Annotated in this window: 61 protein-coding genes, 3 pseudogenes and 1 riboswitch (1 of these 65 cut by a window edge); of the genes and pseudogenes, 47 read left to right on the top strand and 17 right to left on the bottom strand. The window is 38.3% G+C overall.

All coding sequences use genetic code 11. The features are described from left to right. The first annotated feature begins 238 nt into the window (after window positions 1-238). The 11 genes from GEZ84_RS01995 (at window position 239) to mnmG (ending at window position 12,344) form a co-directional block, all read left to right on the top strand. Window positions 239-808 (top strand): streptococcin A-M57, encoded by a 570-nt coding sequence (locus GEZ84_RS01995; RefSeq protein ID WP_153223183.1) that lies wholly within the window; start codon window positions 239-241, stop codon window positions 806-808. Window positions 809-997: 189 nt separating this feature from the next. Continuing rightward, window positions 998-1,585, top strand: coding sequence for a hypothetical protein (locus GEZ84_RS01990; protein ID WP_153223181.1), 588 nt, complete (start codon window positions 998-1,000; stop codon window positions 1,583-1,585). A gap of 157 nt (window positions 1,586-1,742) precedes the next feature. Continuing rightward, entirely contained in the window at window positions 1,743-3,851 is a 2,109-nt protein-coding gene (locus tag GEZ84_RS01985) for a bacteriocin-associated integral membrane family protein (protein WP_153223180.1), read from the top strand. Continuing rightward, the gene (locus GEZ84_RS01980) at window positions 3,848-4,489 is read left to right on the top strand and encodes an ABC transporter ATP-binding protein (protein WP_153223178.1); all 642 of its coding nucleotides are present in this window, start codon (window positions 3,848-3,850) and stop codon (window positions 4,487-4,489) included. The genes GEZ84_RS01985 and GEZ84_RS01980 overlap by 4 nt, the downstream gene beginning before the upstream one ends. 206 nt (window positions 4,490-4,695) lie before the next feature. Continuing rightward, window positions 4,696-5,502, top strand: a complete 807-nt coding sequence (locus tag GEZ84_RS01975; protein ID WP_001038472.1) for an ABC transporter substrate-binding protein — start codon at window positions 4,696-4,698, stop codon at window positions 5,500-5,502. Between the two features lie 16 nt (window positions 5,503-5,518). Continuing rightward, the gene (locus GEZ84_RS01970) at window positions 5,519-6,715 is read left to right on the top strand and encodes an argininosuccinate synthase (RefSeq protein WP_153223176.1); all 1,197 of its coding nucleotides are present in this window, start codon (window positions 5,519-5,521) and stop codon (window positions 6,713-6,715) included. Window positions 6,716-6,743: 28 nt separating this feature from the next. Continuing rightward, window positions 6,744-8,135 (top strand): argininosuccinate lyase, encoded by a 1,392-nt coding sequence (gene argH, locus GEZ84_RS01965; protein WP_153223174.1) that lies wholly within the window; start codon window positions 6,744-6,746, stop codon window positions 8,133-8,135. A 148-nt stretch (window positions 8,136-8,283) separates the two neighbouring features. Further along, on the top strand, window positions 8,284-9,405 hold the full coding sequence (gene mnmA, locus GEZ84_RS01960) for a tRNA 2-thiouridine(34) synthase MnmA (protein ID WP_153223172.1): 1,122 nt from the start codon (window positions 8,284-8,286) through the stop codon (window positions 9,403-9,405). Window positions 9,406-9,545: 140 nt separating this feature from the next. Next, a complete protein-coding gene (locus GEZ84_RS01955) occupies window positions 9,546-10,001 on the top strand; it encodes an NUDIX hydrolase (protein ID WP_194252006.1) in 456 nt (151 codons plus the stop codon). An 11-nt stretch (window positions 10,002-10,012) separates the two neighbouring features. After that, window positions 10,013-10,441, top strand: a complete 429-nt coding sequence (locus tag GEZ84_RS01950; protein WP_153223168.1) for an NUDIX hydrolase — start codon at window positions 10,013-10,015, stop codon at window positions 10,439-10,441. Beyond that, window positions 10,431-12,344, top strand: coding sequence for a tRNA uridine-5-carboxymethylaminomethyl(34) synthesis enzyme MnmG (mnmG, locus tag GEZ84_RS01945; RefSeq protein ID WP_153223167.1), 1,914 nt, complete (start codon window positions 10,431-10,433; stop codon window positions 12,342-12,344). Before GEZ84_RS01950 ends, mnmG begins: the two co-directional genes overlap by 11 nt. 38 nt (window positions 12,345-12,382) lie before the next feature. Here mnmG and rnjA read toward each other — a convergent pair whose 3' ends face one another. Then, window positions 12,383-14,062, bottom strand: coding sequence for a ribonuclease J1 (gene rnjA, locus GEZ84_RS01940; RefSeq protein WP_153223165.1), 1,680 nt, complete (start codon window positions 14,060-14,062; stop codon window positions 12,383-12,385). A 1-nt stretch (window position 14,063) separates the two neighbouring features. Further along, complete coding sequence (locus tag GEZ84_RS01935) at window positions 14,064-14,297, bottom strand: DNA-dependent RNA polymerase subunit epsilon (protein WP_000639572.1); 234 nt, start codon at window positions 14,295-14,297, stop codon at window positions 14,064-14,066. Between the two features lie 344 nt (window positions 14,298-14,641). On the opposite strand from GEZ84_RS01935, the gene GEZ84_RS10780 reads away from it, so the two are divergent. Both GEZ84_RS10780 and GEZ84_RS01925 read left to right on the top strand, forming a co-directional pair. After that, window positions 14,642-15,193 carry a phospholipase A2 family protein gene (locus GEZ84_RS10780; protein ID WP_228113006.1) on the top strand — a complete coding sequence of 184 codons (552 nt, stop codon included), beginning with the start codon at window positions 14,642-14,644 and terminating at the stop codon, window positions 15,191-15,193. Window positions 15,194-15,425: 232 nt separating this feature from the next. Further along, the gene (locus tag GEZ84_RS01925; RefSeq protein ID WP_153223156.1) at window positions 15,426-15,641 is read left to right on the top strand and encodes a hypothetical protein; all 216 of its coding nucleotides are present in this window, start codon (window positions 15,426-15,428) and stop codon (window positions 15,639-15,641) included. 301 nt (window positions 15,642-15,942) lie between these two features. On the opposite strand, the gene cibB is transcribed toward GEZ84_RS01925, so the two are convergent. Both cibB and cibA read right to left on the bottom strand, forming a co-directional pair. Next, window positions 15,943-16,095, bottom strand: a complete 153-nt coding sequence (gene cibB, locus GEZ84_RS01915; RefSeq protein WP_153223152.1) for a fratricide two-peptide bacteriocin subunit CibB — start codon at window positions 16,093-16,095, stop codon at window positions 15,943-15,945. 1 nt (window position 16,096) lies between these two features. After that, entirely contained in the window at window positions 16,097-16,282 is a 186-nt protein-coding gene (gene cibA / locus GEZ84_RS01910; protein ID WP_136936678.1) for a fratricide two-peptide bacteriocin subunit CibA, read from the bottom strand. A 189-nt stretch (window positions 16,283-16,471) separates the two neighbouring features. Between cibA and tsaB the strand changes: the two genes are divergently transcribed. From tsaB to GEZ84_RS10775, 17 genes and pseudogenes are all read left to right on the top strand, one after another. Then, window positions 16,472-17,155 carry a tRNA (adenosine(37)-N6)-threonylcarbamoyltransferase complex dimerization subunit type 1 TsaB gene (gene tsaB, locus GEZ84_RS01905; RefSeq protein WP_153223150.1) on the top strand — a complete coding sequence of 228 codons (684 nt, stop codon included), beginning with the start codon at window positions 16,472-16,474 and terminating at the stop codon, window positions 17,153-17,155. Continuing rightward, the gene (rimI, locus tag GEZ84_RS01900; RefSeq protein WP_153223148.1) at window positions 17,152-17,589 is read left to right on the top strand and encodes a ribosomal protein S18-alanine N-acetyltransferase; all 438 of its coding nucleotides are present in this window, start codon (window positions 17,152-17,154) and stop codon (window positions 17,587-17,589) included. Before tsaB ends, rimI begins: the two co-directional genes overlap by 4 nt. Then, the gene (tsaD, locus tag GEZ84_RS01895; protein ID WP_153223146.1) at window positions 17,579-18,589 is read left to right on the top strand and encodes a tRNA (adenosine(37)-N6)-threonylcarbamoyltransferase complex transferase subunit TsaD; all 1,011 of its coding nucleotides are present in this window, start codon (window positions 17,579-17,581) and stop codon (window positions 18,587-18,589) included. Before rimI ends, tsaD begins: the two co-directional genes overlap by 11 nt. A gap of 103 nt (window positions 18,590-18,692) precedes the next feature. Continuing rightward, complete coding sequence (locus GEZ84_RS01890) at window positions 18,693-19,556, top strand: XRE/MutR family transcriptional regulator (protein WP_153223144.1); 864 nt, start codon at window positions 18,693-18,695, stop codon at window positions 19,554-19,556. A gap of 285 nt (window positions 19,557-19,841) precedes the next feature. Continuing rightward, window positions 19,842-20,009, top strand: coding sequence for a hypothetical protein (locus GEZ84_RS11035; RefSeq protein ID WP_315010581.1), 168 nt, complete (start codon window positions 19,842-19,844; stop codon window positions 20,007-20,009). Window positions 20,010-20,075: 66 nt separating this feature from the next. Further along, complete coding sequence (locus tag GEZ84_RS01880) at window positions 20,076-20,741, top strand: CPBP family intramembrane glutamic endopeptidase (protein ID WP_153223141.1); 666 nt, start codon at window positions 20,076-20,078, stop codon at window positions 20,739-20,741. Window positions 20,742-21,122: 381 nt separating this feature from the next. Then, window positions 21,123-21,818, top strand: coding sequence for an AzlC family ABC transporter permease (locus GEZ84_RS01875; RefSeq protein ID WP_000659743.1), 696 nt, complete (start codon window positions 21,123-21,125; stop codon window positions 21,816-21,818). Then, window positions 21,808-22,131: an AzlD domain-containing protein gene (locus tag GEZ84_RS01870; RefSeq protein ID WP_000253936.1), complete on the top strand. Its 324-nt coding sequence runs from the start codon at window positions 21,808-21,810 to the stop codon at window positions 22,129-22,131. Before GEZ84_RS01875 ends, GEZ84_RS01870 begins: the two co-directional genes overlap by 11 nt. Window positions 22,132-22,234: 103 nt before the next feature. Next, window positions 22,235-23,065, top strand: a complete 831-nt coding sequence (locus GEZ84_RS01865; RefSeq protein WP_153223139.1) for an amino acid ABC transporter substrate-binding protein — start codon at window positions 22,235-22,237, stop codon at window positions 23,063-23,065. 153 nt (window positions 23,066-23,218) lie between these two features. Continuing rightward, a complete protein-coding gene (locus tag GEZ84_RS01860; RefSeq protein ID WP_153223137.1) occupies window positions 23,219-24,073 on the top strand; it encodes a MetQ/NlpA family ABC transporter substrate-binding protein in 855 nt (284 codons plus the stop codon). Window positions 24,074-24,169: 96 nt separating this feature from the next. Next, window positions 24,170-25,543, top strand: coding sequence for a M20 family metallopeptidase (locus GEZ84_RS01855; RefSeq protein WP_153223135.1), 1,374 nt, complete (start codon window positions 24,170-24,172; stop codon window positions 25,541-25,543). Continuing rightward, window positions 25,536-26,597 (top strand): methionine ABC transporter ATP-binding protein, encoded by a 1,062-nt coding sequence (locus tag GEZ84_RS01850; RefSeq protein WP_000085666.1) that lies wholly within the window; start codon window positions 25,536-25,538, stop codon window positions 26,595-26,597. The genes GEZ84_RS01855 and GEZ84_RS01850 overlap by 8 nt, the downstream gene beginning before the upstream one ends. Before the next feature lies 1 nt (window position 26,598). Beyond that, entirely contained in the window at window positions 26,599-27,291 is a 693-nt protein-coding gene (locus GEZ84_RS01845; RefSeq protein ID WP_000444647.1) for a methionine ABC transporter permease, read from the top strand. 129 nt (window positions 27,292-27,420) lie between these two features. Then, window positions 27,421-28,290: a helix-turn-helix domain-containing protein gene (locus GEZ84_RS01840; RefSeq protein ID WP_153223133.1), complete on the top strand. Its 870-nt coding sequence runs from the start codon at window positions 27,421-27,423 to the stop codon at window positions 28,288-28,290. Between the two features lie 184 nt (window positions 28,291-28,474). After that, window positions 28,475-29,719 (top strand): transporter, encoded by a 1,245-nt coding sequence (locus GEZ84_RS01835; protein WP_153223131.1) that lies wholly within the window; start codon window positions 28,475-28,477, stop codon window positions 29,717-29,719. 16 nt (window positions 29,720-29,735) lie between these two features. Then, a pseudogene (locus tag GEZ84_RS01830) lies at window positions 29,736-29,960 on the top strand (hypothetical protein); the annotation flags it as partial. Further along, entirely contained in the window at window positions 29,938-30,114 is a 177-nt protein-coding gene (locus GEZ84_RS10775; RefSeq protein ID WP_228113005.1) for a hypothetical protein, read from the top strand. The pseudogene GEZ84_RS01830 and the gene GEZ84_RS10775, both read left to right, overlap by 23 nt. 40 nt (window positions 30,115-30,154) lie before the next feature. Here the strand turns inward: GEZ84_RS10775 and GEZ84_RS01825 are convergent, their stop codons facing one another. After that, a complete protein-coding gene (locus GEZ84_RS01825; RefSeq protein ID WP_153223127.1) occupies window positions 30,155-30,724 on the bottom strand; it encodes an MptD family putative ECF transporter S component in 570 nt (189 codons plus the stop codon). A 154-nt stretch (window positions 30,725-30,878) separates the two neighbouring features. Between GEZ84_RS01825 and GEZ84_RS01820 the strand changes: the two are divergent. From GEZ84_RS01820 to GEZ84_RS01805, 4 genes and pseudogenes are all read left to right on the top strand, one after another. After that, a pseudogene (locus GEZ84_RS01820) lies at window positions 30,879-31,079 on the top strand (helix-turn-helix domain-containing protein); the annotation flags it as partial. A 60-nt stretch (window positions 31,080-31,139) separates the two neighbouring features. Next, window positions 31,140-31,673 (top strand): ABC transporter permease, encoded by a 534-nt coding sequence (locus tag GEZ84_RS01815; protein ID WP_194252005.1) that lies wholly within the window; start codon window positions 31,140-31,142, stop codon window positions 31,671-31,673. A gap of 77 nt (window positions 31,674-31,750) precedes the next feature. Then, window positions 31,751-32,215 (top strand): class Ib ribonucleoside-diphosphate reductase assembly flavoprotein NrdI, encoded by a 465-nt coding sequence (nrdI, locus tag GEZ84_RS01810; RefSeq protein WP_125443293.1) that lies wholly within the window; start codon window positions 31,751-31,753, stop codon window positions 32,213-32,215. 105 nt (window positions 32,216-32,320) lie between these two features. Continuing rightward, window positions 32,321-32,863, top strand: a complete 543-nt coding sequence (locus GEZ84_RS01805) for a hypothetical protein (RefSeq protein ID WP_153223123.1) — start codon at window positions 32,321-32,323, stop codon at window positions 32,861-32,863. A 456-nt stretch (window positions 32,864-33,319) separates the two neighbouring features. Here the strand turns inward: GEZ84_RS01805 and GEZ84_RS01800 are convergent, their stop codons facing one another. The 3 genes from GEZ84_RS01800 to GEZ84_RS01790 all read right to left on the bottom strand — a co-directional run bounded on the left by GEZ84_RS01800 (window position 33,320) and on the right by GEZ84_RS01790 (window position 35,683). After that, entirely contained in the window at window positions 33,320-34,582 is a 1,263-nt protein-coding gene (locus GEZ84_RS01800) for an NRAMP family divalent metal transporter (protein ID WP_153223121.1), read from the bottom strand. A 205-nt stretch (window positions 34,583-34,787) separates the two neighbouring features. After that, window positions 34,788-35,246: a DUF3021 domain-containing protein gene (locus GEZ84_RS01795; RefSeq protein WP_153223120.1), complete on the bottom strand. Its 459-nt coding sequence runs from the start codon at window positions 35,244-35,246 to the stop codon at window positions 34,788-34,790. Continuing rightward, window positions 35,243-35,683 carry a LytTR family DNA-binding domain-containing protein gene (locus GEZ84_RS01790; protein ID WP_153223119.1) on the bottom strand — a complete coding sequence of 147 codons (441 nt, stop codon included), beginning with the start codon at window positions 35,681-35,683 and terminating at the stop codon, window positions 35,243-35,245. The genes GEZ84_RS01795 and GEZ84_RS01790 overlap by 4 nt, the downstream gene beginning before the upstream one ends. A gap of 433 nt (window positions 35,684-36,116) precedes the next feature. On the opposite strand from GEZ84_RS01790, the gene GEZ84_RS01780 reads away from it, so the two are divergent. The 10 genes from GEZ84_RS01780 (at window position 36,117) to GEZ84_RS01740 (ending at window position 44,554) form a co-directional block, all read left to right on the top strand. Next, on the top strand, window positions 36,117-36,983 hold the full coding sequence (locus tag GEZ84_RS01780; protein ID WP_319946403.1) for a helix-turn-helix transcriptional regulator: 867 nt from the start codon (window positions 36,117-36,119) through the stop codon (window positions 36,981-36,983). 153 nt (window positions 36,984-37,136) lie between these two features. After that, the gene (locus GEZ84_RS10660; protein WP_191973231.1) at window positions 37,137-37,304 is read left to right on the top strand and encodes a hypothetical protein; all 168 of its coding nucleotides are present in this window, start codon (window positions 37,137-37,139) and stop codon (window positions 37,302-37,304) included. A 126-nt stretch (window positions 37,305-37,430) separates the two neighbouring features. Beyond that, window positions 37,431-37,721, top strand: a complete 291-nt coding sequence (locus tag GEZ84_RS01775) for a hypothetical protein (protein WP_153223118.1) — start codon at window positions 37,431-37,433, stop codon at window positions 37,719-37,721. 82 nt (window positions 37,722-37,803) lie between these two features. Continuing rightward, window positions 37,804-39,423, top strand: a complete 1,620-nt coding sequence (locus tag GEZ84_RS01770) for an ABC transporter transmembrane domain-containing protein (RefSeq protein ID WP_153223116.1) — start codon at window positions 37,804-37,806, stop codon at window positions 39,421-39,423. 17 nt (window positions 39,424-39,440) lie between these two features. Beyond that, entirely contained in the window at window positions 39,441-40,289 is an 849-nt protein-coding gene (locus GEZ84_RS01765) for an McbB family protein (protein WP_153223114.1), read from the top strand. Window positions 40,290-40,311: 22 nt separating this feature from the next. Beyond that, the gene (locus GEZ84_RS01760; protein WP_153223112.1) at window positions 40,312-40,905 is read left to right on the top strand and encodes a hypothetical protein; all 594 of its coding nucleotides are present in this window, start codon (window positions 40,312-40,314) and stop codon (window positions 40,903-40,905) included. Continuing rightward, window positions 40,902-41,891, top strand: a complete 990-nt coding sequence (locus tag GEZ84_RS01755) for a hypothetical protein (RefSeq protein WP_153223111.1) — start codon at window positions 40,902-40,904, stop codon at window positions 41,889-41,891. Before GEZ84_RS01760 ends, GEZ84_RS01755 begins: the two co-directional genes overlap by 4 nt. Window positions 41,892-41,909: 18 nt before the next feature. Beyond that, a complete protein-coding gene (locus GEZ84_RS01750) occupies window positions 41,910-42,929 on the top strand; it encodes a hypothetical protein (protein ID WP_153223109.1) in 1,020 nt (339 codons plus the stop codon). 13 nt (window positions 42,930-42,942) lie between these two features. Further along, window positions 42,943-43,770 carry a hypothetical protein gene (locus GEZ84_RS01745; RefSeq protein ID WP_153223107.1) on the top strand — a complete coding sequence of 276 codons (828 nt, stop codon included), beginning with the start codon at window positions 42,943-42,945 and terminating at the stop codon, window positions 43,768-43,770. A 1-nt stretch (window position 43,771) separates the two neighbouring features. Then, the gene (locus GEZ84_RS01740; RefSeq protein ID WP_194252004.1) at window positions 43,772-44,554 is read left to right on the top strand and encodes a SagB/ThcOx family dehydrogenase; all 783 of its coding nucleotides are present in this window, start codon (window positions 43,772-43,774) and stop codon (window positions 44,552-44,554) included. A gap of 148 nt (window positions 44,555-44,702) precedes the next feature. On the opposite strand, the pseudogene GEZ84_RS01735 reads toward GEZ84_RS01740, so the two are convergent. Beyond that, window positions 44,703-45,077 (bottom strand): annotated as a pseudogene (locus GEZ84_RS01735) (transposase); the annotation flags it as partial. A gap of 179 nt (window positions 45,078-45,256) precedes the next feature. Here GEZ84_RS01735 and mutL point away from each other — a divergent pair. Further along, entirely contained in the window at window positions 45,257-47,206 is a 1,950-nt protein-coding gene (gene mutL / locus GEZ84_RS01725; RefSeq protein WP_153223101.1) for a DNA mismatch repair endonuclease MutL, read from the top strand. A gap of 276 nt (window positions 47,207-47,482) precedes the next feature. Here mutL and ribE (GEZ84_RS01720) read toward each other — a convergent pair whose 3' ends face one another. From ribE (GEZ84_RS01720) to ribD, 4 genes are read right to left on the bottom strand one after another with little or no spacing between them, the layout of a single operon-like run. After that, window positions 47,483-47,950 (bottom strand): 6,7-dimethyl-8-ribityllumazine synthase, encoded by a 468-nt coding sequence (ribE, locus tag GEZ84_RS01720; protein WP_001099498.1) that lies wholly within the window; start codon window positions 47,948-47,950, stop codon window positions 47,483-47,485. Continuing rightward, window positions 47,951-49,156 carry a bifunctional 3,4-dihydroxy-2-butanone-4-phosphate synthase/GTP cyclohydrolase II gene (locus tag GEZ84_RS01715; protein WP_153223099.1) on the bottom strand — a complete coding sequence of 402 codons (1,206 nt, stop codon included), beginning with the start codon at window positions 49,154-49,156 and terminating at the stop codon, window positions 47,951-47,953. Window positions 49,157-49,175: 19 nt separating this feature from the next. Next, a complete protein-coding gene (gene ribE / locus GEZ84_RS01710; RefSeq protein ID WP_153223098.1) occupies window positions 49,176-49,811 on the bottom strand; it encodes a riboflavin synthase in 636 nt (211 codons plus the stop codon). Then, complete coding sequence (gene ribD, locus GEZ84_RS01705; RefSeq protein WP_153223096.1) at window positions 49,796-50,896, bottom strand: bifunctional diaminohydroxyphosphoribosylaminopyrimidine deaminase/5-amino-6-(5-phosphoribosylamino)uracil reductase RibD; 1,101 nt, start codon at window positions 50,894-50,896, stop codon at window positions 49,796-49,798. Before ribD ends, ribE (GEZ84_RS01710) begins: the two co-directional genes overlap by 16 nt. A gap of 133 nt (window positions 50,897-51,029) precedes the next feature. Continuing rightward, window positions 51,030-51,144, bottom strand: a riboswitch (FMN riboswitch). 156 nt (window positions 51,145-51,300) lie between these two features. On the opposite strand from ribD, the gene ruvA reads away from it, so the two are divergent. Both ruvA and GEZ84_RS01695 read left to right on the top strand, forming a co-directional pair. Continuing rightward, window positions 51,301-51,894 carry a Holliday junction branch migration protein RuvA gene (gene ruvA / locus GEZ84_RS01700; RefSeq protein ID WP_153223094.1) on the top strand — a complete coding sequence of 198 codons (594 nt, stop codon included), beginning with the start codon at window positions 51,301-51,303 and terminating at the stop codon, window positions 51,892-51,894. Window positions 51,895-51,903: 9 nt separating this feature from the next. Beyond that, window positions 51,904-52,467, top strand: coding sequence for a DNA-3-methyladenine glycosylase I (locus tag GEZ84_RS01695; RefSeq protein WP_153223092.1), 564 nt, complete (start codon window positions 51,904-51,906; stop codon window positions 52,465-52,467). Between the two features lie 84 nt (window positions 52,468-52,551). On the opposite strand, the gene GEZ84_RS01690 is transcribed toward GEZ84_RS01695, so the two are convergent. The 4 genes from GEZ84_RS01690 to GEZ84_RS01675 form a co-directional block, all read right to left on the bottom strand. Next, window positions 52,552-52,815, bottom strand: a complete 264-nt coding sequence (locus GEZ84_RS01690; protein ID WP_000166114.1) for a SemiSWEET family transporter — start codon at window positions 52,813-52,815, stop codon at window positions 52,552-52,554. A gap of 105 nt (window positions 52,816-52,920) precedes the next feature. Next, the gene (locus GEZ84_RS01685) at window positions 52,921-53,955 is read right to left on the bottom strand and encodes a S66 family peptidase (RefSeq protein WP_153223090.1); all 1,035 of its coding nucleotides are present in this window, start codon (window positions 53,953-53,955) and stop codon (window positions 52,921-52,923) included. Window positions 53,956-54,096: 141 nt separating this feature from the next. Beyond that, window positions 54,097-54,774: a DUF1129 domain-containing protein gene (locus tag GEZ84_RS01680; protein ID WP_153223088.1), complete on the bottom strand. Its 678-nt coding sequence runs from the start codon at window positions 54,772-54,774 to the stop codon at window positions 54,097-54,099. Window positions 54,775-54,785: 11 nt separating this feature from the next. Then, on the bottom strand, window positions 54,786-55,363 hold the 3' portion of the coding sequence (locus GEZ84_RS01675; protein WP_023945117.1) for a magnesium transporter CorA family protein. It continues 367 nt past the right edge of the window; only the last 578 of its 945 coding nucleotides appear in the window; its start codon lies off the right edge, out of view; it ends in the stop codon at window positions 54,786-54,788.

Genomic DNA, 55,363 nt, shown 5'->3' with positions numbered 1-55,363 from the left:
TCTCTGTTGCTTGTTGTGCTAATTCTACTGAGTAATAGTCGAAGTTTTATTAGTACTACTCTAGTTGTTCAAGGTATTGATACAGGAGCGTACTATTCTCCCAGTTAAGAGTACGTTCGTTGTTTAAAATGAAATGAGATAGAAGGAAGGCGAGTCCAATGAGCTATAAGGTTTATTGTTTTATTTATTAAAAATTGAAGGATAGTTGTTTTTTGTAAGCTTAAATAGGAGAAGTAAAATGACTCATAAATTAATTAAAGTAAGTATGGTTTTCATTATGATATTTGGATTGCTCTTCTCTGTCGGAAATAGCATTTATGCGTCTGAAACAGCAACAAGACAAACTGCTGTCTTGAGCGAACAAGAGCAGACAGAACAGGCGATTGAAAGCTTGAAATTCTATTTAGAGGAAGCTGGACATGTTGATTTGGCTACAAAGAGATACGTTGTAACTGATTTCTATGCTCTAAAAGCAAGGGCAGAACTACCAGGAGATATTGGCTTAGAAGGGAAGTTTATTTTTGAAAATTATGTATTGCCAAGTATGACTCGTGATTTAGGAGCATATGCGGCTTGTGTAGTCATAAATTCCGTACCATTTGGTGGAATTATATGGGATGCACTGCAAGGTAGAAATATGATAGAACTATTAACAAATGCTTTGGTATCTCAAAATTATGGAGAAGCGGTTAATATAATAAAAGGTATTGCTAAATCTGTATTAAAACCATCTCAATTAGCTAAATTTAATGTAGCTGTTGTTGTAGCAGGAGTAGCATTAAATGCTATCTCTTGTTGGGGAACTTAGTTCGATATAGTAGGAAAAGTATTTTATAGTAGATTGAACTAGGAAGATACAACGTAATTAAGATATTCGTATTGCTTTTTAGCTATTCTCTAAAAAGCAATACGTCTTGTTCTAATTTCAATATACTATGATATAAGTTATCCCTACCCTATCTTGGTTAGATTAAGTCGTGAATCAGGAGGTTAAGTGATGAACTACAATGTAAAATATCTCTTATCAGGAATATTTATTATAGTCTTTATAGGTTTTCTAGTCTGGATGCGTTATTTTAATCAGAAGAAGGAAGAAGCGCATTCGGATGTGTCTTTTGAAGCGAGGTTAGATAGTGAGGTCAAGACCTTATATAAACAACTAGGATTGGGTGAGGAACCTAACTATTTCTTAGCTTATCGCTACTTACACCCTTGGTTTAATCTAGCGATTTTACCACCAACAGTTGAAATTTTCTTAACTAAAATAGCGCTGGTGATGGTAACTCCAGATGAACTACTGATAAGAAATCTTGGAAATGGGATGACTTTCACAAATGAGCATCATCACGATTTGCGGCAAGGACTTATCCGCATTCCAAAATCAGAGATGAAAGAATTTGAGATTCGCAACTGGAAAAGAGTTTTTATATTTGGCGATTTTTTGACAATTAAAACAAGCCAACATAGCTATTATTTACAGGTTAGAGATGATGGACTTCAAAAAGGAAGTCTTTCTACCAAACATTTCTCCGACTTGAAACGACAAGATTTTCTAGGATTATTGACAGATAATCGAACATTCTGATAGACAATTGCCTAAAAAACAAATCTCCGAACGTTCAAACATTCAAAAACCACACAGTGTTTCTTTCAACTTGATTGTATTCAAGATTGGAATGACAGTGTGGTTTTATTTAGAAGTTAGTTTTAGCTAGCCTCGTCTCTTCACGGGAGGTATCTCTATGAAAAAAATCAGTCATCTTTGTATGTTTCTGCTGTTGCTGTGTACCACTTTTTTTGTTTTTAATGTAAACTACACACGTGAAGCGGTTCGGATTCGGGAAATGGGAAAGACTGTAGATTCTTTGGATTTGTATTTGAAAGATATTAACGAACCTGCAGCGTCTGTTCTTCGATTTTTTGAGGATGTATCAAAGGAGTACAAAGTCTCCATCATCAAAACAGACAGTGGTGATGAGGTAATCAAGTCTGGTGTTTTTGATAAAGATACCTTCCCCTACCAAGAGTTTGGGATTTCTTCTCTTGATTTTACCACAGATGGTGAAGGAGTCTACAGTAATAAAGAAATTTCTAATAAACTTGGTACGATACCGACCTTTCTAAAAGTCAAGCCTATTCAGCTTATAACTTTTCAAACCTATATCAAGGATACATCTCGTAGTTTAAATGGTCGCTATACGATAACTTCTACACAAGAGATGGATAAGGATAGGATTGTACAGAAATGGAGCGATTTTTTCAAGATAGACCAGGCTACTTTGCTAGAGCCTACCTATAAAAGTGCAGTGGAAGTCATAAATCGAGATTTGCTTTTATCTGCCATTGTTTTTGTCTTGGCTATTTTACTTCTTGTGTTAGTAACAGTTTATCAGCCGATGATGGAGATGAAACGAGTGGGGGTTCAAAAGTTACTTGGTTTTCAAAGCGGAGCGATTTTAGCTTGTTTTGTAAAGACTAATTTTTATCTTCTCTTGGGTGGAAGTCTTGTCATTGACTTGGGACTATTTTTAGTGCTGGACTACAGGCCAAAACTTCTGTTCCCAAGTTTACTCTTATCCCAATTTCTGCTTTTACAGTTGTATTTGTTCATCAGTTGGCTGACCTACCTGATGATTCAGAAAATGACAGTTAGTTCCATGTTGAAAGGTTTTTCATCTGTCAAACTTGGTCTCATCTTCAATTATGTGATGAAAATAGGGACAACTATTTTACTGACGGCCTTACTGATTGGGGTAGGCAGAAGTCTAGAACAAGAAAACAAAGAACTTGCTTATCAGCAACAGTGGGTAAGCCAAGGGAATTACTTGACCTTAGAAACCTTCCAACTCAATGATAACCTGTGGCAAGAAGAGCTAGCAGGTTCAGGGAAATCTACAGATTATTTCTACCAATTTTATCAAGATTTGCTAGCAAAAATACAAGTAAATTATGTGCGAAGTGCGAGTCTTCCTATCAAACCAGTCATCAAAGCAGAACAAGTGCAGCAGTACCAACTGCCTGATAAGGTAGATGTTTACTATGCTAATAGCAATTTTCTAAAGAGCAAGGGATTCAAGTTACCAGATAACAGCACTAAAAAAGTTATTTTAATGCCAGCCAGTGATAAAGGACAAGAAGGTAAGAATCAGTTCTTGGGAAAATCCATCGCCTATCTTTCTCTGAGGTATGAAGATCAGCAAAAGCAAACAATAGAAGATATGGATGTAGAAATTGCCTACTATGAAGGAGATTGGTCATTCTTCCCTTATAATAATGAGCGAAAGGAAAATCTCCACAATCCAATTATTAGTCTGGTAAATGATCAAGACATGATGTGGGAAGAAAAGACTCGCTTGTCAACGACAGGTTTAAACAACCCGATGAAAGTTGAAAATACAGAACAAAATCAAAAAGTGATTACGGAGTTAGTTGAGAAATTATCAGATGGGAATTATTTAAAATTTTCATCGCTTCAAGCCATTCAACAAGAGAAAGTAGATTCTTATCGAGATGCAGTTCGAAATCTTAATATACTCTTTGCTTTGTTTGGTCTCCTTAGCATGATGATTTCCTACTTCTTACTAGTAACAACTTTCTTATTGAAGCGCAGGGACATCATTACCAAGAAATTTATGGGGTGGAAACTGGTCGATCGCTACCGCCCTCTCCTCGTTTTGCTCTTGTTGGGCTATAGTCTCCCTCTTCTAGTATTGATTTTCTTTGCCCATGCGCTCTTGCCACTCCTGCTGTTTGCAGGCTTTACATGTCTGGATATACTATTTGTGCTAGTCTTGGCTTCTAGGATGGAGAAAAGAAGTCTAGTAGAATTATTGAAAGGGGGCATCTTATGATTGAGTTAGAAAATATTACCAAAACCATTGGAGGAAAAGTGATTTTGGCTCACTTGTCTCTCAGGATTGATCAGGGAGATTTGGTTGCCATTGTTGGCAAGAGTGGCAGTGGTAAGTCGACCTTGTTAAATTTATTAGGTTTGATAGATGGTGATTATAGCGGACGGTATGAGATTTTTGGTCAGACAAATCTAGCGGTCAATTCTGCTAAGTCGCAAACAATAATCCGTGAGCATATCTCTTATCTGTTTCAAAATTTTGCCCTGATTGATGATGAAACGGTCGAGTACAATCTCATGCTGGCGCTGAAATATGTGAAATTTTCTAAGAAAGACAAGCTCAAAAAGGTGGAAGAGATTTTAGAGAGAGTAGGTTTGCCAGCTACTTTGCATCAAAAGGTTTCCGAGTTGTCTGGTGGCGAACAACAACGAATTGCAGTTGCTAGAGCCATCTTAAAACCCAGCCAGTTGATTTTAGCCGATGAACCAACAGGTTCTCTGGATCCTGAAAATAGAGATTTGGTCTTGAAGTTTCTCTTAGAGATGAATCGCGAGGGGAAAACAGTTATTATTGTGACCCACGATACTTATGTAGCCCAACAATGTCATCGGATCATTGAATTGGGCGAGGGGAAATGAGTTCATTCAGCTCCTTTTGACTGACTGAATACTCATGCTTCACAGAGAGAAATAGCATAAATACGCCTAGGAATGACATTTTTATGTAGTATTTCTAGGTTTTTTTGTTTCAAATTGAAAAATTTTTCAATTTAGGCTTGACAAACGATGAGGATAGGAGTATTATTTATACAACTAAAAAGAATAAACATAAAGGAGGCTCTGTTATGAATAAGATGAAGAAGGTGTTGATGACGATGTTTGGTTTAGTGATGCTCCCCCTACTATTTGCTTGTAGTAACAATCAATCGGCTGGAATTGAAGCCATCAAGTCCAAAGGAAAATTGGTTGTAGCCCTCAATCCAGATTTTGCTCCATTTGAATACCAAAAAGTGGTTGATGGGAAAAATCAGATTGTGGGTTCAGATATCGAATTAGCCAAGGCTATCGCAACAGAACTAGGTGTCGAATTGGAACTATCTCCCATGAGTTTTGACAATGTACTGGCTAGTGTTCAATCAGGAAAAGCCGATCTTGCCATATCTGGTGTTTCTAAGACAGATGAACGGAGCAAGGTGTTTGACTTTTCAATTCCCTACTATACTTCAAAAAATAAGCTCATTGTCAAAAAATCTGATTTAGCCACTTATCAGTCTGTCAACGACTTGGCGCAGAAAAAGGTCGGAGCGCAGAAAGGTTCGATTCAAGAGACGATGGCGAAAGATTTGCTACAAAATTCTTCCCTCGTATCTCTGCCTAAAAATGGGAATTTAATTACAGATTTAAAGTCAGGGCAAGTGGATGCCGTTATCTTTGAAGAACCTGTTGCCAAGGGATTTGTGGAAAATAATCCTGATTTAGCAATTGCAGACCTCAATTTTGAAAAAGAGCAAGATGATTCCTACGCGGTCGCCATGAAAAAAGATAGCAAGGAATTGAAAGAGGCAGTCGATAAAACCATTCAAAAGTTGAAGGAGTCTGGGGAATTAGACAAACTCATTGAGGATGCATTTAAAGCGTCCATTGAAAAATAGAAAGAAGGAAAAGAACATGAGTAAAGAAAAAGTAATTTTGGCCTATTCTGGCGGTTTGGACACATCAGTTGCTATTACCTGGCTGAAGAAAGACTATGATGTTGTTGCAGTTTGTATGGATGTGGGTGAAGGGAAAGACTTAGATTTCATCCATGATAAGGCTCTCAAGGTTGGGGCAGTCGAATCTTATGTCATTGATGTTAAGGACGAATTTGCTACAGATTATGTGCTAGTGGCTCTTCAGTCACATGCCTATTATGAACAAAAGTATCCCTTGGTATCTGCCTTGAGCCGCCCTCTTATTTCTAAAAAATTGGTTGAAATCGCGCATCAGACAGGAGCGACTACAATTGCTCATGGTTGTACAGGTAAGGGGAATGACCAAGTGCGTTTTGAAGTATCGATTGCAGCCTTGGATCCCAATTTAAAAGTGATTGCGCCAGTTCGTGAATGGAAATGGTCTCGTGAGGAAGAAATTCACTATGCTAAGGAAAATGGGGTGCCTGTTCCTGCTGACCTTGACAATCCCTACTCTGTTGACCAAAATCTTTGGGGACGTGCCAATGAGTGTGGTATTTTGGAAAATCCATGGAATCAGGCTCCAGAAGAAGCCTTTGGTATCACAACTTCTCCAGAGCAAGCTCCAGATACGCCAGAGTACATTGATATTGAGTTTAGTGAAGGTGTCCCTGTTTCCCTCAATGGAGAAGGGTTAAAATTGGCAGATTTGATTCAAAAACTCAATGAAATAGCTGGAAAACATGGAGTCGGCCGGATTGACCACGTGGAAAATCGTTTGGTTGGGATTAAATCAAGAGAAATCTATGAATGTCCAGGGGCAGTGACCTTACTGACAGCTCATAAGGAAATCGAGGACTTGACGCTTGTGAGAGAAGTGGCTCATTTTAAACCAATTATAGAAAATGAATTATCAAATCTCATTTATAATGCTTTGTGGTTTAGTCCAGCTACGCAAGCCTTGATTGCTTATATTAAAGAAACTCAAAAAGTTGTCAATGGGACTGCAAAAGTCAAACTCTATAAAGGGAGTGCTCAGGTTGTAGCTCGGAAATCACCAAATTCTCTTTACGATGAAAATTTGGCGACTTATACTAGTGCGGATACCTTTGACCAAGATGCGGCTGTTGGCTTTATTAAGTTGTGGGGACTTCCAACCAAGGTTCATTCTGAGATTCAAAAAAGCGCCAAATAGGACGATTGGATAGAGAGGTGGATGTGATATGGCTAAGAATACAAAATTATGGGGTGGTCGCTTTGAAGGTACTGTCGAAGACTGGGTAGAGCGCTTTGGTGCGAGTATATCTTTTGACCAGAAATTAGCTAAATTTGATGTGATTGGTTCTTTAGCCCACGTTCAGATGTTGGGCCAGACAGGCATTTTGAGTTTGGAGGAGTCAGAAAAGATTCAAGCAGGCTTGAAAGAGCTTTTAGAAGAGCTAGAGGCAGGTCAACTTGACTTTGATATTTCAAACGAAGATATTCATATGAATATGGAAGTGTTACTGACAGAAAAAATTGGTCCCCTTGCAGGGAAGTTACATACGGCTCGTTCTCGAAATGACCAAGTTGCGACAGATATGCACTTGTATCTCAAGGAGCAACTAGGTCATGTCCTAGATAAACTGGCTCATCTCAAGGGTGTTTTATTAGACTTGGCGGAAAATCATGTGGAGACGATCATGCCGGGCTATACCCATCTGCAACATGCCCAGCCTATTAGTTTTGCCCACCACCTGATGGCTTACTACAATATGTTTCAAAGAGACAGTGAACGTTTTGAATTTAACCAGAAGCATACAGACCTATGCCCTCTAGGTGCGGCAGCTTTGGCAGGGACGACTTTCCCCATTGATCGCCAATTGTCTAGCGATTTGTTGAAGTTTAAGCAACCTTATACAAATTCTTTGGATGCGGTTAGTGACCGTGATTTTATCTTAGAATTTCTATCCAATGCCAGTATACTCATGATGCATATGAGCCGTTTTTGTGAAGAAATGATCAATTGGTGTAGCTTTGAGTACCAATTCATTACCTTGTCAGATACATTTACAACAGGTTCCTCTATTATGCCACAAAAGAAAAATCCAGATATGGCTGAGTTGATTCGAGGAAAGACTGGTAGAGTTTATGGGAATCTGTTTGGACTGTTGACAGTCATGAAGTCCTTGCCTTTAGCTTATAATAAGGATTTGCAAGAGGATAAGGAAGGAATGTTTGACACGGTCGAAACGATTTTAAATTCCCTTGATGTGTTGGCAGGTATGTTATCTAGCTTGCAGGTAAACAAGGAAAAAATGCAAGAATCTACAGAGAAGGACTTTTCAAATGCGACTGAGTTGGCAGATTATTTGGCAGGGAAAGGTTTGCCGTTTAGAGAAGCTCATGAGGTTGTGGGAAGATTAGTGCTAGACTCTATCAAGTCTGCTAAAAATATTCAAGATTGGACTTTGGAGGAATTACAAACCTATCATTCCCTCATTGCCGAGGATATCTATGTCTACTTACAACCTAAAACTGCTGTTCAAAGACGAAATTCCTTGGGAGGTACAGGATTTGACCAAGTGAAATACCAGATTGCAGTCGCTAAGAAAGCAAATGAAGCTAGAAAGTGATAGATTGATAAGAGCTTGGTAGATTATCAGCCTCTTTCTTGTCTTCTCTAACCAAGCATGTTATAATGAATACTGCTCAAGCGACCTTCAATCGTTGAAGCACACACGACCTTCAATCGTGAATAAACGAATAGATGGGAGACTTACCATGAGTGATAACTCTAAAACACGTGTTGTTGTAGGGATGAGTGGTGGTGTTGATTCGTCGGTGACGGCTCTTCTTCTCAAGGAGCAGGGCTACGATGTAATCGGTATCTTCATGAAGAACTGGGATGACACAGATGAAAACGGCGTCTGTACGGCGACCGAAGATTACAAGGATGTGGCTGCGGTGGCAGACCAGATTGGCATTCCTTACTACTCTGTAAACTTTGAAAAAGAGTACTGGGACCGCGTTTTTGAGTATTTCCTAGCGGAATACCGTGCAGGACGCACGCCAAATCCAGATGTCATGTGTAACAAGGAAATCAAGTTTAAGGCCTTTTTGGACTATGCCATGACCTTGGGGGCAGACTATGTAGCGACTGGGCACTATGCCCGAGTAGCGCGTGATGAGGATGGAATTGTTCACATGCTTCGTGGTGTGGACAATGGCAAGGATCAGACCTATTTCCTCAGCCAACTTTCGCAAGAACAACTTCAAAAAACCATGTTCCCACTAGGACATTTGGAAAAGTCTGAAGTTCGAAAACTAGCAGAAGAAGCGGACCTTGCGACTGCTAAGAAGAAAGACTCGACAGGGATTTGCTTTATCGGAGAAAAGAACTTTAAAAATTTCCTCAGCAACTACCTGCCAGCTCAGCCTGGTCGCATGATGACTGTAGATGGTCGCGATATGGGCGAGCATGCAGGTCTTATGTACTATACGATTGGTCAGCGTGGTGGGCTGGGTATCGGTGGGCAACATGGCGGTGACAATGCTCCTTGGTTCGTTGTCGGAAAAGACCTGAGTAAGAATATCCTCTATGTCGGCCAAGGTTTCTACCATGATTCACTCATGTCAACAAGTCTAGAAGCTAGTCAAGTTCACTTTACTCGTGAGATGCCAGAGGAGTTTACGCTCGAATGCACAGCAAAATTCCGCTACCGTCAGCCTGATTCTAAGGTGACTGTCCATGTCAAAGGAGATAAGGCAGAGGTTATCTTTGCAGAACCGCAACGCGCGATTACACCAGGACAGGCAGTTGTCTTTTACGATGGCGAAGAGTGTCTCGGTGGCGGTTTGATTGACAATGCTTACCGTGACGGACAAGTTTGTCAGTACATTTAGATTGACAAATTTTCTCAATTTGCTACAATAATAAAAGCAATAGAAATGATGGTCAAAGCTCATGGATGTTGCAGGCTTTTTTGTCCTGCACTTCTTTGGAGTTTTGACTGTTTTTGTGTCGTTTAATGGAAAGGATAGGAATGACTCAACAAGACTTTCGGACAAAAGTAGGAAATACAGTTTTTGGTGTTCGGGCGACAGCTTTGATTCTTCAAAATCGCAAGCTTCTAGTTACCAAAAATAAGGGCAAGTATTATACTATCGGCGGTGCGATTCAAGTCAATGAAAGCACGGAAGACGCGGTAGTCCGTGAAGTGAGGGAAGAACTGGGTGTCAAAGCCCAAGCTGGGCAGCTAGCTTTTGTGGTTGAAAATCGTTTTGAACAGGACGGTGTTTCCTATCACAATATCGAGTTTCATTATTTGGTAGACTTGCTTGAAGATGCCCCATTAACCATGCAGGAAGATGAGAAAACGCAACCTTGTGAGTGGATTGACTTGGACCAGCTTCAGGATTTCCAACTAGTCCCAGCCTTTTTAAAAACAGCCTTACCAGATTGGGACGGCCAACTAAGACACATTCATCTTGAGGAATAGGAGAGAAAAGGATGGTTAAGCTTATTGCCCATGTACTTGTTCATAGTGGTGATGAATATTTGCTCATTCAGCGTTCGGAAATTAAAAGAGGACAACCCAATGTTTATCCAACTTACTGGGATATTCCTGGTGGCGGGGTTGAAAAGGGTGAACTTCCGCGAGATGGAGTTCTTAGAGAATGTATTGAAGAAGCGGGAGTTAGGCTAGATAGCAGTTCGCTCAAACTTCTTCACGAAGATAGTCAACTGGATACCTCTAAGGATACTGTCTTTACTCGCTTAGTTTATAAAGCAGAGTGGGTTGGGGAGAAGCCAATTATCAGATTAGATTCTGAAGAGCATACGCACTTTAAATGGGTTACTATGGCTCAAGCTCTAGAGGAGGAGAAGTTAGTTCCTTATTTGCGAGAAATTTTTGAAAGGTTAAAAAATGACATATAATTTTACTGAAGAATACGATATTATTGTAATCGGTGCGGGACACGCTGGGGTAGAAGCATCCCTAGCTGCTAGTCGTATGGGTTGTAAGGTCTTACTTGCGACCATCAACATTGAAATGCTGGCTTTCATGCCTTGTAACCCCTCTATCGGTGGTTCTGCCAAGGGAATTGTCGTGCGTGAAGTCGATGCCCTCGGTGGCGAGATGGCCAAAACTATTGACAAGACTTACATCCAGATGAAGATGCTCAACACAGGGAAGGGTCCTGCCGTTCGTGCCCTTCGTGCGCAGGCTGACAAGGAGCTTTACTCTAAGGAAATGCGCAAGACGGTTGAAAATCAAGAAAATCTGACCCTTCGTCAGACCATGATTGATGAGATTTTGGTTGAAGACGGTAAAGTTGTTGGTGTGCGTACAGCGACCCATCAAGAATATGCTGCTAAAGCCGTTATCGTGACGACAGGGACTGCCCTCCGTGGGGAAATCATCATCGGAGACCTCAAGTACTCGTCAGGTCCTAATCACAGCCTAGCTTCTATTAACCTTGCTGACAATCTCAAGGAACTGGGCCTCGAAATCGGTCGTTTCAAGACAGGAACCCCTCCACGTGTCAAGGCTTCTTCAATCAACTACGACGTGACAGAGATTCAGCCAGGAGACGAAGCGCCAAATCACTTCTCATATACTTCACGTGATGAGGACTATGTAAAGGACCAAGTGCCATGCTGGTTGACCTACACCAACGGTACAAGTCATGAGATTATCCAAAACAACCTCCACCGTGCGCCTATGTTTACAGGTGTGGTAAAGGGAGTGGGACCTCGTTACTGTCCGTCGATTGAAGACAAGATTGTGCGCTTTGCGGACAAGGAACGTCACCAACTCTTCCTTGAGCCAGAAGGGCGCAATACAGAGGAAGTCTATGTCCAAGGCCTCTCAACCAGTCTACCTGAGGATGTCCAGCGTGACTTGGTTCATTCCATCAAAGGTTTGGAAAATGCAGAGATGATGCGGACAGGTTATGCCATCGAGTATGATATGATCTTGCCTCATCAGTTGCGTGCAACTCTGGAAACCAAGAAAATCTCAGGTCTTTTCACTGCTGGTCAGACAAATGGAACGTCAGGATACGAAGAAGCTGCTGGCCAAGGGATTATCGCGGGCATTAACGCCACTCTGAAAGTTCAAGGCAAGCCTGAGTTGATTTTGAAGCGCAGTGACGGTTATATCGGGGTCATGATTGACGATTTGGTGACCAAGGGAACTATTGAACCATACCGCCTCTTGACCAGCCGTGCTGAATACCGTCTTATCCTCCGTCATGACAATGCTGATATGCGTTTGACTGAGATGGGACGTGAGATTGGGCTTGTTGACGATGAACGCTGGGCTCGTTTTGAAATCAAGAAAAATCAATTTGACAATGAGATGAAGCGACTAGACAGCATCAAACTCAAGCCAGTCAAGGAAACCAATGCCAAGGTTGAGGAGATGGGCTTCAAGCCGTTGACAGATGCAGTGACAGCCAAGGAATTCCTTCGTCGCCCAGAAGTTTCTTACCAAGATGTGGTGGCCTTTATCGGACCAGCTGCAGAGGAATTGGATGACAAGATTATTGAATTGATTGAAACAGAAATCAAGTACGAAGGCTATATTTCCAAAGCCATGGATCAGGTTGCCAAGATGAAACGCATGGAAGAAAAACGCATTCCAGCCAATATTGACTGGGATGACATTGACTCTATCGCAACCGAAGCCCGTCAGAAGTTCAAACTCATCAATCCAGAAACCATCGGCCAAGCCAGCCGTATTTCGGGAGTAAACCCAGCAGATATTTCTATTTTGATGGTGTATCTTGAAGGTAAAAATCGTAGTATTTCTAAAAATCAAGAAAAGAAAGCATAGAGAAAAACAGCTCCGAAAAATCGGGGCTGTTTTATTATTTATTCTTCATCGGGTGTGAGGATCATCGGGATGATAATCGGTTCACGTTCTGTATTTTCATAGAGGAAGGGGCGAATTGCGTTGACAATGGCACCATTGACAGATTGCACGCTAGCGTCCTTGTTTTTCAGTGCGATACGAATGGCATTGAAAAGGATGCGCTGGCTTTGGCGAATCAAGTCGCCAGACTCTCTCATGTAGACAAAGCCTCGGCTGAGGATGTCTGGACCAGATAGAATCATCTGTGACTTGAAGTCAACAGTTGCGACTGCTAGAACGACACCGTCTTCAGATAGATCACGACGATCTTTGAGGACAGCAGCACCGATTTCACCGATACGATTTCCATCGACATAGATGTCTTGGGCGTTGAAGTGACCTGCTATACGAGCAGAATCTGCAGTAAGGGCAAGCACATCACCATTGCTCATGATAAAGATATTGTCCTTCTCAACACCAGTATCCACTGCTAGTCCAGCGTGGACTTTTTGCATGCGGTATTCACCGTGGACAGGCATGAAGTATTTTGGCTTAATCAAGCGGAGCATGAGTTTTTGCTCTTGCTGGCCACCGTGTCCAGATGTATGGATATTGTTAACCTTACCGTGGATAACTTCGACACCAGCTTCTGAAATGATGTTAATCAGCTTGTTGACGCTAGTAGTGTTTCCAGGGATTGGGCTTGAAGAGAAGATGACCGTATCGCCTGGTTGGAGTTGCACCTGACGGTGGGTTCCGTTGGCGATACGAGAGAGGGCAGCCATAGGTTCACCCTGACTACCTGTACAGAGGATCAGAATTTCTCCTGCAGGGTAGTCTTTGATTTCATTTGGCTCGATAAAGGTTCCCTTAGGAGCTTTGATGTAGCCAAGATCGATTCCGTTGACAATGGCCTTTTCCATCGAACGACCAAAGACCGCAATCTTACGCCCAGTCTTAACAGCAGCCTCTGTTGCTTGTTGGAGACGGAAGATATTTGAGGCAAAGGATGCAAAGATGATACGTCCCTCTATGCCTTGGATAATCTTCATGATGGACTGGCCAACGACTTTTTCAGAGTTGGTAAAGGTTGGCACTTCCGCATTTGTTGAGTCAGACAGGAGACAGAGGACACCTTCTTCACCAAGAGCTGCCATACGGTGCAAGTCCGCAGGTTCACCAACTGGTGTTAAGTCAAACTTGAAGTCACCCGTACAGACAATTTTCCCTTGAGGAGTATGAATGACAATCCCCAAAGGCTCTGGAATAGAGTGAGTCGTTCTAAAGAAAGTTGCCTTGAGATTTTTAAAGGTCAACTCAGTGTTGTGGTTGATTTCGTAAAGTTTAGCGTTGCGCAAGAGGCCGTGTTCTTCGAGCTTCCCACGGATCAAAGCCAAGGCAAGTGGTCCAGCATAGATAGGGACATTTGCTTGCTTGAGCAGGAATGGAATTCCACCAATGTGGTCCTCGTGTCCGTGTGTGATTAAGACAGCCTTGACGCGGTCGATATTGTCCACGATGTATGAGTAATCAGGAATGACATAGTCGATACCAAGCAAGTCATCTTCTGGGAATTTAATCCCAGCATCGACGATGATAATCTCATCTTGGTATTCAATTCCGTAAGTGTTTTTCCCGATTTCTCCCAGACCACCGATGGCAAAAACACCGACTTCTTCAGGTTTAAGAGTATAGACCATATTAGAACTCCGTGATTTCGAAGGCGCCAGTTTCTTTTTCGTAATCTAGCAATTTGTCAGACAAGAGTTCGATATACTCGATATTGTACTCTGGGCGATTTTCTTCGACAAGTTGGCGAGCAGCGATACGGCCCTCAAGTTCTGAGCTGGCATCGATGTCTAGGTAAAGTGCGCGTGTTGTTTCACGACGTGGGCTACGTTCTTTTGTTTCTTGATAAAAAACTTTGTAAATCATATAGTTCCTTTCTATTTTACAGGTCAGCTTATTCCAAACTTTTAGCAGAGATTTGCTTGATTTCATTCCATTTTGTGTCTAGATTGACCTTGATTCGTTACAATTGTTTCAATTATAACATAAAATGAAAAATTAGTAAAAGACGGAAACGAGAAAGTCATAGAGTCCTTTGGTAAGCGCTTGCAACCTCGAAAAGTATATGCTATAATAATAGAAAGAAATAGTCTAAGCTGGAAAGGAAATAATTCGGAAACTATATTGTTTAGTGCTATTGTCATTATTTTTAACTTATAGATACTATTGATGTATTTGATAGTATGAACTCAATAAGAAAGTATTCTACGATGAAACATAAGTTTAGTTTTATTTTGATTGTTTTGGCTTTTTTTACTACGACTTTATTTGCTATTTATAGTTCTGCTTCAGCACTAGAGTCTAATCACAGAGTAGAATATTCTTGGTTATCTGAATTGGATAAAGTTACCGAATTGAATGAACATGGTTTCCCTGTAGTTAGATTAGATAAAGCAGAGGAGCTTGGTTTAGATAATGAAGCTTTGGAGGTAGGGCGTGTTTTAAACGAAATCGTAACGGATATAGAGACTAACGGAGAGTCAACTGCTTTGGCTAGAATGGATCGCTCTCTTTTTTCTATAGGCTCTTATGGTAATTATTGTGGTTATGGAAATAATGGATATTCTATTCCAGCTATTGATGATTTAGATATGGCTTGTTTCTATCATGATAAGTGTTTTAAGGGATTTTTAGCAGATAATAGAAGTTGCAATGCCGCATTCCTAACAAGATTATCTCCTATTGTAGCAAATAATGCTTGGAATACAACTAAAGGAGCATATGCAAGAGCAGCTGTGGTTCTATTTTCTAGATTCGTATAAGACCAAGTTTTTGTAAAATATGAGTTGTTACGTAAAAGTGTTGATATGAGTATTGGTGTCTATGAACAGAATCTTATTTTATAAGTTTTAACTTATCTTTTAAGGTTTCTGTTTATAGGCGCTTGTAGATGTGTTTATGTCTTTAAAAAATATATTTGCGATATTAAAAATGGATACTTATGCAATATTTCACTTTACTTATTAAGATAATTTTAAACTAAGGAGGTTCCCTATGTATGACTTATTTGCTTTTGCTATCGGAGTTCGTTTGCTAGCTTTTATCGTTTTTGTTGCTTGTGTTTATGGAGGGAATCTTCTATTTGCCAAACTGGAACGACGACAAAGCAAGTTCTTGTGGAAGATTACCTTTGTGACTCTCTATTCGCTTTTTCTCCTCCTTGTAACCTATGTCGTTTGGTTTGTATTTTTCTTTGGATTAAATGCTTAGATGCCCTGCTCATGCTGGGGCATTTTTGTTTAGGGGAAAAGAAAATTCCACCCCATCTATCAAGATGAGGCGGTTTTGCATTTTTCTAAAATGACATGACAATGGAATTTTCAGAGCTTATTAGTTTTGTGTTAATGATTCTTCTGTTCAAAAATAGAGTTGAAGCATAAAAATAAAACAATACAAACAGATAAATCAATTGGTAAAGGGATAGTAGTAATGTTTAAATCATTGAGAATGTTGAGAAAACTGTAAGAGATGAAGAAGATAAAATTTATCCTTCTAAAAATGTGTCTTTTATCTAGCATGACTTACCAAACTTTTTACGGAGATCTTTCCCAATGGTATAAGCTGCCATAAATAAAGCGATACCAACACCTACACCAAAACCACCCTTGATTTCTTGCAATTCCTTATTAGTAATTTCACGATAGTTGTTCAAACCTTTCATCATATTAATCTCCTCCTAAAAAATAACCAGCTGCCAAACCAGAACCTACAAGTGCTGTTCCACCTGCAATAGCTTTCCAAGATACTGCTACTCCAAAGATAATCAAGGGAGCGAGACCGCCATCAATATCTGATAATTCATTTTCAGATAGGGATAAAAATTGATTGTCAAGAACGTCAAAATTTGTCATTGAACTTTCCTCCTTTTTTCTTGTTCACTTTTATATTCGTAAAGTAAAAGAAAAAGTGAGCATTTTTTTAATTTTATTTGCGAATTATTTTTTGTTTAAGTATAGGCATTTTGTTTGGGGATAAAGAAAATTCCCATGTGCCAGCTTTTGTAGTATAATAGTAAGCAGACCAAAAGATAGGAATGTGTTATGAAAGTATTAGCTTTTGATACGTCCAGCAAGGCTCTTTCTCTAGCTATTTTAGAGGACAAGCAGGTTCTTGCCGAGACGACTATTAACATCAAGAAAAATCACAGTATTACCCTCATGCCTGCCATCGATTTTTTGATGGCAAGTTTGGATTGGACACCCAAGGACTTGAATCGAATCGTGGTGGCAGAGGGGCCAGGTAGCTACACAGGTTTGCGAATTGCGGTAGCCACTGCCAAGACGCTGGCTCATACTCTGAACATTGAGTTAGTTGGTATGTCTAGCCTCTTGGCTCTGGTGCCCTACCAACAAGAAGGCTTGTTCGTCCCTTTGATGGATGCGCGTCGCAACAATGTTTATGCAGGATTTTATGAAAATGCTAAACCTGTCATGCCAGAAGCGCACTTACCCTTTGAGCGAGTGATTGAGTTAATCAAGGGTGCTAGTCAGGTTACCTTTGTCGGAGAGGTTTTCCCTTTTGTGGAGCAGATTCAAGAACACTTGCCAAGGACTAATTTCAAAGAAACCTTGCCTAATGCAGCCAATCTTGCTCTTTTGGCTTGGGACAAGGAAGCAGCCTCCTTACATGATTTTGTGCCAAATTACCTCAAACGAGTTGAAGCTGAGGAAAACTGGCTTAAGAATCACACCGAGTCTGGCGAGTCTTACATTAAACGTCTATGATAGAAATCAAACGAATCCAACAGCAACCTGACTTGGCTCAAGCCATCTACGCTGTCATGGTGGATGTTTATCCAGTCAGTCCTTGGACGCTGGAACAAATCCAAGCAGACCTGTCTCAGGATCAGACTTGGTATGCTCTAGCCTATGATGGGACAGAAGTGATTGGTTTTTTAGCTGTGCAGGAGAATCTTTTTGAGGCAGAAGTCCTGCAAATCGTTGTCAAACAAACCTATCAGGGTCAGGGAATTGCGTCAGCCTTGTTTGCTCAATTGCCGATAGACAAGGAAATGTTCCTCGAAGTTAGAAGGTCAAATCATCGAGCGCAAGCATTTTACAAGAAAGAAAAGATGGTGGTCATCGCTGAGCGAAAGGCCTATTACCATGATCCAGTCGAGGACGCCATTATCATGAAGAGAGAAATAGATGAAGGATAGATATATTTTAGCATTTGAGACATCCTGTGATGAGACTAGTGTTGCCGTCTTGAAAAACGACGATGAGCTCTTGTCCAATGTCATTGCTAGTCAAATTGAGAGCCACAAACGTTTTGGGGGCGTGGTTCCAGAAGTAGCCAGTCGTCACCATGTCGAGGTCATTACAGCCTGCATCGAGGAGGCACTGGCAGAAGCAGGGATTACGGAAGAGGACGTGACAGCTGTGGCGGTTACTTATGGACCGGGCTTGGTCGGGGCCTTACTAGTTGGCTTGTCAGCTGCCAAGGCCTTTGCTTGGGCGCATGGACTTCCACTGATTCCTGTTAATCACATGGCTGGTCACCTCATGGCAGCTCAGAGCGTGGAGCCTTTGGACTTTCCCTTGCTAGCCCTCTTGGTCAGCGGTGGACACACAGAGTTAGTTTATGTTTCCGAGGCTGGTGACTACAAGATTGTTGGAGAAACGCGAGATGACGCGGTTGGTGAGGCCTATGATAAGGTCGGCCGTGTCATGGGTTTGACCTATCCTGCAGGTCGTGAGATTGACGAGCTAGCTCATCAGGGGCAGGATATTTATGATTTCCCCCGTGCCATGATTAAGGAAGATAATCTAGAATTTTCATTCTCAGGTTTGAAATCTGCCTTTATCAATCTTCATCATAATGCCGAGCAAAAGGGAGAAAGCTTGTCCACAGAGGATTTGTGTGCTTCTTTCCAAGCAGCTGTCCTGGATATTCTCATGGCTAAAACTAAGAAGGCTTTGGAGAAATACCCTGTTAAGATTCTTGTCGTGGCAGGTGGTGTGGCAGCCAATAAAGGTCTCAGAGAACGACTAGCAGCCGAAATCACAGATGTCAAGGTCATCATTCCACCCCTGCGTCTCTGTGGAGACAATGCAGGCATGATTGCCTATGCTAGCGTCAGCGAGTGGAACAAAGAAAATTTTGCAAGCTTGGATCTCAATGCTAAACCAAGTCTCGCTTTTGATACTATGGAATAAGTAGTCAGCTTAAGGCTGGCTTTTTTGCCCTCTCAAATGTCAGAATATTTTGACAAATGATTGTAAATAATGATATACTATATAAAAAATAGGAGATGGTCAGATGATTGAGAGAATGGAATTGGGAGAATTTTACAAGGAATTGCGCTTGGCGAGAAAGCTCAAGCAGTCAGATGTGGCTTGTGCTGGTCTAACAGCTTCTCAGCTATCCAAGTTTGAACTAGGGCAGTCTATGCTATCTGCTGACAAGCTGATTCTAGCCATCCAAGGGATTAATGTGACCTTCGATGAGTTTGGGCACAAGCTCAACAACTATCAAGAATCTCCACATATGCGAATTGGTAGAAGGGTTGTGGATTGCTTTGCCCATCAAGATATTGCTGGTTTAGAGCAACTGTTGGAGGAAGTCGAGCAAGAACAGATGGCACAGACCTATCGTCGTTTGAATGCTATTGTAATTAAAAACGCACTCCATTCCTTAGATAAGAACTATCCATTGGTAAAAGAAGATAGCGAGTTTTTGACTATCTATCTCTATGCTATTGAGTCTTGGACCTGGTTTGAACTCTATCTCTTTTGCAATACCATGCCCTTCTTGAGCAATCAAGATTTGATATTTTTATCAACTGCTTTAATTGAGAAATCTAAGGAATTTAAAGAGTTAGTACACAATCGGTTGTATATGAAGCAAGGGCTCTTAAATATCTTATCAGAACTCATGGAGCGCAAGCTTTTCTCCTATATCCCAATTTTTGAAGCCGAGTTGGAGAGTATGCTGCGCCCGTATGATGTTTTTGAAAAAGTATTATGGCAATTTTTAAAGAAAATGAGTGTTTTCCTTCAAACTAAGGGAAGCAATCAAAAAGAGATTGAACACTTTATCCAATCTCTGCAAGTATTAGAAAATCCACAATTGATAGCCCTTTTTGAATTGCGTTTGCAGCAATTCAAAGAACTTATTGATTAGTTAGAAATGGCAAAATGATAATAATATCAGCAACGGCTGTCAATAATGTTAAAATTTGTTTTTCATAGTTTCTCCACTCCTCATTAGTAATAACTTTATTATACCAGTGAAATAATCAAATCTAATAAAATCGCAAATCTGAAATTTCTATAAGAAAAAATATCAAATATACGATTTTCTAAAATAAGCCAATTTTCGTGTTATACTGTCCTTGTAAAGTACTTGAAGCAAATCCTAGGTCGCAGAAGTGGTTTACAAGCAAAAACAATTGAAGGAGTATAAAAGATGTTAAATTTACAATTTGCAGAAACAATGGAATTGACAGAAGCTGAGTTGGAGACAGTTTATGGAGGAAGGGCATATCCTCCATTGGAATCTGGTGGAATGGGCGGTCTATGGCAAAACTACTTTAACTTTGCTCCTCCAGCTCCTGAGACTAGACGTCGTTATTGATGTTTAAAGCCCTTGCCTTTTTCTTGGGTAGGGGCTATCTTTATTTCATATATAGGAGAAAATAAAATGGGAAAGATAACTTCAAGATACTACTTTTTTATAGTAATCCTACTCGTCGTTGCTTACCAGTATCTTAGTGGTCTGGTTTTATCTAGCGACTTTGCTCTTGGTCTATCTGACTTTGGCTATTATCTGTCGGATATGATGTTGAATTTTCTTGTGGTTTTATTTGCTCTTATTGCTATGATTTGGTCGGGAAAATGGCAACAAATCAACAGTAGAAAGTTTAAAGGATCCTATCTTGTCTATTCATTTTTAGCGCTGCTTGCTTTTGTTGTTTGGAATTTCGTTACCTTTTTTCTTTTCCCACCTACTAGAAATGCAATTTCTTATCAACATGCTGCTCCTACTTTTACAGGAGCTACGGCATTTTTGATGTATTTTTTTTATCCTGTGATTGCAGGTCCCATTTTCGAAGACATGATTTATCGTGGATTAGTGATGACAGCTCTGGAGAAAGGGAAGAAATGGGGACTGGATGCACTTGGCTCAGCTATATTATTTGGAATCTTACACATTAGCGGCCATGGTTGGGTCTTGACAGACTTTTTCGTCTATATGGGTGGTGGTCTCATATTTGCAGTCTTGTTTAGAGTGACAAAGTCCATTTATTGGCCTATTGGATTGCATATAGTCTACAATGGTATTGGTCAGATTTTATCGTTGCTGTAATTTCATTTGCTTAGTAATATTTTGGGAGGAGTGTTTCTAGGTGTTTTATCCATCTAGTTTATTTCCTTACTGAATAGTCTTATATTTGTTTGTAATCGCATTTTTAGGTATCCTTTTCATAAAAATGATCTTAGTTTTAGTAACTATTGCTACTAGCTTTGTTTTACTGATATTTCTTCTAGTTGCCTTTGCCATGCTACTAAATATCAGTGAAAATATTTAGCGGAGAATTTGTATAATATATGTTTGAGACTGGATTGCCAGTCTTTTTATGATAGCTACAATCAGCAGACTTTTTTCTCTTTCCTGAATGTGTTATAATAGTCCATGCTGTGGCTGGAACCTTTTCAGCCCATTTATTAAGACAATATGAGGAGAAAGATGAAAGAAAAAGGATTTTGGGAGGGGGCGCAGGCAGCCATGCCAACGGCCCTTGGTTATGTCAGTATTGGCCTTGCCTGCGGGATTATTGGTGCGCCCTATGTGACACCTGTTGAGATGGGCTTGATGAGCCTCTTTGTTTATGCTGGGAGCGCCCAGTTTGCCATGTTGGCCTTGATTGCAGTGCAGGCACCTGTGGCAGCCATTGCCATGACGGTTTTTCTAATCAATTTGCGTCTCTTTTTGTTGAGTTTGCATGCGTCGACCTATTTCCGTCATACCAGTCTCTGGCAAAATATCGGTATGTCTAGCCTTTTGACAGATGAAACCTATGGCGTTTTGATGGGTGAATTGGCCCATACAGACAAGGTCAATCCTATGTGGATGCACGGGAACAATCTCAACAGCTATGTGGCTTGGTTTGTGGGAACAGTTGTCGGAACGGCTCTGGGTGGCCTGCTACCAAATCCAGAAATTTTTGGCTTGGATTTCGCCTTGGTTGGGATGTTCATCGGAATTTTTGCTTCGCAATTCCAGATTATGCAAAGACGGATTCCTGTCCGCAATCTGCTCATTATCCTAGCAGTTGTTGCGGTGTCCTTCTTTTTACTCTTGACAGTGGTATCTCAGTCACTAGCTGTTCTGTTTGCGACCTTACTAGGTTGTACCATGGGGGTGGTTTTAGATGGTCAGTAAGTATCTTTTATTAGCAGTTATTTTCTCTGGCTTGGTGACATGGATTCCCCGTATGATTCCCTTCATCTTGGTCAAGTATAAGGGCTTGCCTGCGATCGTTGAGCGTTTTTTGAAGTTCTTGCCCGTTTCTATTATCTTTGCCTTGATTCTTTCAAGCGTAGTGACAGGTAAGGTTGGCAGCCTTCCTCAAATCAAATGGCTGGACTTCTTAGCCGTCTTTCCAACAGCTTGGGTAGCCTTTCGCTACCGCAATCTAGTCGGGACAGTTCTCTTTGGAGTAGTCTTGATTGCAGTCTTGCGTTTGGTCTTTTAAATCAGCCATAAAGAAAACCTATCACAGAGATAGATATCATATAATGGCATAATTACTTTTTTTCTGATAAGATAATAAGGTATTCTATTTTGGAGGAAATGACATGAAAAAAATCGTTAAATACTCATCTCTTGCTGCCCTAGGGCTTGTTGCTGCAGGTGTGCTAGCAGCTTGCTCAGGTGGTGCTAAGAAAGAGGGAGAAGCAGCTAGCAAGAAAGAAATTATCGTTGCAACTAATGCTACACCAAAACCATTCAACTATGAAGAAAATGGCGAATTGACTGGTTACGAAATTGAAGTGGTTCGCGCTATCTTTAAAGATTCTGACAAATATGATGTCAAGTTTGAGAAGACAGAGTGGTCAGGTGTCTTTGCAGGACTTGATGCTGACCGTTACAATATGGCTGTTAGCAACATCAGCTACACTAAAGAACGTGCTGAAAAATACCTTTATGCAGCTCCAACTGCTAAAAACCCTAACGTTCTTGTAGTGAAAAAAGATGACCCTAGCATCAAATCGCTTGATGATATCGGTGGAAAATCAACAGAAGTTGTTCAAGGGACAACATCTGCTAAACAGCTAGAAGACTACAACAAACAACATTCAGATAATCCAACTGTCCTAAAGTATACTAAAGCGGACTTCCAACAAATCATGGGACGCTTGAGCGATGGCCAGTTTGACTACAAGATTTTTGATAAAATCGGTGTTGAAACAGTGATCAAGGACCAAGGTTTGGACAACTTGAAAGTTATTGAACTTCCAAGCGACCAACAACCTTACGTTTACCCACTTCTTGCTAAAGGTCAAGATGAGTTGAAAACATTTGTAGACAAACGTATCCAAGAACTCTACAAAGATGGAACGCTTGAAAAATTGTCTAAACAATTCTTCGGAGGCACTTATCTACCAGCAGAAGCTGATATTAAATAATTTCTTGAAATCATCCATTCTGAGTAAGGTGGGTGATTTCTCAATTTTTAGGGATATAGTTTTAAACTATATATCTGGCTATCTAATAACAATTTGTGAAATTAAACAAATTGTGAGATACTAGTACGGTATTATTTTTAAGGAGAAAGAATCATGAAAATTAAAAAATGGCTTGGTGTAGCAGCCCTTGCTACAGTCGCAGGTTTGGCTCTTGCAGCTTGCGGAAACTCAGAAAAGAAAGCAGACAATGCAACAACTATCAAAATTGCAACTGTCAACCGTAGCGGTTCTGAAGAAAAACGTTGGGACAAAATCCAAGAATTGGTTAAAAAAGACGGCATCACTTTGAAATTTACAGAGTTCACAGACTACTCACAACCAAATAAGGCAACTGCTGATGGCGAAGTAGACTTGAACGCTTTCCAACACTATAACTTCTTGAACAACTGGAACAAAGAAAACGGGAAAGATCTTGTAGCGATTGCAGATACTTACATCTCTCCAATCCGCCTTTATTCAGGTTTGAATGGAAGTGACAATAAGTACACTAAAGTAGAAGATATCCCAGCAAACGGAGAAATCGCTGTACCGAATGACGCTACAAACGAAAGCCGTGCGCTTTACTTGCTTCAATCAGCTGGCTTGATTAAATTGGACGTTTCAGGAACTGCTCTTGCAACAGTTGCTAACATCAAAGAAAATCCAAAGAACTTGAAAATCACTGAATTGGACGCTAGCCAAACTGCTCGTTCATTGTCATCAGTTGACGCTGCCGTTGTAAACAATACCTTCGTTACAGAAGCAAAATTGGACTACAAGAAAGCACTTTTCAAAGAACAAGCTGATGAAAACTCAAAACAATGGTACAACATTATCGTTGCGAAAAAAGATTGGGAAACATCACCTAAGGCTGATGCTATCAAGAAAGTGATCGCAGCTTACCACACAGATGACGTGAAAAAAGTTATCGAAGAAACATCAGACGGTTTGGATCAACCAGTTTGGTAATAAGAAACAGGGAGGTGGGAGAGAAAATTCCACCTCTTGCTTTTGTATAGAGCATGGATTGTCAGGAAGAGTAGTTCATAGAAAGGTAGAGAGAATATGGTTTTTCCTAGTGAACAAGAACAGATTGAAAAATTTGAAAAAGATCATGTAGCCCAGCATTATTTTGAGGTTTTGCGTACTTTGATTTCTAAGAAGTCGGTCTTTGCCCAACAGGTTGGACTTAAGGAAGTCGCAACCTATCTGGGTGAGATTTTCAAACGTGTTGGAGCTGAAGTGGAGATTGATGAGGCTTATACGGCACCCTTTGTCATGGCGCATTTCAAGAGTTCGCGTCCAGATGCCAAGACCCTGATTTTCTATAACCACTATGACACTGTGCCAGCGGATGGGGATCAGGTCTGGACAGAGGATCCTTTTATTCTTTCAGTGCGCAATGGTTTCATGTATGGGCGTGGGGTTGATGACGACAAGGGTCATATCACGGCTCGTTTGAGTGCTTTGAGAAAATACATGCAGCATCATGATGATCTGCCTGTCAATATCAGTTTTATCATGGAGGGAGCGGAGGAATCGGCTTCGACAGACCTAGATAAGTATCTGGAAAAACATGCGGACAAACTTCGTGGCGCAGATTTGTTGGTCTGGGAACAAGGGGCCAAAAATGCTTTGGAACAGCTAGAAATTTCTGGTGGAAATAAGGGGATTGTGACCTTTGATGCCAAGGTTAAAAGCGCTGATGTCGATATCCATTCTAGTTATGGTGGGGTTGTAGAATCAGCTCCTTGGTATCTCCTCCAAGCCTTACAGTCTCTTCGTGCTGCAGATGGCCGTATCTTGGTTGAAGGCTTGTACGAAGAAGTTCAAGAACCAAATGAACGAGAATTGGCCTTGGTGGATACCTATGCCCAACGAAATCCAGAGGAAATCAGCCAGATTTATGGTTTGGAATTGCCTCTTTTACAAGAGGATCGAGCAGCCTTTCTAAAACGATTCTTTTTTGAGCCAGCCCTTAATATCGAAGGGATCCAGTCAGGTTATCAAGGGCAAGGAGTTAAAACGATTTTGCCTGCAGAAGCCAGCGCTAAGCTAGAAGTTCGTTTGGTTCCTGGCCTAGAACCGCATGATGTTCTGGAAAAAATTCGGAAACAGCTAGACAAAAATGGCTTTGATAAGGTAGAATTATACTATACCTTGGGAGAGATGAGCTATCGAAGCGATATGAGCGCGCCAGCCATTCTCAATGTGATCGAGTTGGCAAAGAAATTCTATCCACAGGGCGTCTCAGTATTGCCGACGACAGCGGGGACAGGGCCTATGCATACGGTCTTTGATGCCCTAGAGGTGCCAATGGTGGCCTTCGGTCTAGGAAATGCCAATAGTCGAGACCACGGTGGAGATGAGAACGTGCGAATCGCCGATTACTACACCCATATTGAATTAGTAGAGGAGCTGATTAGAAGCTATGAGTAGAGATATTATCAAGTTAGATCAGATTGATGTGACTTTTCATCAAAAGAAGAGAACCATCACAGCGGTCAAGGATGTGACCATTCACATCCAAGAAGGGGATATCTACGGAATCGTTGGATATTCTGGAGCAGGGAAATCAACCCTTGTACGGGTGATTAACCTCTTGCAAAAACCATCTGCAGGGAAAATTACCATTGACGACGATGTGATTTTTGATGGTAAGGTGACCTTGACGGCAGAGCAGTTGCGTCGTAAACGTCAAGATATTGGGATGATTTTCCAGCATTTCAACCTGATGAGCCAAAAGACAGCAGAGGAGAATGTAGCCTTTGCACTCAAACACTCTGGACTTAGCAAGGAAGAAAAGAAGGCTAAAGTTGCTAAGTTGTTGGACTTGGTTGGCTTGGCAGACCGTGCTGAAAACTACCCTTCACAACTATCTGGAGGGCAAAAACAGCGTGTAGCCATTGCGCGTGCCTTGGCAAATGATCCGAAAATCTTGATTTCAGACGAGTCAACTTCTGCCCTTGATCCGAAGACAACCAAGCAAATTTTGGCCTTGTTGCAAGATTTGAACCAAAAATTAGGTTTGACCGTTGTCTTGATTACGCATGAAATGCAGATTGTCAAAGATATTGCCAACCGTGTAGCAGTCATGCAGGACGGGCATTTGATTGAAGAGGGTAGTGTACTTGAAATCTTCTCAGACCCTAAACAACCTTTGACTCAAGATTTTATTTCAACAGCTACAGGTATTGACGAAGCCATGGTTAAGATTGAGAAGCAAGAAATCGTGGAACACTTGTCTGAAAACAGCCTTTTGGTGCAGCTCAAGTATGCAGGTGCTTCAACAGACGAGCCACTTTTGAATGAATTGTACAAGCATTACCAAGTAACGGCTAACATCCTTTATGGAAATATCGAAATTCTCGATGGCACTCCTGTTGGAGAATTAGTGGTGGTCTTGTCAGGTGAAAAAGCAGCGCTAGCAGGTGCCCAAGAAGCCATTCGCCAAGCAGGTGTGCAGCTAAAAGTATTGAAGGGAGGACAGTAAGATGGAATCATTGATTCAAACCTATTTACCAAATGTCTATAAAATGGGCTGGGCTGGTCAAGCAGGCTGGGGAACAGCCATCTATCTAACTCTTTATATGACAGTTCTTTCCTTTATCATCGGAGGATTCTTGGGGCTTGTTGCAGGTCTCTTCCTTGTCTTGACAGCGCCAGGTGGGGTTTTGGAGAATAAGGTCGTTTTCTGGATTTTGGATAAGATTACCTCTATTTTCCGTGCGGTTCCCTTTATCATCCTCTTGGCAGTTTTGTCACCCTTCTCCCATCTAATCGTAGGGACAAGCATTGGTCCAAATGCGGCTATCGTACCCCTATCTTTTGCAGTCTTTGCCTTCTTTGCCCGTCAAGTACAGGTGGTATTGGCTGAGCTAGATGGTGGTGTCATTGAGGCAGCTCAAGCTAGTGGAGCGACCTTCTGGGACATCGTAGGAGTTTACTTATCTGAAGGTCTTCCAGATTTGATCCGTGTGACGACTGTGACCTTGATTTCCCTTGTTGGGGAAACGGCTATGGCTGGTGCGGTTGGAGCTGGCGGTATTGGTAACGTAGCTATCGCTTATGGATTTAATCGCTACAATCACGATGTGACCATCTTGGCAACCATCATTATCATTTTGATTATCTTTGCAATCCAATTCTTGGGAGACTTCTTAACTAAGAAATTGAGCCATAAATAAAAAAGAGTTAGGGCATCTGCACATCATTCATAAGAGTTGTCGTATAGTCAAGACTTAAAATTGTCTGTACTGGTTGCTATCAATCGTTGCTTTTATGAGTTAGAGAGTTAAGAATTGTGGGGAGTCAATATGCAAAATCTGGGAGAAGTTTTTAAAGAATTGAGAAAGAGTCGGAATGTATCTCTACAGGAGGCGACGGGAGGAGAGTTTACTTATTCCATGCTGAGTAAATTTGAGCGCGGAGAAGCAGACTTATCCTCTATGAAATTGATTACTGCCTTAGATAACATCCACTCTGATTTGAATGAATTTATGTACTTGGTACGTGGTTTTTCTCAGAAAAAGGCTTTGGCTTTTCAAGAAAATCTCTGGGATCTATATGACAGAGAAGGGATTGATTCTCTCCACTCCTTGTATGAAGAGACGACTAAAAAGTATAGATCAAGTGCTAAAAAAAGCTATCTTTTACAAATGATTCGTATCAAAAGCCTTCTCGTGTTTTTTGATTCAGAAATAAGAGCAACGGATGAAGAACTGACTTTTCTCTATGACTATTTTTTTACTATTGAAATCTGGGGAAATTATGAATTGGAACTATTTTCAACGATTTCTACTTTGTTTCCTCTGCCCCTCTATTTTAAATATTCTAGGGAGATGTTACAAAAGACGGATTTATTAGGCTCTTTACCTAGTAATAAAGTTGGTATTGACACCATTTTAATTAATGGACTTTTTAAGGCGATAGAGGAAAAGGATAAATTAAAAGCAGACTATTTTGTTTTTCAGATTGAAAAACGAGAATTGCCAGAATCTGAAGCTTATCTGAAAATCATTTATATGATTGCTAAAGGGTACTATGATACTATTTTTAAAGTAGAAAATAAGGGTCTTGAAAAAATCCAGAGAGGCATTACAATCTTACAAGATTTAGAGTATGTAGGTGGTGCAAGATACTATGAAAACTATTTTGCAAATCAGCTTTCAGATAAAGATTTGTAATATATTCTCGTTACATCAATTGATGAAAAATAAATAGGCTTGTAGATGGATTGATAAATAGCAGTTTCTAGGAGCTAGAGTTTCTATTTTCAGAAAAAATATATTACAAAAAAGTGGGGACTCCCGCTTTTTTTGTTAGACTGGATTCAATAGAATACTCTTTGAAATGTGAGAAAGGTCTGCTATGAAATTATTTTTCAAACATCATTTATTTAGGATACTTACCTTATCAAGGTTTTTGAGCTCAAGTGGAGCTTATATTTATAATCTGGTATTTATCGTTTATGCTGCGAATCTACCCTTTAAAAATATAGCTGTATTTATGGCTAATATGATTACGATTTTACCTTTCCTATTTACTTTTTATGTTGGGATTAAGGCTGATCATACTCGGAATAAAGCAGGGACAATTATCTGGGTCGGTTGTGTGCAAAGTCTCCTATTTCTTTTGATTGCTAGTGTGATTCATGACCAGAACTTCGTAACGTTTGCTTTTATCTGTATGGTTAATATCTGTTCGGATATTTTATCAGATTATACAGCAGGCCTTCGTATGCCGATTATCCAGTATAATATTTTGGAAGATAAGCTCTATGAAGCTTATTCCTTTACCCAGTTTGTTTCCTATTTATCAAATCTAGGAGGTCAAGCCTTAGGAGTGTGGTTACTCACAACCAGCCATCAAAATTTTTCTTTTGTTGCAATTGTGAACGCTGGATTCTTTTTACTATCTTCTCTTATTTTGTTCAAAAATAGAAGAGAATTGACGCATTTGTCTGTAACGATAGAGAATGAGCCTATTAGTTTGCTTCAACAAGTTAAGGCAATCTATGCGGACATGGATGATATTTTTAGACAGAGAGAAAGTAAATCTTTGTTTAAAATAATTCTTGTCATTTTGGTAATGAATACTTTGGGAGGAGCTGTTGGAGGTATTTATCACTTTTACTTATTAGACCATACTATCTATCATCTTAGCTATGCTCAAGCTCTATTTTTAATTGAATGTGTTAGCTTGGGAGGAGCTATTCTTGGTAGCCTAACCCCAAATGATTATTTTGGAAAATTGTCGTTTTCAAGCTTGTTATCGCTCAATGCAAGTCTGTTTGTCTTGCTGGCTACTGCTAATATTTTAGATTTTTCTCCTCTAGTAGGTGTTGCTTGCTTAGCCTTTGTCATGTATTTGATGTCGAAATCAATGCCTAAATTAGATACTCTGTTATTGTCTAATTTGAGTGCGGATGTGTTAGCTAGAAGTAATAATCTCTTGAGTATGATTTTTTCCTTAACATTACCCTTGGGGATGTCTGTATTTTCCGTCTTAGCTTTGCAAGATATCAGGCTTTGTTGGTGGGTATTTTTGGTAGTGAGTGTGATAGGGTTGATTTTATCACTAGAAAAAAGAAGTTTTTTGGGTAAAAAATTTTAACCTAGGAAAATCAGGCTTACTAGAAGGTCTTCTAGATTTGATTCGTGTGACGACTGTGACCTTGATTTCCCTTGCTGGGGAAACAGCTATGGCTGGTGCGGTTGGAGCTGGTGGTATTGGTAAAGTAGCCATCGCTTATGGAATTAATCGCTACAATCACGATAAAACTATCTTGGCAACCATCATTATCATTTTGATTATCTTTAAATTCATACTCAATGAAAATCAAAGAGCAAAGTAGGAAACTAGCCGCAGATTGCTCAAAGTACTGCTTTGAGGTTGTAGATAAGACTGACGAAGTCAGTAACCCTACCTATGGCAAGGTGACGTTGACGTGGTTTGAAGAGATTTTCGAAGAGTATCAATTCTTGGGAGACTTCTTGACCAAGTCTTGAGCCATAAATAAAAAAGAGCCGTGTGGCTCTTTTTAAGTAATCAGATTTTCTGCGCAAATTTTTTACTCAAGGCTTGTCCAAGCAAGGCACCGACTAAGGCTCCGATGACAACACTTGCGATAAATAGAAGGACGGTTCCAGGATTTGGTGCGACCATGATACGGTCAATATATTCTTGGGATTTTCCTCTTGCTAGAAGAGTAGCCATATAGGCTTGGGGCGCAATCCACATAAGTAAGATAGGTCCTGTTGAGCTAAAGGCGAAAATAAGGAAAGAAAGGAAGTTCTTTGTTTGATTCTTGTATTTGCCTAGGCTAGCTACGGCATCTGCTAGGAGACCACAGATAATTCCAGGAAGGAAAGCACCGGCACCGTGTTTAGTCCCCAAGAAAAAGAGGGCAATAACAAGGCCGATAGTGGTAATAGCTCCAAAGCGCGGAACTTTTGAGACTAGGATCATATAGACGCTACCGCCGACAAGGGCAGTAAAGGCAGGTGCATAAAACATGTTTCCAGTTTGGTCAAAGAGATTGCCCAAAAGGACACCAATCCCCATGCAGAGGAAGTAAAGAACTGCAAAAAGCAGTGTAGTTAAGATAGATTTTTTCATGAATTGTCTCCTGATAATTTTTTCATAATTCTCATTGTACCACGGTTTGATGGGATTGTAAATGGGGAGAAAGTGTTATTGTTTGCTTGCCAAACTAAATTTTTTATAGATTTGTTAATAGTAGATGGTTAGATTGTTGTACTGTAAGGCTTAAACAAATTCAATCTTCGCATATCTACTAAACAAACAACGGATTAAGGCTGCCCAGCAGCTCTTGCTTTCAACTAGTGACAGTATCGAAGATATTTGTTATGCTGTTGGTTACAGTAACGTTGGATATTTCTATAAAGTGTTCCGAAAATTGTGCGGAAAGTCTCCCAAAGCCTACCGAAAACAGGTAGAAACTATACTATAAGACTTGTATTCCCTTACAAAAGGTGCTATAATATCAATAATAACATCAGGAGGTTCTATCATGAAAAAGAAACCGATTTATCTATGGGTCTTGCTAATCTTATCTGCTCTTATTTCAGCTATGTCTCTGTTTGGAATTTTGAGTCCCTTGCCTAGCAAAGAAGCCCTTCGTGCCGCTCAGAAACAGGCTGCAGGGCTCAGTGCTCAGCAATTAGAAGACCAGCTTAATTACACTTATAGAGTAGCAGAAGTATCTCATTCTATTTTTAACATTGCCTTGATTGTGCTATCTGCTATTTTAGTTGTAGTAGCCATTGTCTTCCTTATTCGTAAGAATTTGCAATATGCAAACTATACTTACGTTGTCTATGTTTTGTTAGCTATTATTGGTTCGATTTATGGCTATGTTGGTTTCCAAGACGCTTTGCAGTTAGTTCAAGATGAGAGCATGCGTTTGACAATGAGTATTGGTTCAAAAGCTGTTAGCATTTTCTATATCGTCATCAATGTTCTCTTCTTAGCCCTTGTCTTCTATAAGATGTGGCGTCAACAGAAAGCCTTGGCAGAAGAAGAGGAAACAGAAGATCTTTCCTAAGTATTGACAAAAAATAACTATCAAGTTACAATCTTGGTAGTTATTTTTCGATTATAGATAAAATCATGGAGGTACATATGAAGACAATTTCTTTAGTTTATATTAGTCTGAGTGGCAATACTGAAAGTTTTGTGACGCGCTTGAAAGACTATCTCTTGTCCCAGTACGAGGGGATTGAGGTCCAAAAGATTCATATCAAAGATTTGGTCAAAGAAGGCCAAGATTTCTATGAAATGGATCATCCCTATGTTGCTTTTTTGCCGACTTACCTAGAAGGTGGGAATGGCGTGGATAACGGAGATGTCGAGATTTTGACGACACCAGTAGGGGATTTTATCGCCTATGGTGATAATGCTAGTAAGTGTTTTGGTGTGGTTGGTTCAGGAAATCGTAACTTTAATAACCAATACTGCCTGACAGCCAAGCAATATAGTCAACGTTTTGGTTTTCCTGTATTGGCTGACTTTGAAATGCGAGGTATGCTGGGAGATATCAAACATGTCGCAGCGATTATTGCAGATTTGTATGAGTTGGAAAGTTAAGCTTAGGCTTGACTTTTTATTATTTTTGACTGTAATCGCTTGCAAAACCTTATATAAGATATTATAATGATACCGTAATAAAAAAATAAAAAGGAGGGCAATATCATGAGATGTGCAAACGTGATTATTGCAGGTAGTTGTGGTCTATTATTGACCTTGTCTTCATTAGCTCCAGCAGGAGTTGTACTGGCAGAAGAACTGTCAGCCCCTCCTGTCGAAGTTTTACAACGTGAAGTGTCTAGTCTTCAGCTTGAAGAAGGTAAAACCTATACCCTACAAGAATTGCTAGATAGAACTTCGCTATCAACGTATGAAAAAGAACAGTTAGCTCAACAAATTATTGCGGATGTTCAGCGAGAAATCCTTGAAGAACAGTCACAATCAATGTTTCGCGCTTTAGTGACTTATGTTTATAACCATTTAAATCCAGCTGAAGTGCGAGAAGCGGCTGATTTATATGAGGTAACAGGAACTTTAGCTCCATTAATTAGGAGATTTGGTGGAGCAATTGGGGCTTTTTATACTCTTACTGCTATGGAATATAGATATGCTGCAGATAGGGGATGGGGAATAGATTTTTTAATAACTTTGGATCCCTATAATCCTACTAGTACAGGTATGGACTTTAGTTTCAGATATTCACATTAGTTTCATTGTATGAGGTATTGCTCATGTGGAAGAAATACTATAAGTATATCTATTGGTTGGTTGTGATGGTTCTTGTTTCTTATAACACTGCTAGTTTTTATGCGAGAAATCAAATTGATTGGTTCTATTTTTGTGTTGCTTTTATAAGTATGTATATAGCTTTGCGGATATTACATGAGAAAGTTCTGAAAAATAGATATAAAGGATTATTCACTCGTATCTTTAGCAATCCTCCAAAGGATACGGATAAGATGAATAAGTAAGAAAAAGAGGCTGGGCAAAAAATCTTTGAAATCAGAAAAACGCATAGTATCAGGTCTTGGGAAAACTTGGTATTATGCGTTTTATTGTGGGGAGATTTACTTCATTTTCCCCTGAAGTCGACTTTTTGCTCAACCTCTTTTATTATGGTTTGAGTTATACTGTGATTTTTTAGAAGGTAGGGGTAGCAAGCCATTATCCTGCTTTTCCGATTGCGAGTGCGTAGATAAAGAAGATGGCGAAGCCAAAGAGGAAAATCAATCCTGCAATGGCAAGGTGTTTGAGCCAAGAAGGAAGATTTTTGTTTTCACGCGTTACCAAGGCGTAGTTTAAAAGAGCGAAGAATGGTGTTGTCAGGAAAGAACCAATCATAGCAAAGCGGAGCATGGTTGAAACCTGACCAGCGAAGAACTTGATAATGACAATACCGATGATAGCAGTGATGGTCATCCAGATGTTCAAAGATTTACGATTGTCTTCTTTTTGACTGATTAGCAGTCGGAGAGATTCCTGATTGACACGAGAATAGCCATCAATAACAGTGATAACTGTTCCAAAGATACACAGGAAGGCAATAAAGGTAATCAAGTAACGGGACCATTCGCCAAGAACAGAGGCATACATGCCCACGAATTGAGAGATGTATTTGGCTGAAGCAGCTTCAACTGCTTGCCCTGTAGGATATTGAATCAATGCTCCCAGTGCTACAAAGAACACAGCTAGGATAGCTGTTCCAATGTAACCAACGTTAAAGTCAAATAGAGCGTCCTCTGTATTAAAGTTGACGGTCTTTTTCTTTTCAGCAGACCAAAGTGAGTTGATAGCTGAAATTTCAATAGGAGCTGGCATCCACCCTAAGAGGGAAACGATGAAGGGAAGAGCTGCCATTTGCCAAGGTGTTTTCTCGACAAAATTAGAACTGTATTCTGGATGTTTGACCGCTGCGATGATAACTGCAAGAACAGTTGCAATGGTCAAAGCAGACATTATCCATTTTGCCATGCCGTCTAAGAGTTTGTAGCCTCCAAAGAGTAACATAGCCCAAATGATTGCAACGAGAATGAGGGACCATTGAGTGATGCTAAGTCCAATCATTGGGAAGGCACTGGCGATGATAGCTGAGCACAGAATAGCAACACCAGCTGTGTTGACCATAGCCGAAAAGACATTGAGAATAAAGAAAATCCAGAGATAGAGTTTTCCTTTTTCGGCATAACCTTCAACCAAAGTCTTTCCAGTATCAGCTGTGTATTCAGCACCAAAACGGAAAAATGGATATTTAAAGACATTGGCTAAGATGACCAAGAGAAGTAGAGACCAACCGTAAGAACCGCCAGCTTGAGTTGAGGATACAATATGGGAACCTCCAACAGCGGCAGAAGCCATTAGGATTCCCGGTCCCATTGCTTTTAGTTTACTTGCCCAGGTGGATTGATTTAACGAAATAGCTTGTGACATGATAGATACTCCTTTTTGAATTTTCAGAATAATCTGGATATATAATCTATATTCTACAAAAAACTTTGAGAAAATGCAAGATTATTTTGAAAAAAGATAGAAAATTTACAAAGAAAATCTGAAAATAACTACTATGATAGCAAGGTACAGTAGGGGAAAGAAAAACCGAGAAGTTTCTTTCTCGGATTTGCTTATTATGAGGTTCCTATTGTCTATGCTCCAAGAGTTGATTGATATGGTTTACTTTTTTTGATGTTCTTTTATAGGAAATGGTCCAAATGATGAGGTAAACAATCGCAAACTCGATAATAAGCTGGAGGTAGAAATTCCAGTGGAAGGGGAACCAACCTGCTAGGGTCGCTAGTGGGACAAAGCCAGCCAGCATAAGGAAGAAATGAGTCAGAGTTGCACGGAGCAAGCTCCAGTCACGGCTGAATAATCGTTTACCAAAGTTGAAGAGAATACCGATGGCTGCCCAGATAAGAGTACAGTAGAGCAAGACCAGGGCACCGTGAACCTGATGTTGAGCCATCACTTGGCCGATGAGGGAGTCGGGACTAAGTGGAGCGTAGGTATTTGGTGCATAAATGAGTGAAAAGATGATAGAGAGGATGAGACCGATGAGGACACCAGCAGCAGCATCGTGAAATACTTGTTTTTTCATAGTTCTAATTTCTCCTTGATGGTTTTTAGGTAACGGCGTGAAGAGTAGGTGAAGCTTTCGTTTTTCAAGAAAATTTCTACTAGGCCGTTGGGGGTGAGCTTGAGATGAGAGATGGAATCGATATTGATGATTTCTGATTGGGAAATTTGGATAAAATTGGTTGGCAAGAGTTCAAGTACCTGATAGAGTCGTAAATCAATGTTGTAGGACTGACTCGCCGTTTCTGCTAGAACCTTCCGATTCTCGATATAGAAGCGTTGAATCTTGCCAATCTCAACTAGATAGACCTGATCATCGATCTTCCCTTTGATTTTTTCTCTTTGGTCCAGATTTTCTGCGAACTTGATGACTTTCTGGACTTTATCTGTCGGATGAGGTGATTGGACAATCAGTTTTTCCTCCTTGTAAGTCTCACTAATCTGTAGTTCTACTTTCATAAATTTCTCTCCTTTTTAGTTATACAAGGTTGTGATCACTTCCTGTATATTTTTATTAAACACTATTTTACGACACCTGGCAAGGGACTTTGTCTATGTGGAGGGATTTGGTTCCTATGTGGCGCTTACTTTTCTGTCCTGTCTGAAATATGGTATAATAGCACTAATGAATTTCTAGGAAAATAGATACGGAAAGGGGCTGAAAGAACTAGGGGAACAGTTGGAATTGAAAGTGATAGGTATGAAAAGTGGCGTTGAAGTTGGATGAGTTTATAAAGCGTTTGAATGAAGAAATGGAAAGTAAATAAGTTGACGATGAATTACAAAAATAGATTTTATTTACAATTTGTATCTTTCGAATCATTGATTTGAATTTTAGATTTAATCATGTTACAATTAAAACTGAAATCAAATAGAAGAGGAAAATGCAAACGTGGGTACACTATTAGCAACAAGATTAAAAAATAGACGGAAAGAATTAAAAATGTCTCAGCGAGAACTAGCTGAAGGTATCTGTAAACAGGGGCAAATCAGTCGATTAGAGAGCGGAGAGTTTACCCCTGGAGCGGATTTCCTGCATGCCCTTGCTAAGAAGTTAAAAGTCAGTATGGATTATTTTTTTGATGAGCAGGTTGTAGAGAAAGTTGAGGAGTTATCAGAATTTAAGAAATTAGCACAGACATTTATTACAAATCGCAATTATGAGTCTTTGAAATATATATATGAATTGGAGAATGTAAAAGCTCACCGCCTATCTCTAGCAGATAAATTTTATATGGAATGGATAAAATCTCTGATAGATTTTTATTTTTATGAGCAACAAGAAGAAGCAACTGTAAGGTTGGAGAAGGTCTTGTCACAGTTAAGTGTCTCGGACAGGAACTATCTCCAGGTTTCAAACACTTTATTCAATTTTTATTATGATATTGGAGATTTAGGTCGTTTCAATAAAATTCGTGAAAAACTAGAGTATCAAGTAAATCAACTCAATTTGAGTACAATCGAAGAGTTAGAGTTATCTATTAAGTTCAACTACAACGTTTGTCGTTACCTATGGTTACAGAAAAATATTGAAGAAGCTATTACTAAAATTACAGCTACTATAAAACAATGTAAGGCTTACAGAACGAATTATCTTTTGGCTGATTTGTACTTATTGATGGGAAACGTAAGTGAAAATTTTTCTTCTAAAAGTTCAGTGAAAGAATATTTTGAGACAGCTCATTTCCTTTATAAATTAGAGGAAAACATATCAATGGCTTTGAAAGTTGAGCATTACATTGCAGATATAACAGAATAATGAATACGATGTTCAAGTGAGCATCGTTTTTTAGATTCACTCTAGATACAAAAAAACATCAAATAAAAAAAGATTAAAAGATGTTATAAAAATACTTGACAAGCTAATTTTGAAGTGATAAGATGAATGCAAGAAAACCAAAGGAGAGGTATTATGAGAAGTTTGTTTAAGAAAATAGTTGCTGTATTAGTTATTGGCTTAATTCTGTTAGGAATTGCGAGAACACCTCAAGTTCATAAGATAGCTAGAGGGATTGATCCAGGCCCTGCAAATTTTTTAAAAGCATCTACTGAGATTGTTTTAAAATTGGTCATAATTTGACAGTATTTAATGTTAACAAGAAGTGGGAGTGGTATTCTGCACACTTGAATGTATGTTGAATTGTTGGTAGTTGATAGGAATGATAGAGGGTTTGAAATCCGTTAAAAACTATATAAGGAGGAAAATATGTCAAAAACGATTATGTCTGTATATTCTTTGGGAGATAATAACTTACGTTCTTCTAAATATGGTATTAGTAGTAGTTCAACACAATATTCAGGCGGTGAGGCTACTAGGAGTATCTTTTGTTTTAGTCTTTGTAAATCTCAGTGTGCTTCACAATGTGCTTCGAATTGTGGTAGTCAATGTGCTTCGCTATGTACTTCACAGTGTGCCTCAAGCTGTATGGGTTTTTGTTCCGGTGGAGCAGATGACCTAGCAAATTTGTATGAAAATATCGAGTTAATAAAACTCTAAAATAATATAGGTCGGGTATCCCTCTATCATCAAGGTATCAATTGATACCTTCTTTTATTAGATAAGAAAAATTTGATATTGTATGAAAACAAATGATATTATTTCTGAAATAGCAAAAAATAAAAAAATATTTATTTTACAAGTTATATTTAATGTAGTGGTAGCCCTAATAAGTATTCTAACACCTTTATTAGAGGCATTATTAATAAATAGTTTAGTCTACGGAACAATTGATAGATATTTTCTATTTTTGGGTAGCCTAGCAATTATATTCTTTTTACTAAAGGTACTGATATCATATTTTATAGCCAAAATCGAGTATATAAAAATAACAGATATAAAGTATAGTCTTTATAAGTATATTTTGAATAAAATATATTTAAAGGATATGAAGTCGATTAGTAAGTTTGATGGCAATTACTTAAACAGCAGACTAAATACTGATATTGATACAATAGTTAATTTTATTTTTCTAAAAATCCCATCTGTTATTCAATCAAGTGTGACACTCTTATCAATATCCATTGTTTTATACACTATAGAAAAAAAAGTATTTATTTTTTTTATATTTTTAGTTGTAATTTACATGTTGATTTATTTTTTGTGTAGGAGATCTCTTCACTCAATGTTTCTATTAATTAGGGAGGAGAATAGCATTTTCTATTCTCAAAAGATTAGTCTATTTCAAAGACTAGACAACATAATAATTCAAAGTATGGAAAAAATAGAGATTGAGAGGTTGGATACTAAATTTAATTCAATGTTACATGCTGTACGCTCTAATTTTTCTCTAAGATATATTATTTCAATGTTGCAAATATTTATAACATTTATTTTTCAAGTTATATTTTTCTGGTTTGGAGGTATAGAGGTGGTGAATAAGAAAATGTCATTAGGGATGTTCACTGCTACTGTTCAGTATTTTAATACATTTGTGACATGTTTAGATGATTTTTTTGATATTGCCGTTCAGTTAGAAGAATGCAAAGGCGCACTTGAAAGAATAAATGAAATTTTAGAAATGACTGATGCTAAATATGGAGATGATACGATTCTAAATATCGAACGAATAGAGTTTATAGATGTCAATTTGAAATCTATAAACAAAAATCTATGTATGTATAATAATAGCATAACTAAAACTTTCGTAAAAGGCAAGTTATTTATTTTAAAAGGTAAAAATGGAGTAGGAAAAACAAGCTTAATCAGAACTTTAGTGGGAGCTTCAAAAAATTATTATTCGGGAACAATAAAAATTAACAATATCTTGTTAGAAAAAATTAATTTAAAAAGTTTGAGAGAATGCTGTATTTCATTTATGTCACAAAACAGTATACCTCAAGATTTAACGGTTGTTGAATTTTTATCTACTTATGAAAGCTTCGAGGATTATGTAATGCAGTCCAATTCTGTCGCAAATCAGATATGGAAATTATTCTTTGGAAATGACGAAAAAAATGTTTTAAATCGGAAAATAGATTCCTTTTCGGGCGGTGAATTTCAATTACTTAATCTTATTCTTACATTAAGCAAACCAAATTCGGACGTTATAATTTTAGATGAACCTTTCTCAAATATATCTACAAATATGTATTTAAAAGTGCTTGATATTCTGAATGAAATATCTAAAAATAAGATTGTTATAATAGTTTCACATGATTTTATTCCCGAACATGAAAAAGAAATTATTTATATCGACTAGATGTTAAAGGAGTAAAAATGCAATACAATATTTATCAATTTGTAATAACTGATTTTAAAAAATATCTTGTGGTCCAAAATTGTAAAGGTATTACAATTATTAAGGATAAAAAAATAATTAGCTTTTTTAAGCAGCTAGATAAAGATAATAGATTATGTATATCTCAATCATTCTTAGAAGAGTTTTTTGGAAGTGATACAGCTTCTATTGTAGAATATCTAATGGATTCAAGTTTAATATATAAAGAAATAAATAAAGAGCGTTTTAAAAAGATTAGGATTCTATCGAATAACGAAGATTTTATTTTGAGTGCCGAATACAATAATAAGAATTCTTCTTCATATATTGTTGAAAATAGAATAATAGGTTCTTCAAGTAATTTCTTAGAGTACCTGAAAAATATTTCTGGAGTAGATGAATCATTATTTATTATTTCTTTGCTTCCCTTTGACTATAGTGATTTTTTGAAAATTGTCAATATAATGTCTGAGAAAGATGTAATGTGTGCATTTGTTTTCTCGTATAATAATTCTTTATATTTGACGAATATATATAAAAAGACATGGTATAATCCATGTCCAAAATGCTTCTTTGCGCATTTAGAAGCTAGTTTGAGATCTTATAGCAGGGCGACAGGAACCGTCACTTTCCAAACGGTGATTGATTTGTTATACAATAATAAGGTAAAATATTCTCCCACTCTCCCCTTGACAAGTGTTTTGACATTAGAAATTTTGTCAGAATTATTCAAAATAGAAAAGACAGATCTAAATGAATTATCATCAAGGATAGTACAAGTAAATGAGGAGACGGGAATAAGCTATGATTGTGCAATTCACTGGGAACTTTGTGATTGTTTTGAATAAATTTTTAATTTGGTGAGGTTAGATGGTAGATTTGGTAAATTATTTCAAAAAAAATTTTCAGTTTCAGGCATGTTTTGTAGATAATAATTCTGTTTCAATAAAAAGAAAGGAAGTATTGAAGTTACTTGATGAGAAGAAAACGGTAGATAATATAAACTACGGCTATAGTTCTGAAGAACAATTTGAAGTAATATCTCCTACTTGTTTTAATAAGAGATTGATTTTGTTTTTTAATGAATTGATGGATAGAGAAGTTTATAGTATCTGTATTGAACATCAATTACTAGAAGTAAGAAATTCAGAGTTGATTAGTTATCATATTTCTCATAATCGTATACATAAGATAGGTTCCGTTTTCTTTTCTTCAGATAAAATTAAGGGAATATTTGAAGAGCACAGATATATCTACATTTCGTTTGTAGATTTAAATTTACTCAGTGCACTTGGAAGAAATGCTATGTTTGAAAGTTTAAAAGAAGCGGGTGAGATTAGAGCAATCTTGAAGCAAAATCTGATTGTATCCGAATTAAGCATAAATTATAATGTACTTGCGCACTATGCTAAATTGAATATAAATCGAATCGTAGTCTTAGATGCTGTGGGAGTAAATTTATGATTTTTAGAAACTTTTCAGATTATTTAAATACTTCTAATCAATTTTTTCTGGGGATTCCGACTGTCAATGTAGGATCAGTTTCTGTTATACAAATGAATAGCATAGAGTTTCCCAGTGTGTCTTCTTCTTGTAGTATAATGCAAAAAGAGGCATTCTTAAAATTATATAGTGAATATCTAGAACGTAGTGCTTTGGCTAGCAATTATCAAAGCACAGAAAATATAAAATGTTTTGACTTACTTAGTGGAAGAATTAATATTTTGGAGAGAGGCCATCTAAGCTATGGCAAAAACTTCATTACAGGATATTGCGACACGACTGGAACTTCTTCTAATCCGTTTAGTTCAAGTAATTCAGTAAAAAAAGCCATTGCCGAATTGATAGAAAAAAATGAATTAATCTTTTTCTGGTATCTAAATTTAGGAGAGAAGATTGATATAAATGATTCTAAAGTAAAAAGTTTAATTGGGGAAAATCTTTTAGCTAATTATGAAATTTTCTTATTTAAAATCGGGATACTATCATCTTGGTTTACAGTTATTGGGATACTTTTTAAAGATGGTCAGGTTGTTTCAACTGGGATTTGTTGTAATGAAAATTATAAATGTGCACTAGAAGGAGCTATTCAGGAAATGAAAATACTTCGAGTATTAAATTCTTATAAGTTATACAGTAATTTTCCATTGACGCAAGAAGAGCAAAATATAATTTATAAGAAAATATGCCATTTTGAAAATAAAATAATCTCTTCTAAACTAAAAAAAGTATCAAGTGATTTAAATTTATCAATAAATGAAATGATTTCTGATTTAAATATAGCTATATTATCTAGAAATAAATTTACAGCAGTAGTTAGCGTTTACTCTAGCTCGCTGATTAAGTGCTTACCAATTAAAGAAAATTTGATGAAGTGTGTAGAAGTGGATATTGTTAAAAAAATCGGAATTAATAGTATAATAAACACCCCAGACTGTATTGTTTTATAGGTATTAAGGAGAAAAATTATGGTAGTAGAAATAAATTACGGTTATACCTATAATTTAGATGTTCCTAAATTTCTGGAAGGTTATAGGTGTAGTAATTGGGTTTCGTTAAACTATGATTCGATTAGTAGTAATGGATCATCCACAGATATGAGCTTTTGTAAATCAATGCAAGCTTCCATTGGCGAGGCATTTGAAAGGCAAGCTCTAATTAATTTTATCAATAGGCCACAATATATGGTTAATTTTTTAAATTTGACCACAGATGAATTGGGCTGTGAAAAGATAAACTCAAAAAATATAATCTATTTTTTGGACACTTGTGGACTTGCTACACATGTTTCGTCTGAATTATCTATTGAGAATTCGTTGAAAGAGTTTATAGAACGTCAATCTTTTATTATTAGCTATCTCTCTAAAACAGTTAAATATCAAATAAAAAAAGATAAATATCTATCAAAAATAATTCCTTTTGATCTTACTCATTTAAAATTTTATGAAATTTCTATTATTGACTGCTATAGAGTAATTTTGGGGATAGGATCTACTGGATCTAATTCCATTGATATAGGCATTGGAGCAGGATATTCAATAGAAGAAGCTTTTAAAAGTCTATTTAGAGAATTATATCCATTAAACAAATTACATGGTTCAGTTTCTCAAGGAAATATAGATAAAGTTGACTATATTCATGTTTTTGATAAGTTGCCAGTTGAGGATATTATTGAGGCATATTCTTATCTAGAGGAAGGTAGCTTAGTCTCTGCTTCGGACATATTTGATATACAGGGATGTTTTACAAGAAGCAAAGTAATAAATGAATTGTATCAAAAATATGATATGGAATTAAAATTATGTACCCCATTTTCTTTTCAAAATGTATTTTACAGAAATTATTGTTCGAAGATTACAAAAATTTATTCAGAAAATTGGTTCCCTTCTCTTCGAATTTCGGACTATTCTGAGGAAATCTATAGTAACGTAGAGAATAAAACAGGAATGAAATTAAATAGGGATATAAATTTCATTCCATTTCCATAGAGAGGATAAGTTTATGGATGAAAAAATTTATTTAAGTCCAGCAGTAAAAATAGTTTCATTAGATAAAAAGAATCTTTATTTGAAAATATATAGCAAATTATATCATCTAACTGGTGATAAAATAGAAAAATATTTACTAAGTAATATAGAATATTTCTTTTCCTCAAAAACAATTTATGAATTTACTCAATTATTTTCCAAAAAGTATGGAGAGCAGTTTGATATATATGAATTTAATGAAATTATCGAGTTACTTTTAGAAAAAGAAATATTCGTAAAAGATAATTCTTACCTTGTAGATTTTCCAAAAGATAATAGAATTTGTTTGATATGTATTAACTATTCATCTAAAATGATTTCAAGTATGATTAAAAAGAATTTGGAAAGTAATTCTAAAAACGATTTTTTGACAAATTATTTCGAGAGTTATCATGAAATTCCGGATAATATTTCATCAGCAGATATTATTTTGGTGATTATGGAGAGGTGGGATAATACTGTGTTCGCAGATAAGCTGGAAGAGATAAAAAATCACATGAATCAACATAGTGTTTTACTTCCTGTGGTATTGAATTCCAAGTATTTTTCTATTGGACCACAGGTATTTGGTGAAGAAGATTTGAGTAAATTGAAACTATATTTAAATCAAGAAGAAAGTCGAAGTACTTATTGCTATAGTAGCAAAGATGATACTTATTATAGAATTCCAGTCGCTTTTATAATAAATGAAATTTATTTCATAGTAACAAAACAAAATTATAATAGTTATTCTTATTCAAGGATGCTAACTTATAATCTAAATTCTAAAGAATTTAAAAAAATTAGATATGGGGAATTATAAAATGTCTTACAGTGAAAGATGTATTAACGCAGAGGATGGTCAAGTGATTTTTGAAAAATTTCACAATATGACTTCCTTAGATCGTGCTAACTATCACATTTTTGAAGAAAATATTGCTAATGCTTTTGATAATAAAGCGTTTATGGATAATATTTACAGCAATTCATCTTTTTCAAAATCATCAATTGGAATTACTCTCAATAACGAAATTAAAGAAGACACTGATACTTTTTATACAGCGTTACTAAATAGGCGAAGTTGTCGGGAATTCACTTGTGGGACAATTTCATTCAAGGACTTTTCTAATGTGTTATTTTATGGATATGGACCTTCTATTTGTGGAGTCTATACAGTTCCATCTGCTGGCGGAACCTATCCAATATCTTTAATTATTGTTGTAAATGATGTAGAATCGTTGGAGAAGGGGATTTATGAGTATCTGCCAATGAACAATACGTTAATTCCGATATTGCTTTCAGATTATTTAGATCCAGGTTTAATTACATTAAATGAACATTTTTTTAATTCTTGTGCATTCTCTATCCATTTTATTGGAAATCCAAGTCTGATTTGTTATAAATATCAGGATAGGGGGTATCGCTTTATGAATCTTGAAGCTGGACATATAGCTCAAAATTTAACTTTAGTAGCAATAAGAAATAGTATTAATTCTGTTTGCTCAGGAGGATTTTTAGATGGAGAATTCGTACATTTTTTGAACGATATATCTAATAGTCATTTCGCACATTTTGTTAGTCTATATGAGATATTTTTTGGTTTATAACATTTTAAAATTAAATAAAAATTGAAAATGTAATATAAATCATAATCACCCGTTAGACGGGTGGTCATGATTTAAGGTTAGACTTTTGTCCTAGACTCTTTGTTTATTTCAATCATATATCTGTTAATTTTATCATATCAATAGTTATTTAGTTTTTAAAAAAACACTCTAATGATTCAAAGATATTGGGAACTTCCCTTAATAAATCCGTCACTTTCTTTTTCAAGATAGTCCAAGCTTGCTCAATAGGATTCAAATCCAGTGAATAAGGTGGTAGAGGTAAGAAAAAGTGTTTATCTTGAATGCAAAGTTCATCCAAAATGTTCTTGGGATGAAAGCTAGCATTGTCCATGATAATGACATGAGATGTCTTTAAAGCAGGCAGGAATTGCGTTTTGAACCATTCCACAAAGAAGTTACTCGTCATGCTCTCCTTGTAAATCATGGGAGCTATAAACTCTCCGTCTACTTGTCCTGCAACAATTGAAGTCCGCTCAAAGACTTTCTCCCCTCGCCTAGCTTTCTAGTTTGCTCTTTGATTTTTATTGAGTATACCACTATTTTATTCCCCCTGGCAAGGGACTTTGTCTATGTGGAGGGATTTGGCTCCTATGTGGTGCTTGCTTTTTCGGTCCTATCTGAAATATGGTATAATAGCACTAATCAATTTCTAGGAAAATAGATACGGAAAGGAGCTGAAAGATGTCTCATATTATTGAATTGCCAGAGGTGCTGGCAAACCAGATCGCGGCAGGAGAGGTTATCGAACGTCCTGCCAGTGTGGTCAAAGAGTTGGTAGAAAATGCTATTGACGCTGGCTCTAGCCAGATTATCATTGAGATTGAGGAAGCTGGTCTCAAGAAGATTCAAATCACAGATAATGGTCATGGAATTGCCCACGATGAGGTGGAATTAGCCCTGCGTCGTCATGCGACCAGTAAGATAAAAAATCAGGCAGATCTCTTTCGGATTCGGACGCTTGGTTTTCGTGGTGAAGCCCTTCCTTCTATCGCGTCTGTTAGTGTTTTGACTCTTTTGACGGCGATGGATGGTGCAAGTCATGGAACCAAGCTCGTCGCGCGTGGGGGAGAAGTAGAAGAAATTATCCCAGCGACTAGTCCTGTGGGAACCAAGGTTTGTGTGGAGGACCTCTTTTTCAACACGCCTGCCCGCCTCAAATATATGAAGAGCCAGCAAGCGGAGTTATCTCATATCATTGATATTGTTAATCGTCTAGGCTTGGCCCACCCTGAGATTTCCTTTAGCTTGATTAGTGATGGCAAGGAAATGACACGAACAGCGGGAACAGGTCAACTGCGCCAAGCTATCGCTGGGATTTACGGTTTAGCCAGTGCTAAGAAGATGATTGAAATTGAGAATTCTGACCTTGATTTCGAAATTTCTGGCTTTGTGTCCTTGCCTGAGTTAACTAGAGCCAACCGCAACTATATCAGCCTCTTCATCAATGGTCGTTATATCAAGAACTTTTTACTCAATCGTGCTATTCTTGATGGTTATGGCAGTAAGCTCATGGTAGGCCGTTTTCCACTGGCTGTCATTCACATTCATATCGACCCCTATCTAGCGGATGTCAATGTGCATCCAACCAAGCAAGAGGTGCGGATTTCCAAGGAAAGAGAACTGATGGCCCTGGTCTCAGAAGCTATTGCAAACAGTCTTAAGGAGCAAACCTTGATACCAGATGCCTTGGAAAATCTTGCCAAATCGACTGTGCGCAATCGTCAAAAGGTGGAGCAGACTATTCTCCCACTCAAAGAAAATACTCTCTACTATGAGCAAACAGAGCCGACAAGACCTAGCCAAGCTGAGGTGGCTGATTATCAGGTTGAATTAACTGAGGAAGGGCAGGACTTAACCCTGTTTGCCAAGGAAACCTTGGATCAGCTGACCAAGCCAGCAAAACTGCATTTTGCAGAGAGAAAGCCTGCTAACTACGACCAGCTAGATCATCCAGAGTTAGACCTTGCGAGTCTTGATAAGGCTTATGACAAGCTGGAGCGAGAAGAATCATCCAGCTTCCCAGAGTTGGAGTTTTTCGGACAAATGCACGGGACTTATCTCTTTGCACAGGGACGAGATGGGCTCTACATCATAGACCAACATGCGGCTCAGGAACGGGTCAAGTATGAGGAATATCGTGAAAGCATTGGCAATGTAGACCAAAGTCAACAGCAACTCCTAGTGCCCTATATCTTTGAATTTCCAGCGGATGATGCCCTTCGTCTTAAGGAAAAAATGACACATTTGGAGGAAGTGGGCGTCTTTCTAGCAGAGTACGGGGAAAATCAATTCATCCTACGTGAACATCCTATTTGGATGGCAGAAGAAGAGATTGAATCAGGCATCTATGAGATGTGCGACATGCTCCTTTTGACCAAGGAAGTTTCTATCAAGAAGTACCGAGCAGAGCTGGCTATCATGATGTCTTGCAAACGGTCTATCAAGGCCAACCATCGTATTGACGATCATTCGGCTAGACAGCTCCTCTATCAGCTCTCTCAATGTGATAATCCCTACAACTGTCCCCACGGACGTCCTGTTTTAGTGCATTTTACCAAGTCGGATATGGAAAAGATGTTCCGACGTATTCAGGAAAATCACACTAGTCTTCGTGAATTGGGGAAATATTAAAAGCACAAAAAGTCTGGGAAAAATTTTCAAAATCAGAAAAACGCATAAAATCAGGTGTTCACAAAAAACCTTGATTCTATGCGTTTTATTATAGAAATATTTACTTTTTCCGAATAATCGTCAAAAATCTCTTTAAACTACGTCAGTTTTATCAGTAATCTTAAAGCTGTGTTTTGAATACTTGCTGTTACCTTCCTAGTTTGCCCTATGACTTTCATAGAGTATTAAATTGCGATTTTGCTTAGTTTCCTTATTCGTTTAAAAGTAGAGTCTGTTCTATGCGTCCAATGTGCGAATTAGGTTGACCATTTCAATAGCTCCTTGTGCACACTCAGAACCCTTATTTCCTGCTTTAGTGCCAGCTCGCTCTATGGCTTGTTCAATTGTATCTGTCGTTAGCACACCAAACATAACTGGGATTTCGCTATTTAAACTGATTTGGGCGATTCCCTTAGATACCTCGCTACATACATAATCATAATGACTTGTACTACCTCTAATGACAGCTCCCAAGCAGATAATTGCATCATATTTTTTACTTTTTGCCATTTTTGATGCAATCAGTGGTATTTCAAAAGCTCCTGGAACCCAGGCTACCTCAATATCTTTCTCGTTTACATTTTCTCTTTTGAGATTATCTAGTGCTCCAGATAATAATTTTGAAGTTATAAATTCATTAAATCTCGCTACAACAATACCTATTTTAATATCGTTCGCTACTAAATTACCTTCATAAGTGTTCATTTATTTTTCCTCCATATTTAAAATGTGACCCATTCGATTTTTCTTTGTTTCTAAATAAAAACTGTCGTAAGGATTAGCTTCTATTTCGATTGGTATTCTACTGGAAATGGTAATTCCATATTTTTCTAACTGTTCAACCTTGTCAGGATTATTTGTCAGTAAATGAAGTGACTGTAGTCCCAGGTCTTTAAGCATTTGTGCTCCAATATGATATTCTCTTAAATCACCTTCAAAGCCTAATGCAAGATTGGCATCAAGCGTATCCATTCCTTGATCTTGTAAATGATAGGCTTTTAATTTATTGATAAGTCCAATTCCTCGTCCCTCCTGTCGCAAGTAAAGTAAGACACCTGAACCATTCTCAGCAATCATTTTCATAGCTTTATCGAATTGCTGTCCACAATCGCACCGTAAAGAGCCTAAAACATCTCCTGTTAAACATTCAGAGTGGACCCGACATAATACATTGCCTTCATCCTCTATATTTCCCATAATAAGAGCAAGATGATGCTCCCCATTTAGTTTATCTATGTAGCTAGTTGCTTTGAAATTACCGTATCTAGTAGGCATATTGACAGTTGAAACTCGTTCTACCAGCTGATCGTATACTTTTCTATATTCTTGTAATTCTTTGATAGTAATTAGTGGGATGTTGTGTTTCTTCGAGAACTGAATTAAATCATCTGTTCTCATCATTTTGCCATCATGATTCATTATTTCACAACATAGACCACACTCTTTTAGTCCTGCTAATTTTAATAAATCAACAGTTGCTTCTGTGTGTCCATTTCTTTCTAGAACACCACCGTTTTTCGCAATTAAAGGAAACATGTGTCCTGGTCTGCGAAAATCAGAGGGTCTTATATCTTCAGCTACACACATACGTGCGGTCAATCCTCTTTCCTCGGCAGAAATACCTGTAGTCGTTTCTTTATAATCAATTGAAACTGTAAAAGCAGTCTTATGATTATCTGTATTGTTTTCAACCATAGGTGAAAGCATTAATTGATTAGCTAAACGTTCGCTCATAGGCATACAAATTAATCCTTTGGCATAAGTAGCCATGAAATTAACATTTTCTGTTGTAGCTGCTTGTGCGGAACAAATTAAGTCTCCTTCGTTTTCTCTATCCTTGTCGTCTATAACAAGAACAAGTCGTCCCTTCTGCAATGCTTCTAATGCTTCTTGTATTTTTCGATATTCCATTGACTGATCATCCTTTCTGCTAAAATCCATTTTGATATAATAGTTCCTTCGATATTTCTGATTTTGGAGAGTTATCCATCAGTTTTTGCACATATTTACCTAAGATATCATTTTCAAGATTTACTGTACTCCCGACTTGTTTACTCTTAAGAATGGTTTGTTCCAAGGTATGAGGGATAACAGATACTGAAAAGTTTACTTTGGAGACTTTAGCGACAGTCAGACTAATGCCGTCAATTGTAATAGATCCTTTTTCAACTATTAAATCTAAAATTTCTTTTTGTGTGTTGATTTGATACCATACAGCATTATCATCTTTTTTTATTGATGAGATTGTTCCTGTACCATCAATGTGTCCTGTAACGACGTGACCTCCAAGTCGACCGTTGACAGATAGGGCTCTTTCTAGATTTACCTCACTTCCATGTTTTAATAGGGTAAGAGCTGTTCGACTCCATGTTTCATTCATTACATCAACTGTAAAGGATTGATGATTGAAATGAGTAACCGTAAGACAGATACCATTTACTGCTATACTATCGCCTAAATGGATATCCGTTAATATTTTTGATGCTTTAATTGATAGTTTACAATTACGAGAGTCTTTCTGTATTCTTTCAACTTTTCCGATTTCTTCAATTATTCCTGTGAACATGGATAAATCACTTCACTTTCTATGAGATAGTCATCTCCTATTTGAGAAAAAGCATAAGGTTTCAAGCTAATAGCGTCATTTGGCAAAGAAATACCTTCGCCTCCGACAGGAAACTTGGCACTGCCTCCAAAAATTTTTGGTGCAATATATATTTTCAGTTCATCAACAATTTGTTGTTCCAAAGCACTCCAATTCATTAGGCTGCCCCCTTCTAGAAGTAGGCTATCAATCTGTATGTTTCCTAGATGTTGCATTAAATCTGATAAGTCTATATGATCGCCTTTTTTCTTTATGGAAAGTATTTCACAGCCATGATTTTGATATAGCTTCATTTTATTTTTGTCTTCCGAGGAAGTGGCAATGTAAGTCTTAATATCATTTGCTGTTTTTACGATTTTAGAGGTAAGAGGAGTTCGTAAATGTGTATCGCATATGATACGGATAGGATTTTTCCCTTCCTCCAATCTACATGTCAGCAAAGGATCGTCTTGAATAACAGTATTGACTCCCACCATAATCGCACTAACATGGTGTCGCAATTGATGTACATGCTTTCTTGCCTCTTCTCCAGTAATCCATTTGGATTGATTTGTTTTAGTGGCTATTTTTCCATCCATTGTCATTGCATATTTCATAAAAACATAGGGTACATGCTGGGTAATATACTTTCTAAAACTTTTTATTAAGTTAAGACACTCATTTTCTAAAACTCCAACAGTAACTTGAAGATTATTTTCCTCAAGTATCTTTACTCCTTTTCCAGATACAATAGGATTACAGTCTAGGATTCCAATGACTACTCTTGTAATACCACTATCAATTATAGCGTCTATACAAGGTGGTGTTTTCCCGAAGTGACAACAGGGTTCAAGTGTTACATAAAGCGTTGCTCCGACAGGGGATTCTCTACAGTTTTTAAGAGCATTTCTCTCAGCATGTGGGCCACCAAAAAACTCATGATATCCTTGTCCGATAATGTGATTATCTTTTACAATAACTGCGCCGACCATAGGATTGGGATTGACGTAACCAGCCCCTTTTTGTGCCAGTTTTATTGCTAATTTCATATATTCTGAGTCGCTCATCTCACTACCTCCAAAAAAATATACCTTGAATAGGGGACTATTCAAGGCATACAAAAGAAAACTTATGCGATTAACAAAAATGCTCTAAAATGACAAGTAATCATTTCAGAGCACACAAAAAGCACAAATATACTTTTATCTTCTTTCATCCAGACTATACTGTCGGCTTTGGAATTTCACCAAATCATGCCTTTCGGCTCGTGGGCTATACCACCGGTAGGGAATTGCACCCTGCCCTGAAGATAGTTATTCAATTACAGATGATTATAGTACTTAATTTTGAATATGTCAACAGATAAACATAAATTATTTTTGATATACTGTATTTGTGATAATCAATTCTCGCTCCTCGGATAAAGAAAATATGATATACTAGATAAACGAAATAAGAGAAAAGGAAAACTATGTACGAATATTTAAAAGGAATCATTACCAAAATCACTGCCAAATACATTGTTCTTGAAGTCAACGGTATCGGTTATATCTTGCATGTGGCCAATCCCTATACTTATTCAGGTCAGGTGAATCAAGAAGCTCAGATCTATGTGCATCAAGTCATCCGTGAGGATGCTCATCTGCTTTATGGATTTCGCTCAGAAGATGAGAAAAAGCTCTTTCTCAGTCTGATTTCGGTGTCTGGAATTGGGCCTGTATCAGCTCTTGCTATTATTGCTGCCGATGACAATGCTGGCTTGGTCCAAGCTATCGAAACCAAGAACATCACCTACTTGACCAAGTTCCCTAAAATTGGCAAGAAAACAGCCCAGCAGATGGTGCTGGACTTGGAAGGTAAGGTGGTAGTTGCAGGAGATGACCTTCCTGCCAAGGTGGCAGTGCAAGCTAGCACTGAAAACCAAGAATTGGAAGAAGCTATGGAAGCCATGTTGGCACTGGGTTACAAGGTAACTGAGCTCAAGAAAATCAAGAAATTCTTTGAAGGAACGACAGATACAGCTGAGAACTATATCAAGTCGGCCCTTAAAATGTTGGTCAAATAGGAGCAGAGCATGACAAAACGTTGTTCGTGGGTCAAGATGACCAATCCGCTCTATATCGCCTATCATGATGAGGAGTGGGGCCAGCCCCTCCATGATGACCAAGCATTGTTTGAGTTGTTGTGTATGGAAACCTATCAGGCAGGCCTGTCTTGGGAAACGGTGCTCAACAAACGCCAGGCTTTCCGAGAAGCCTTTCATGGCTATCAAATTCAAGCGATCGCAGAAATGACAGATGCCGAATTGGAAGCCCTGTTAGATAATTCAGCCATCATCCGAAATAGAGCCAAGATTTTTGCTACACGCGCTAACGCCCAAGCCTTTCTACAACTACAGGCAGAGTACGGCTCTTTTGATGCCTATCTTTGGTCTTTTGTTGAGGGGAAAACCATCGTTAACGATGTTCCCGATTACCGCCAAGCCCCAGCTAAAACACCCTTGTCTGAGAAATTAGCCAAAGATTTTAAAAAACGAGGCTTCAAGTTCACAGGCCCAGTCGCTGTCTTGTCTTTTCTACAGGCTGCAGGGCTGGTTGATGACCATGAGAATGATTGTGAGTGGAAAAGTGGCAATTAGTGAGTATAGGTAACTAGAATATCTGAGAATATAGAAAAAAGCTGAGAAATTTTTCCCAGCTTTTTATACATACTATTAGATTTGTTAAAGTGAAGTCAAAAAAGTGATTCCACCTAAAATAACACCAGCTGAATTTGGAATGATTAGTATCCAATCTTTCTTAGGCTCTTTTGTCCATCCATAAATAACCCAGATTAAGCAAGATATAGCAGCTGATAAAGGTTGAAATGGTTGAGCTTTATTTCCTTGTAAATTAGCGATAATTTGAGGTATGTAGGCAATAAATACTATAATTCCAATAAAGGCACCAATAGAACCTACGATTCGATTAATTTTTTGTTTTGTCATATACACCTCCTTTAAAAGGATATCATAGAAATTAGCGAAATGCAATAAATTCAGATACAAATTGTAACGAAAACCAATACAAAAGCACAAAAATAGAGAAACTATTTATTTTTTGTTATAGTCAAAGCGAATGACTTGCTCCTGTGCATCTACATGAGCATGGACCCCAAAAGGTACAATTGCTCTTGGAGTTGCGTGGCCAACATTTAGATTATAGATAATCGGGATATTGCTGTCAATGATATCCAATAGCGCCTCTTTATAGTCGTCATAGAAAGTTTCATCCATAGGTTTTCCGACCAGGAGTCCACTGATGACCTCGAATATCCCAGTGTTTTTTAAAGTCCGCAACATCTTTTTGAAGTCTTCTGGTTCAGGCTTTTCTTCGCTTGTCTCTAGCAAGAGGATCTTTCCTTCCCAGTCTGACAAGTCAGGGAAAAGTTTGTATTTTTGGCAGAACTCTGTGCTATCTGTATATCGAGAGTTGTCAAAGATATCGTAGAGGGATTCGAGGCAACCACCGAGGATTTTTCCCTCGAACCGGGTATTTCCTTGTAACAAGTCAAAACCAGTATTTGCATGACTGACACGAGGTGTCCCCAGAGCTTTGGGACTGAAGTCAGTCCTTTCCTCATACCAAACATTGCTAGGGCGAATTTCTGAGATTCTTCCCGTCTCAATCAATTCTTTGAAGTAGTGAAGGCTATAGGGCAACATCTCCTTGTCTAATTCACAAATGTCAGCTAAAAAGGATTGGCCATAAAAAGTCTTGATTCCTAGTTTATGCAACATGAGATGGTTCATGGTTGTATCCGAGAAACCAAGAAATATTTTTTGGTTGATAACCTTTTGTAGTTGGTCATTTTCAAAAAGATAAGGTAGTAAGCGATAGGTATCGTCTCCACCGATGGCGCATAGGATTATGTCGATGCTATCATCAGAAAAGGCATGAATCAAATCCTCTGCACGAGCTTCAGGATGGTCCTTGATAAAGTCTAATCCTTTTTGCGAATAGGGCAAAAAGATAGGATTGAGTCCCAAGTTCTTGAGACGTTGGACACCCAAGTCCACTTCGTGTTTGATAAAGTCCTCTCCGATAATGCCACTAGATAAACTAACAATACCAATAGTAGAAATCATATTTTATCCTCCTAGAAATAGATTGAGCCTATTTTATCACAAAAGATTAGATAGAGCTATGTGGGATGTCAGAAGAATACTTTAAAATCAAAAAAGTAAGTGAAAAAGCAACCGCACCTGCAGTTGCTTTTATGATTCTTCTTAATAACGTGTTGGTCCTGCACTTGCGCTACGGATGTTCAAGCGTTTCTTGAGATAAAAGCGAAGGGCTAGGAGGGCTGCTCCGATAATAGCCAGTGGCAATGGAGCAAGTACGGGGTTAAGGCTAGCTGGTAGGAAGCTTGTTGCAAAGAAGACAAGCAACCAAAGGAACATAGAAGCTAGGATAACTAGTACAGATTTCCAGAAAGGTGGGCGTTGACTGCGATCCATGTCTGGTCCATAATATTGGTAAACAAAGTAGTACATCAAGTAGAAGGCGAATCCACCAACCAGTCCAACTAATAGGAGAGTGACAAATCCATAGCCGAAAGCTTGATCTGCTGAGAAGAAGGTTGTGAGGGCGCTGACGAGGGCAAAGAGGCTAGTGATGAAAAGACCTGAGTCCATAATCATGAGTTTTGGATCGTCATTTTCCTTTGGATGCTCTTTTTCATATTGTTCCTTTACAGTGAAACTATGAGCCCAGTGGGTCGGTGCGCCATAGAGGGAACGAGCAGTCGTACCCTTGGCTTGTTCTTCAAGAATTTGAGGAATGACTTCCTCAAAAATAGTCTTGATTTCAGCGTCTGATTTCCCATCTTTGATGAATTGTTGGGTAGCGATGTGGACAAATTCTTGGTTTTTCTTAGTTAATTTTTGTAGATCAATCTGAGACATAGGAACTCCTCTTAGAACCATTTTTTATGGATGAGATAGAGAGTGAGCGAGACACTCATAGCAAAGGCGATAAAGACGATTAGCCAGAAGGCATTTGGCTCGCCGTTTAGGGGGATTTCATTATCCTTAAAGTTCATCCCATAGGCAGAAAAGACCATGGTTGGGATGGACATGACGATGGTCACAAGGGCCAAGGTTTTCATGATGTTGTTCTGGTTGTTAGAAATGATAGAGGCGAAGGTCTCTGTCATAGAATGCAAGACGTTTCCATAAATGTCTGCCATCTCGATGGCCTGTTGGGTTTCAATCAGGGTGTCTTCAAGCAGGTCTTCGTCCTCAAGGTATTTCTTGATATTGCTGGTTGAGCTGGTCAATTTCTTAATCACACGCTCATTTGTTTTGAGGGAGGCCTTGAAATAGACGATGGTTTTTTCCAATTCCATGAGTTCAATCAATTCTTCATTACGAGTTGATTGATGCAGTTGACTTTCAATCTGTTCACTCTTGCGATCAATCGAACGAAGGGCTGTTAGGTAAAGCTCTGCATTGCGATAGAGAATCTGGAAGATAAAACGCGAACGCATGAAGG

The sequence above is a fragment of the Streptococcus mitis genome, assembly GCF_009496155.1.
Classification (GTDB): domain Bacteria; phylum Bacillota; class Bacilli; order Lactobacillales; family Streptococcaceae; genus Streptococcus; species Streptococcus mitis_BQ.
The sequence above is the reverse complement of the archived record's forward strand: the minus strand, read 5'-3'. Positions and strand labels throughout refer to the sequence as shown.

What these genes read in the sequence shown, in the direction of transcription:
- GEZ84_RS01995 (WP_153223183.1), top strand. Translation starts at nt 239, where the DNA reads ATGACTCATAAATTAATTAAAGTAAGTATGGTTTTCATTATGATATTT.
- GEZ84_RS01990 (WP_153223181.1), top strand. Translation starts at nt 998, where the DNA reads ATGAACTACAATGTAAAATATCTCTTATCAGGAATATTTATTATAGTC.
- GEZ84_RS01985 (WP_153223180.1), top strand. Translation starts at nt 1,743, where the DNA reads ATGAAAAAAATCAGTCATCTTTGTATGTTTCTGCTGTTGCTGTGTACC.
- GEZ84_RS01980 (WP_153223178.1), top strand. Translation starts at nt 3,848, where the DNA reads ATGATTGAGTTAGAAAATATTACCAAAACCATTGGAGGAAAAGTGATT.
- GEZ84_RS01975 (WP_001038472.1), top strand. Translation starts at nt 4,696, where the DNA reads ATGAATAAGATGAAGAAGGTGTTGATGACGATGTTTGGTTTAGTGATG.
- GEZ84_RS01970 (WP_153223176.1), top strand. Translation starts at nt 5,519, where the DNA reads ATGAGTAAAGAAAAAGTAATTTTGGCCTATTCTGGCGGTTTGGACACA.
- argH (WP_153223174.1), top strand. Translation starts at nt 6,744, where the DNA reads ATGGCTAAGAATACAAAATTATGGGGTGGTCGCTTTGAAGGTACTGTC.
- mnmA (WP_153223172.1), top strand. Translation starts at nt 8,284, where the DNA reads ATGAGTGATAACTCTAAAACACGTGTTGTTGTAGGGATGAGTGGTGGT.
- GEZ84_RS01955 (WP_194252006.1), top strand. Translation starts at nt 9,546, where the DNA reads ATGACTCAACAAGACTTTCGGACAAAAGTAGGAAATACAGTTTTTGGT.
- GEZ84_RS01950 (WP_153223168.1), top strand. Translation starts at nt 10,013, where the DNA reads ATGGTTAAGCTTATTGCCCATGTACTTGTTCATAGTGGTGATGAATAT.
- mnmG (WP_153223167.1), top strand. Translation starts at nt 10,431, where the DNA reads ATGACATATAATTTTACTGAAGAATACGATATTATTGTAATCGGTGCG.
- rnjA (WP_153223165.1), bottom strand. Translation starts at nt 14,062, where the DNA reads ATGGTCTATACTCTTAAACCTGAAGAAGTCGGTGTTTTTGCCATCGGT.
- GEZ84_RS01935 (WP_000639572.1), bottom strand. Translation starts at nt 14,297, where the DNA reads ATGATTTACAAAGTTTTTTATCAAGAAACAAAAGAACGTAGCCCACGT.
- GEZ84_RS10780 (WP_228113006.1), top strand. Translation starts at nt 14,642, where the DNA reads ATGAAACATAAGTTTAGTTTTATTTTGATTGTTTTGGCTTTTTTTACT.
- GEZ84_RS01925 (WP_153223156.1), top strand. Translation starts at nt 15,426, where the DNA reads ATGTATGACTTATTTGCTTTTGCTATCGGAGTTCGTTTGCTAGCTTTT.
- cibB (WP_153223152.1), bottom strand. Translation starts at nt 16,095, where the DNA reads ATGATGAAAGGTTTGAACAACTATCGTGAAATTACTAATAAGGAATTG.
- cibA (WP_136936678.1), bottom strand. Translation starts at nt 16,282, where the DNA reads ATGACAAATTTTGACGTTCTTGACAATCAATTTTTATCCCTATCTGAA.
- tsaB (WP_153223150.1), top strand. Translation starts at nt 16,472, where the DNA reads ATGAAAGTATTAGCTTTTGATACGTCCAGCAAGGCTCTTTCTCTAGCT.
- rimI (WP_153223148.1), top strand. Translation starts at nt 17,152, where the DNA reads ATGATAGAAATCAAACGAATCCAACAGCAACCTGACTTGGCTCAAGCC.
- tsaD (WP_153223146.1), top strand. Translation starts at nt 17,579, where the DNA reads ATGAAGGATAGATATATTTTAGCATTTGAGACATCCTGTGATGAGACT.
- GEZ84_RS01890 (WP_153223144.1), top strand. Translation starts at nt 18,693, where the DNA reads ATGATTGAGAGAATGGAATTGGGAGAATTTTACAAGGAATTGCGCTTG.
- GEZ84_RS11035 (WP_315010581.1), top strand. Translation starts at nt 19,842, where the DNA reads ATGTTAAATTTACAATTTGCAGAAACAATGGAATTGACAGAAGCTGAG.
- GEZ84_RS01880 (WP_153223141.1), top strand. Translation starts at nt 20,076, where the DNA reads ATGGGAAAGATAACTTCAAGATACTACTTTTTTATAGTAATCCTACTC.
- GEZ84_RS01875 (WP_000659743.1), top strand. Translation starts at nt 21,123, where the DNA reads ATGAAAGAAAAAGGATTTTGGGAGGGGGCGCAGGCAGCCATGCCAACG.
- GEZ84_RS01870 (WP_000253936.1), top strand. Translation starts at nt 21,808, where the DNA reads ATGGTCAGTAAGTATCTTTTATTAGCAGTTATTTTCTCTGGCTTGGTG.
- GEZ84_RS01865 (WP_153223139.1), top strand. Translation starts at nt 22,235, where the DNA reads ATGAAAAAAATCGTTAAATACTCATCTCTTGCTGCCCTAGGGCTTGTT.
- GEZ84_RS01860 (WP_153223137.1), top strand. Translation starts at nt 23,219, where the DNA reads ATGAAAATTAAAAAATGGCTTGGTGTAGCAGCCCTTGCTACAGTCGCA.
- GEZ84_RS01855 (WP_153223135.1), top strand. Translation starts at nt 24,170, where the DNA reads ATGGTTTTTCCTAGTGAACAAGAACAGATTGAAAAATTTGAAAAAGAT.
- GEZ84_RS01850 (WP_000085666.1), top strand. Translation starts at nt 25,536, where the DNA reads ATGAGTAGAGATATTATCAAGTTAGATCAGATTGATGTGACTTTTCAT.
- GEZ84_RS01845 (WP_000444647.1), top strand. Translation starts at nt 26,599, where the DNA reads ATGGAATCATTGATTCAAACCTATTTACCAAATGTCTATAAAATGGGC.
- GEZ84_RS01840 (WP_153223133.1), top strand. Translation starts at nt 27,421, where the DNA reads ATGCAAAATCTGGGAGAAGTTTTTAAAGAATTGAGAAAGAGTCGGAAT.
- GEZ84_RS01835 (WP_153223131.1), top strand. Translation starts at nt 28,475, where the DNA reads ATGAAATTATTTTTCAAACATCATTTATTTAGGATACTTACCTTATCA.
- GEZ84_RS10775 (WP_228113005.1), top strand. Translation starts at nt 29,938, where the DNA reads ATGAAAATCAAAGAGCAAAGTAGGAAACTAGCCGCAGATTGCTCAAAG.
- GEZ84_RS01825 (WP_153223127.1), bottom strand. Translation starts at nt 30,724, where the DNA reads ATGAAAAAATCTATCTTAACTACACTGCTTTTTGCAGTTCTTTACTTC.
- GEZ84_RS01815 (WP_194252005.1), top strand. Translation starts at nt 31,140, where the DNA reads ATGAAAAAGAAACCGATTTATCTATGGGTCTTGCTAATCTTATCTGCT.
- nrdI (WP_125443293.1), top strand. Translation starts at nt 31,751, where the DNA reads ATGAAGACAATTTCTTTAGTTTATATTAGTCTGAGTGGCAATACTGAA.
- GEZ84_RS01805 (WP_153223123.1), top strand. Translation starts at nt 32,321, where the DNA reads ATGAGATGTGCAAACGTGATTATTGCAGGTAGTTGTGGTCTATTATTG.
- GEZ84_RS01800 (WP_153223121.1), bottom strand. Translation starts at nt 34,582, where the DNA reads ATGTCACAAGCTATTTCGTTAAATCAATCCACCTGGGCAAGTAAACTA.
- GEZ84_RS01795 (WP_153223120.1), bottom strand. Translation starts at nt 35,246, where the DNA reads ATGAAAAAACAAGTATTTCACGATGCTGCTGCTGGTGTCCTCATCGGT.
- GEZ84_RS01790 (WP_153223119.1), bottom strand. Translation starts at nt 35,683, where the DNA reads ATGAAAGTAGAACTACAGATTAGTGAGACTTACAAGGAGGAAAAACTG.
- GEZ84_RS10660 (WP_191973231.1), top strand. Translation starts at nt 37,137, where the DNA reads ATGAGAAGTTTGTTTAAGAAAATAGTTGCTGTATTAGTTATTGGCTTA.
- GEZ84_RS01775 (WP_153223118.1), top strand. Translation starts at nt 37,431, where the DNA reads ATGTCAAAAACGATTATGTCTGTATATTCTTTGGGAGATAATAACTTA.
- GEZ84_RS01770 (WP_153223116.1), top strand. Translation starts at nt 37,804, where the DNA reads ATGAAAACAAATGATATTATTTCTGAAATAGCAAAAAATAAAAAAATA.
- GEZ84_RS01765 (WP_153223114.1), top strand. Translation starts at nt 39,441, where the DNA reads ATGCAATACAATATTTATCAATTTGTAATAACTGATTTTAAAAAATAT.
- GEZ84_RS01760 (WP_153223112.1), top strand. Translation starts at nt 40,312, where the DNA reads ATGGTAGATTTGGTAAATTATTTCAAAAAAAATTTTCAGTTTCAGGCA.
- GEZ84_RS01755 (WP_153223111.1), top strand. Translation starts at nt 40,902, where the DNA reads ATGATTTTTAGAAACTTTTCAGATTATTTAAATACTTCTAATCAATTT.
- GEZ84_RS01750 (WP_153223109.1), top strand. Translation starts at nt 41,910, where the DNA reads ATGGTAGTAGAAATAAATTACGGTTATACCTATAATTTAGATGTTCCT.
- GEZ84_RS01745 (WP_153223107.1), top strand. Translation starts at nt 42,943, where the DNA reads ATGGATGAAAAAATTTATTTAAGTCCAGCAGTAAAAATAGTTTCATTA.
- GEZ84_RS01740 (WP_194252004.1), top strand. Translation starts at nt 43,772, where the DNA reads ATGTCTTACAGTGAAAGATGTATTAACGCAGAGGATGGTCAAGTGATT.
- mutL (WP_153223101.1), top strand. Translation starts at nt 45,257, where the DNA reads ATGTCTCATATTATTGAATTGCCAGAGGTGCTGGCAAACCAGATCGCG.
- ribE (WP_001099498.1), bottom strand. Translation starts at nt 47,950, where the DNA reads ATGAACACTTATGAAGGTAATTTAGTAGCGAACGATATTAAAATAGGT.
- GEZ84_RS01715 (WP_153223099.1), bottom strand. Translation starts at nt 49,156, where the DNA reads ATGGAATATCGAAAAATACAAGAAGCATTAGAAGCATTGCAGAAGGGA.
- ribE (WP_153223098.1), bottom strand. Translation starts at nt 49,811, where the DNA reads ATGTTCACAGGAATAATTGAAGAAATCGGAAAAGTTGAAAGAATACAG.
- ribD (WP_153223096.1), bottom strand. Translation starts at nt 50,896, where the DNA reads ATGAGCGACTCAGAATATATGAAATTAGCAATAAAACTGGCACAAAAA.
- ruvA (WP_153223094.1), top strand. Translation starts at nt 51,301, where the DNA reads ATGTACGAATATTTAAAAGGAATCATTACCAAAATCACTGCCAAATAC.
- GEZ84_RS01695 (WP_153223092.1), top strand. Translation starts at nt 51,904, where the DNA reads ATGACAAAACGTTGTTCGTGGGTCAAGATGACCAATCCGCTCTATATC.
- GEZ84_RS01690 (WP_000166114.1), bottom strand. Translation starts at nt 52,815, where the DNA reads ATGACAAAACAAAAAATTAATCGAATCGTAGGTTCTATTGGTGCCTTT.
- GEZ84_RS01685 (WP_153223090.1), bottom strand. Translation starts at nt 53,955, where the DNA reads ATGATTTCTACTATTGGTATTGTTAGTTTATCTAGTGGCATTATCGGA.
- GEZ84_RS01680 (WP_153223088.1), bottom strand. Translation starts at nt 54,774, where the DNA reads ATGTCTCAGATTGATCTACAAAAATTAACTAAGAAAAACCAAGAATTT.